This is a genomic window from Aequorivita sp. IT1282 (genome assembly GCF_058068205.1).
This window is the reverse complement of record NZ_JBYRHR010000002.1, coordinates 1-57,671: the sequence shown is the minus strand read 5'-3', so window position 1 is coordinate 57,671 and position 57,671 is coordinate 1. Positions and strand designations below refer to the sequence as shown.

The window sequence follows — 57,671 nt, the reverse complement described above, 5'->3', positions numbered from 1 at the left end:
GTGTTATTTTATTACTTCTTTTCAATAAAAAAGCATTTCCGAAGAAAGAAATTTCAGAATAGTTTTAGCTTGTAGGAGCAAGTAAGTTGAAAGGATAAAAAGGCAAGTTTCTAAGTACCCAATAAAGAATCGCTAATCCGAAATACCCGAAAATAAACAGTTTGCTGTAAAAAAGCATAAATCTGTAGCTGGTGCCAAAGATCCAATTGGTAATCGTTATTCCCAATCCATAAAGTAAAATTGGCAAGGTTAGTACCATTAATGGATTGAACCTAAAAGCTCCAATTACGTTCCCATGCAACAATAAATGAATAGCCCGTTGTGAGCCGCAGCCTGGGCAGTAAAAGCCAGTTACATAATAAAGAGGGCACGGAATAAATAAGTTTGTAGACGGATTGAAAAAATAATAAACGATTATAAAGCCTACAGCCAAAGAAGCTATTAGTGCTATTTTATAGAGTTTACCCATCCATCAAAGTTGCGAAGGCACCCATTGCGAATAATATTATTACGGGAATTACGATTAAAACGAACGCGCCTACAGCTCCCCAAATAGTTAGTTTTTTAGCGTCTTCCGAAGCTTTCTGAGCTCCGGCCACATCGCCTAAGGCCCACAATTCTCTTACTTTCGTGGCTTTTATAATGGCAAAGATTCCAACTGGCCAGCAGCAAAATATAGTCATCATAATTGCAAAAATGAGATAGTTTTCTGGAGGATTGCCCAGTGGTTGATTATTTGAAGATTCCATGGTTTATTGTTCTTTTATTGGCTGTTTTGATCGCTAAAGATAACTTCTTATTTTTTAAAATCGATGATCGCATTCGGTGTAACACAAAAATCCAAAGGAACATCATTTGAATCACTAAAAATTGTTGGCTCTGCGTCAAAGAATGAAAGTCCAACAAATAATGTTTTGGAAGTGCATTTTGCTAAAAATCGGTCGTAAAATCCTTTTCCATAACCCACACGATGCCCTTTTACATCATAAGCAAGTAATGGAACGAAGACAACTTCAATTATTTCTGGGGCGATTTCAATTCCAGAAACTGGCTCGGGAATGCCATACGATGAGGTTTTTATAATTGTGTTTTCTTGCAATAAAATATTTTGCATTTCGCCAGACTTAAAATCTGCTTTTGAAACAACAATACTCTTATCTTTTCCTTGTAGAATGTGCATTAAATACTCGGTATTCACTTCTTTTTTATCAGAAATAGGAAGAAAAATATGGTAGTAGGTTTGTTGCCAAATAGGAAGCTTTAAAGCCTGATTTGCAATCTGCAGGCTCATTTCTTCTATAGCATCTTCCGAAATATTTTCACGAAGTTTTTTATATTTTTTACGTAAAGTAGCTTTGTTCGCCATAGTTTTTAGAAAGACCTACAAGGAGATTGCTTCGTGCCTCGCAATGACACCTTGCAGGAAAATAATTGAATTTATAATTCCCCCTTTGGGGGCTAGGGGGCGTCAATCTTCCATTTCTTCATCATCCGTATTCACGGTATTTATAGTGGAAATATGAAAAATAGCGTCACCTTGATTTACAATGGGCGATTGGTTTACATTAATAATGTAGCCTTCATTTGGTGAAGTAACCTTGAAGCGCATTTTACCGTATGGATCTGTAATTGTAGCTAAAAACTCGCCTTTTTCTACGTGTTTGTTACACTCTATTTTTACGTGTAGCAAACCGCTTCGGTAAGCGCGTATCCATTTACTTTTTTCAATAATTACAGTTTTCGCATTTGGTTCTGGAGCAACAATTCTTTTACCCAACATATCCAAATGTTCTAGAAAACGCAAAATACCATCAACGCCTTCTTTTGCAATATGTTTGTTGCTTTCACGACTTTTTCCGCCTTCAAAAAGAAGTGTTGGAATGCCCATTTTATAACAGGTATTTCTATATGATTTTTCAAGTGTGTTTGAATACACAGTAAACGGAGCATTAAAAGCCTTCGCCAACTCGAGAAGTCTGTCATCACCAGGTTTTATCCGAATTTGCGCAGCGTTAAAACGGCTGGCTCCACCTGTGTGAAAATCCAAACAATAATCTGCATGCGGCAATACTTTTTTAGTAAAATGATACGCTACTCGGCTCGCTAATGAACCCGATTTAGTGCCCGGAAAAACTCTATTGAGGTCGCGCCCATCCGGAAAGGAACGGTCGCCATTTAAAAATCCGAATACGTTGAGAATCGGGATACATATAATGGTGCCGCGTTTTGGTTTGTTTAGTTTTCGAGCTATTAGCTGACGTACAATTTCAACGCCGTTTATTTCGTCGCCGTGAATGGCGGCGGTAATTAAAACCGTTGGCCCTGGTATTTTGGAACGCTCAATAATAATTGGAATTTCAACTTTCGTTGAAGTGTAAAGCTTAGCAATGCTGAAATCAATTGTTTTGCTTTCGCCAAGTGCTACGTGCTCGTTTAATATTACTATATCGCGTTCGTCCTTTTTCGCCATTTTTATACGTTCCGTTCAATGTATTTTATAATGGAGTTTGCAATGTCTTTTCCGGTAGCCTGTTCAATTCCTTCCAAACCTGGAGAAGAATTTACTTCTAAAATAAGTGGTCCACGTGCAGATTGAAGCATATCGACTCCAGCAATTCCAAGCCCCATTGCTTTTGCAGCTTTAAGTGCTGCGGTTTCTTCTTCATCGGTAAGTTTTATTACTGAAGCCGTTCCTCCGCGGTGCAAATTACTTCTAAATTCACCTTCTTTTCCTTGTCGCTTCATTGCGCCAACAACCTGTCCATCCACTATAAATGCACGAATATCTGCGCCTCCAGCTTCTTTTATAAATTCCTGAACAATAACACGAGCCTGCAAATTGTTGAAAGCTTCAATAACCGATTCTGCCGCTTTTCTACTTTCAACTAAAATTACGCCGATGCCTTGAGTACCTTCTAACAATTTAATAATTACAGGCGCGCCACCAGCTTGGTCTACAATTTCCTTTACGTTTTTAGAATAATTGGTGAAAACGGTTTTCGGTAATCCTAAACCAGCGCGAGAAAGAATCTGTAAACTTCTTAATTTGTCGCGCGAACGTACTAATGCTTGCGATTCTGTAGTTGTAAAAACGCGCAACATTTCAAACTGTCGCACTACGGCCGTACCATAAAATGTTACAGATGCTCCAATTCTTGGAATAATTGCATCTGTGTGGTCTAACCTTTGACCTTTATATATTATTACCGGATTTTTCTTCTCAATTACAATATCACACTTGGCGTGGTTAATTATCTCCACGTCGTGTTTTCTTGCTTTTGCCGCCTCAACAAGACGTTGAGTGGAGTATAGGTTTGCATTCGCCGATAATATTCTAATTTTCATTTTTTGGTTTTTAGTTTAAAGGAAAGGTTGGTTTTGTTAATATCTACTATATATTTCTTACTTAAAAAATTTCGTCCTAAAAGTACAGGAAAACGCATTTCTTCTCGGTCGCTCAATGTTAAATAAATAGGTTGCAACTTTCCAAAAAGCAGTATTTCAGTTTTAATTCTGTATCTGGTTTCAGATTGGCCGTTGCTACTTTTAACTACCTTAACATCATATTCGTCAAATACGATTTCTTTTTCGTGATAACTTGGGTGTTCTTCATCTAAAAAATTGCATTTCAGATAACTATCTTCAACTTTCATGTTTTTGCAATGAATTGAAGAAGTATAGGCGCCCGTATCAATTTTTACTTCAATATCGAACAAATTTAGAGATGGAAAATCTGCTTTGTCTATTCTGCCAATGTTTCTAATCAATGTAATGGGGATTTTATTAATGCAAGATAATTAATAAAAATTCCAAAAGACAAATTTCTAAAAACAAATAAATTCAATTGGGAGGGTACGCAATATAATATGGATACGCGATGCATCGCGTAGCTACTTGTTGCGTTCGATGAATCCAATTACACTTTTTGAAACATTTTTTCCAGAAGTATTTTCAATACCTTCCAAGCCTGGTGTGCTGTTAATTTCTAAAACTAATGGCCCATTTTTAGATTGCAGAATATCTACGCCACAAAATCCGAGACCCATTGCTTTTGCAGCTTTTATAGCTATTTTTTCCTCTGCGGAAGAAAGTTCTATTATTTCTGAAGAACCGCCGCGATGCAAATTACTGCGGAAATCTCCAATTTTACATTTGCGTTTCATTGCCGCAACCACAACGCCATCAACTACAATTGCACGTACATCTGCGCCATTTGCTTCTTCAATATATTCCTGAAGAATAAATTTTACACCCGCTGCATTCAAAGTTTCAATCGTTGCCAAGGCATTCTGCGGACTTTCGGAAAGAATCACTCCTTCGCCGTGCGTGCCTTCCAAAAGCTTTATTATTATTGGTTTGCCGTTGAAGGTTTTTAGCTGCTCTTCAAATTCAAAAAATGAAGCATACATCGTACGTGGCACTGGAATTTGGTGTTTCGCTAATATTTGGAACGACATCCATTTATCGCGACTATTTATAATTCCTTCAGAAGTAACCACAGTAAAAACGCCCATCGCCTCAAAATGACGCACAACATTGCTTCCAAAATAGGTGTTTGAAGCGCCAATTCTTGGAATAATTGCGTGAATATCTTCTACTTTTTCATTTTGAAAATAGAGCGCCGCTTTTCCATTTTCTACGGCAAGATTGCAATAGGAAGGGTCTAAAACTTCCATAGTATGGTTGCGCGCTTCGCCAGCACTTAAAAGACTTTTTGTGGAATATAATGCTTCCCCACGGGAAAGAATGGCAATGTTCATAGATGATTATTGATGGTGCAATTTAACTAAAAAGAGAAAGAGGCATTGAAGCACTTAAAAACTTTAATCCATTATTAACATATAGCTTCGAAAAACCCTTCATATAAAATTTTCAAACAAGTATCTTTGAGGCTATGGCCAATGCTTCGGTAACTCTTCAAATTTCAACACTTCCCGATTCGCCCGGTGTTTATCAATACTACGATAAAGATGGGAAATTGCTGTATGTGGGCAAGGCAAAAAATCTAAAAAAAAGGGTAGCGTCTTACTTCAACAAAACGCAGGAGAATGGCAAAACCCGCATGCTCGTAAAAAAAATTGAAACCATAAAGCACATCGTAGTAAAAACCGAAACCGATGCACTTTTGTTGGAAAACAATTTGATAAAAAACTATCAGCCACGCTATAATGTGCTGCTGAAAGACGATAAAACGTATCCGTGGATTTGCATTAAAAACGAACGATTTCCACGTGTTTTCCCAACACGGCGAATGATAAAAGACGGAAGCGAATATTACGGGCCGTACACGAGTATGAAAACCGTGCACACGCTGCTCGATTTAATAAAAGGGCTTTATCCGCTGCGTACTTGCAACTACGATCTTTGCGAAGAAAAAATTAGGACAGATAGATATAAAGTGTGTTTGGAGTTCCATTTGGGAAACTGTTTGGGCCCTTGCGAAGGCTTTTATTCTGAAAAAGAATATCACGAAAATATTGAAGCCATCCGTAATATTGTAAAAGGAAATTTTAAGGATTCGCTTTATAAATTCAAAAGTCAGATGAAGGAATTGGCGGCCGATTTAAAATTTGAAGAGGCGCAGCGCGTAAAGGAAAAGATTGATGTTTTGGAGAATTATCAGTCAAAATCTACGGTTGTAAACCCGAAGATTAATAATGTAGATGTGTTCACCATAATTTCAGATGAGAGTTATGGGTATGTAAATTTTCTTCAGCTTTCGCACGGCGCGATTATTAGGTCGCATACTTTGGAAATAAAAAAGAAGCTTGATGAAACCGACGAAGAGTTGCTTCAGCTTGCCATTATAGAATTGCGACAACGTTTCAATTCACTTTCAAATGAAATTTATGTACCTTTTGAAGTAGAACTGGGTGAAGACATGAAAGTACACGTGCCAAAGCTGGGTGATAAAAAAGCAATCCTCGACCTTTCTGAACGGAATGCAAAATACTTCAGAATGGATCGTTTTAAGCAGGCTAAAATTGTAGATCCGGACCGTCACGAAAAGCGCATTATGGCGCAGATGAAAAAAGATTTAAGGTTAAGCGAAGAACCACGACATATAGAGTGTTTTGATAATAGTAATATTCAGGGTACAAATCCCGTTGCTGCTTGTGTGGTTTTTAAAAATGGAAAACCGAGTAAAAAGGATTATCGTAAATTCAATATAAAAACGGTTGTAGGGGCAGATGATTTTGCTTCGATGGAAGAAGTTGTATATCGCCGTTATAAAAGATTGCTGGAAGAGGAGCAACCATTGCCGCAACTAATCATCATTGATGGAGGGAAGGGGCAGCTTTCTTCTTCTTTAAAAAGTTTAGACAAGTTGGGTTTACGCGGAAAAATTGCCATAGTTGGAATTGCAAAACGCTTGGAAGAATTGTTTTACCCCGACGATCCCATTCCGCTATATTTAGACAAAAAGAGTGAAACTTTAAAAATAATACAGCAATTGCGAAACGAGGCGCACCGTTTTGGAATTACCTTTCACAGAAGTAAGCGCAGCAAACAGGCACTGAATACGGAGTTAGAAACCATTCCCGGCATTGGCGAAAAAACAGTAGTGGAGTTGTTGAAACATTTTAAAAGCACAAAACGAATTGCTGAAGCCAATTTTGAAGAGCTTTCAAAAGTTGTGGGCGCCAGCAGAGCAAATAAGTTGCTGGAACATTTTAATAATGAATAATGAAGCTTTTTAATAATCCAAGATTCAAAGAAGTACAATAGATGAAACAAATACTTTATATAGTATTAATTTTAATTTCAACCTTTTCTTTTTCGCAAGAAAATCAGAAGGATTTAAAAGTAGGTCTTGTACTGAGTGGTGGTGGCGCTAAAGGTTTGGCACACATTGGAGCATTGAAAGTTATAGAGGAATCGGGAGTACGCATAGATTACATTGGCGGTACAAGTATGGGCGCAATTATAGGGGCACTATATGCGGCTGGATATTCTGCAAACCAGTTAGACAGTATTTTTAGGCAAACGAATTTTAGCCAATTAATACAGGACAATATTCCGCGAAGCGCAAAAACTTTTTACGAAAAAAAAGAGTCTGAAAAATATGCATTGGTGCTTCCTTTTGATGGTTTTAAAATTGGTTTTCCGTCTGGACTTTCCAAGGGGCAGAATGTATATAATTTGCTGTCAAAATTAACCAGTCATGTAAGTACTGTTTCAGATTTCAGCGAGTTGCCAATTCCGTTTTTCTGTGTTGCCACTAATGTTGAAACAGGGAAAGAAGTAATTTTAGATCGAGGCTATCTGCCGCGTGCAGTTATTGCCAGTGGCGCATTACCATCCCTTTTTAGTCCGGTAATTATAGATGGAAAAGTGCTAATAGATGGCGGAGTTGTGAATAACTATCCTGTAAACGAAGTACGTGCCAAGGGAATGGATATCATTATTGGCATAGATGTGCAGGACAGTCTAAAAGCACGCCAAAAATTAAAATCTGCTTTTGATGTTTTGGTGCAGATAAATAATTTTCGCACAATTAACGATATGATTGACAAACGTGGAAAAACCGACGTTTACATTCATCCAAATATTAAGGATTTTTCGGTGGTTTCTTTTAACGAAGGACAAAAAATTGTTGAGTCGGGCGTAACTGCTGCAAATTCGTACCGAGAAGAACTTAGCCAAATTGCCGCACAACAACTTCCATTCAAAAAAAGCGAAATGAAGTTTGAAACTCAAGATTCGGTTTTTATAAAAGAAGTGAGAATTGAAGGAAATGAAAAATATAGCCGAAGTTATGTTTTGGGTAAACTTAAGCTTCGTACCCCAGATAAGGTTAGTTTTAAAGATTTTGGCGAAGGCATAAATAACTTATCTGCCACCGGAAATTTTCAAGATATTAATTACAGATTCTTTGAAGACGATAATAACCAAAACACCCTATTATTACAATTACGTGAAAGTAACTCGTCCCTGATGCTGCGTTTTGGAGCGCATTATGACGATTTATTTAAAACGTCTGCTTTGGTTAATATTACCCGAAAACGACTATTTACCAATAACGATATTGCTTCGTTAGATTTAATTGCGGGCGACAATTTGCGCTATAATTTTGAGTATTATATAGACAAAGGTTTTTATTGGAGCGTGGGTTTCAATTCTAAATATCACTTTGTTGAAACGGATGTGCCACTCAGTTTTATTGATGCAGATTTGAACGATGACTTAACCATACCAATTAACAAACTTTCTATAAAGTATAGTGATTTTACTAATCAGCTTTATTTTGAAACGCTCTTCCGCAGAACTTTTACTTTTGGTTTAGGAGGAGAGCATAAATACCTTCGTTATCTATCTGAAACAATCGGGACAGACGATCAGAATTTGCCGCGCACCGTTTTTGAGAGCACCAATTATTACAGTGCTTTAGGGTATTTGAAGTACGATACGTACGACAATAGTTTCTTTCCAAAATCTGGCGCCTATTTTTCGGGCGATTTTCATTGGTATCTTTTGGCGCAAGGCCGCAATAAAGAGTTTCAGCCTTTCTCTGTAGCGAAGGCAAAAATAGGATATGCTCATACCTTTTTCAATGCATTTTCGGCACATATAACTGGCGAGGGAGGTTTTAAATTGGGTGGTCCCGAAACCACAACGCTCGATTTTGCTTTGGGAGGTTACGGTTTTAAAGAAATGAATAACATTATTCCTTTTATGGGTTACGAAGCTATTTCGCTACGAGGGAATACTTATCTTAAATCTACTCTGACTTTTGATTATGAAATAGTTAGAAAAAATCACATCAATATTTCTGCGAACATTGCCAATATTGGCAACGACCTTTTTGAAACTGGTGAATGGATTAACGGGGTAGATTATTCGGGTTATTCTTTGGGCTACGGTTTAGAAACAATCTTGGGGCCAATGGAAGTTAAATATTCCTATTCGCCAGAATTGGATCGCAGCGAGTGGTATGTTGCGTTGGGGTATCGGTTTTAGTATTTATAAGAAAGCTTGAAGATTATCGTTCTTGGCTGAATAAATATTTGGGTGTCAGTTATAATAAACTTGCTGAAAGTATTTTCATTCTTTAATTTTACATCAAATAGATTGGTTGCTTCAACTTCAAAGCCCCAAGGGCTATCTTCTCTGTTATAAAATAATGAGGCATTTCCTAATTGAAAATTATTTTTTGTAGTATTGGTTCTGTTTTTATACTGTGAAAAAGAGTAATCTGTTTTTAGAATAAACCCATCTAAAAAGTCATATTCTAGATTTAAATAGGGGTCAGTTTGAATAAAGTTACTTTCTATTGTTGCCGAAGAAAAATTACTGAATCCTTGACGTAAACCAACCTCTATATTTGGGAATTCCTTAAAATAGGACTCTGCTTTTATAGTATAATTATAGTTACTGCTTTTATATTTTGTTAGTGAATTATTTACGTTTCTAGAGTAGTCCGAAAACGAAGCATTAGCTGCAAACGTATATTTAATTTTCTTAATTTTTTTTGAAAAGGAGGCATTCACTACAAATCTATTTTCGGGCAAATCTGAATAAAATGTAGTATTTATTTGGTCGATTCCATCTAAGATCGTTGTGTTTTGGATAGTTTTTACTTTTTTGGTATAATTAATATTTGCATTCATAAAAAGACCACGGAGCAGACTGAATTTATAATAGGACAACGAAACACGATGCGCCAATTCATTTTCAATATTGGTATTTCCTTTGTAAAGTGTATTAAAATCCTGCATGCGTAATCTGTTTGAAAAAAATGAAACATCATTGAAGCGGGAATCTAAATTGTATTTAAAGTTTACCTTTTCACTGCTTTTAAGCTCCCAATCTATTTTCATTTCTGGCAATAGTTGTGTTTTATATTTTGATACTTGGGGAATTGAGTCTTGATAAACTTTCCAATAATAATAATGATACACCAATCCGGGTTTAAAAATAAAATCTCCTGTTTTAAATTTATATTGAAACCCAATATAAGAATCGTTTAGCAGAAGTTCTGTTTCATTGTTGAAACCGGAATTTGCAAAACTATATGTTCCTTCACTAATTAATTGCTCATCTCTTGTATCGTATTTCTGTTTTGAAAAATTGTAGCCGACTATTGGATATATGTGGTTAAAATTGTTGAGCACCCAATAATGCTTAATGGCGAAAGAAGCATCATAAATTCTGGAGTCTATTTTTTGTGATAGTAAAAAAGGTCTTTCGCCTTGCAATGGAACAATTCCATTAAATATTGTGTCTGAAAACTGCCAAACTGTACTATTTTTATTTGAAGAAACGTTTAAATTTGCGTTTAAGGTTGTGGTATGATTATATGAAAATCGTTTACTATACCCTAAATTTTGGTTCAATTCAAAAGAAGTAGGATTTAATCTGGATACTACAAAATTACTATCTAAGAAACTGAAAGATTTCAAACGCTCATTTGTTGTACCGTCCGTACTTTTTATAACCAACTCATAAGTTAAGTCTTCATCAGTATTAGGAACATATTTAGTAGTGATTTTACTTAGTGTAAATAAATTGTCTGTCTTTGTTTTAATACTCCTACCTTCAATATTTGTAACTATATTTTCCAACAAATAAGTATTGTTGTTTTTAACTTCAGTCTCAGTATTGCTAGCATTAATAATACTATAGGCATTTACTGAAGTTGTTGCAGATATTTGTTGTGAAAGTGAAAACGCACCAAAAGTATTTCGGTTATGTACAAAATCGTTATTTGAGAGGTATTTTGTAAAATTGCTGCTCAATAAATTTTGATAGCCTGTGGGATTATCTATTAATTTTGTAAATCCGCCTTGGAAATTGATGTAATCGTTAAGGGTGAAACTTTTTTTGCCAGTGTTATTGATATCTCCAATAAAATTTATATTGGTTTTTGGACTGTAATAAAAGAGGCTTGGGTGCAATAGATATTTTTCTTCAACACCGCCTCCGATCTCTATGTCGCCAAAGATAAATTTTTTCTTCCCCGCTTTTAATTTTATGTTCATAGCCATTACATCGCTGTCGCTTAAATCTTTTAAAAATGCAATTTCACTGTAATTTTCTAATACCTCAACTTCATCAACAGCATCTGCAGGGATGTTGTTTACACCTAGTTTAGTATCGCCTGTAAAAAATGGTTTACCCTCTACTAAAAACTTATCCACCTTTTTTCCGTTTACTTTTACATTGCCATCACGATCCACCTCAACCCCTGGTAGTTTCTTTAGTATTTCCCGCAGTTTCCGCTCTTCGCCCGTGACAAACACATCAGTCCGATACGTTATGGTGTCTTTTCTTGCATTAACAGCCAGTCGTTGTTTTAAAATTACTTCTTCGAGGTTTTCATTGCTTGGCTGCAGCACAAAATCTCTCGTGGTGTTTTCGATTAGGGTTATGTCTGAACTGATTTTTTGAAAACCTAAATAACTTATTTCTATTGTATATAAGATGTTTTTTTTAAGATACAACTTGTAATGGCCTTTGTTGTCGCTAATAGAAAAAACAATATTTTCTTTAGGACTCTTGGGTATAGCAAGCACATTAGCATATTCTAAAGGCTTTTGCAGGCTATCATGTAGTTTGCCTTGTAAAGAAACTTCCTGAGCCTGTAACGAAAAAAATCCTGTTAAAAACAGGACTAAAAAAACAATATTTGAATTTTCAAAATTAATTTTTTCTAGATGCTTCCATTTCAGTTGCAGTAGCATCAACAAGTGTATTAAATTTTTCAAGAGTAATTTTTTTCCCCGTTGTAGGCTTGAGAACCCATACATTTGCATCTTCCATAATTGAATCTGCAGTATATATTATTTTATTATTTTGGACAAGTTGCAATATTAATCCCGGCAAACCATGATAGCCTTTTGGTCCAAATTGGAAGGGTAACTTGGGAGCATACCAAGCTACAACCTTTAATGATTTACCATGTTCTGTAGATATGTATTCTGCTTTTAAACATTCAAAGCCCAAAATTTGTTTTTTTTCATTTTTTAATGTCCATTGTATTTGATTAGAGGGAGCTGTTATAAGAAATTCATCCCCTTGAAATTCTTTTTGGTTAATATACTCGCCAGCATCGATGTAAAAACGCTCATTTTTTTCAACTGCGGCAACATAGTTTTCTCTTTTGCCTGGGGCATTTAGTTTGTTAATCATAGAAAACTCACTCTTGGTCCCATCTACGCGTAGCTCATACTCCATGCTTTCAATATCCTTTTTCAATTGTTCAGCAAAATACAATGCTTGCGAGCTTGGCTTGTTTTCTGCATTTATGTTCTCAGAATTCCAAGATGATGTAGTAGAATAATGAACAACAAATTTATTATTTGATTGTGCGTAAGTAGTAAGAGTAAATATTAAAAAAGTAAAGTATAGTAAATTCTTCATGTTAAAATTGTTATTCCCTAAATCTTAAAATAAGATTTAGGGAAATTTAAAGTTTAATAATTATTACCGAAAGCACATTGCTCAAATACTCTTCTAGCAATCTCTAATGCTGTTTCAGTAGAAAAACCAGCTTCAAGAGCACCGTTATATGCAGCGGTCCATTCACCAAAACAATTAACAATTAGTGAACTTTCGTCTATGTTGCCAGTTAAGTTTGTTGAAGCATTAGCGGATACTGCCATAAATAAGCAAATAGACGCCGTTAAAAATAATTTTTTCATAAAAATATGGTTTTACGGTTAATAGTTTATCAAAGACAAAAAAAAAAAAACGACATTGCCAAAACTTTAACATTTTCATCTTTCATTTTATGAAATACGTTATTGATTATCAGGTCAATAATCAATATTTCGTTTTCATTAATAAATTTTTAAATTTTCAATAATAGTTGAAACAGGTTTTTGTTTTTTCTTATTAAACTAAATAGTATATTTTTCCGATATTTGTAGAGAAGAGTTATTAAGTGGTTTGGTTGCTAAGATATTAGGAAAAACTTTAATCACAAATTCATATTTTGCGATAAATTAATGAACACAATAACTCAATAACCCATTAACTTAAAAAGATGCCTTTCTATCACAAACTGGGCAAAATACCGCCTAAACGCCATACCCAATTTCGGAAACCTGATGGGAGCCTTTATTCCGAACAGCTTTTCGGGACTGTAGGTTTCGATGGCATGTACAGCAATATTTATCATGAATATCGCCCTACACAAGTAAAGGAAATTAAGAAACAATACAACGTTGCCCCTAAGATTGCGCGCACCAATAATATGGAATCGCTTCGGTTAAAGGGTTTCGACATAAAACCTGAAAAAGATTATCTCAACAGCCGTAAAACGGTACTCACCAATAGCGATTGCAGCATAATACTTGCCGCGCCGCAAGAATCGCAAAAAGATTATTTTTATAAAAACACCGATGCTGATGAATTGATTTTCATCCACAAAGGCAGCGGAAAACTGCGAACTTTTTTAGGCAATCTCGATTTTAAATACGGCGATTATTTAATTATTCCCCGCGGAATTATCTATCAAATAGATTTTGATACGGAAGACAATCGATTATTTATCGTGGAATCTCGACGTCCCATTTACACTCCAAAACGATATAGAAACTGGTTTGGGCAGCTTTTAGAGCATTCACCTTATTGCGAGCGAGACATTCGCAGACCACAAGAACTTGAGCACCATAACGAAAAAGGGGAGTTTCTAGTAAAAGTGAAAAAGCAGGATGATATTTTTGAAATGGTTTACGCTACACATCCTTTTGATGTAGTAGGTTATGACGGTTATAATTTTCCGTATGCTTTATCAATTCACGATTTTGAACCAATTACAGGCCGCATTCACCAACCACCGCCAGTGCACCAAACTTTTGAAACAGATGCGTTTGTAGTATGTAGTTTTGTGCCACGTCTCTATGATTATCACCCGCTAAGTATTCCTGCGCCGTATAATCATAGCAATATTGATAGTGATGAGGTGTTGTATTATGTAGATGGTGATTTTATGAGTAGGAATGATATTGAAGCTGGACAAATAACGCTTCACCCGGCGGGAATTCCACACGGGCCGCACCCAGGAGCCGCAGAGCGAAGTATTGGAAAAACGAAAACAGAAGAACTTGCCGTTATGGTAGATACATTTAAACCGTTACAGGTAACTGAGGATGGTTTGAAACTTTCAGATGGAACGTATTACCAAAGTTGGTTAGAACATTAAAATTTTAAAGATTTAATTATGAGCAAAGAAATAAAATCGGTCGATTACGGACTGGAGAAAATATTTGAAGGAGCAGAAGATTTTCTGCCATTATTGGGAACAGACTACGTAGAATTCTACGTTGGAAACGCAAAACAATCTGCACATTTTTATAAAACAGCTTTTGGCTTTCAGTCTCATGCTTATAAAGGTTTAGAAACTGGTTCGCGCGATTCTGTGAGCTATGTTTTAACACAGGATAAAATAAAACTTGTGCTTACCACACCATTAACCAGTAAATCTCCTATTAACGATCATATTGTAAAGCATGGCGACGGCGTAAAAGTTATTGCCCTTTGGGTAGATGACGCTACAAGTGCTTTTGAAGAAACTACAAAACGCGGTGCAAAACCCTTTATGGAGCCCACCGTTGAAAAAGACGAACACGGTGAAGTTGTGCGAAGCGGAATTTACACCTACGGCGAAACAGTGCATATGTTCGTGGAACGCAAAAACTACAACGGTGCATTTTTACCAGGTTTCCGTGAATGGAAAAGCGATTACAATCCAACTCCAACTGGTTTAAAATATATAGATCATATGGTTGGCAACGTAGGTTGGGGTCAAATGAATAAATGGGTAAAGTGGTACGAAGACGTTATGGGCTTTGTAAATTTCCTTTCGTTTGACGATAAGCAGATTCACACCGAATATTCGGCGTTGATGAGTAAAGTGATGAGCAATGGTAACGGACGTATAAAATTTCCTATTAATGAACCGGCCAAAGGCATAAAGAAATCGCAGATTGAAGAATATCTAGATTTTTATGAAGATTCGGGAGTGCAGCATTTAGCTGTTGCAACAGATGATATTATTAAAACTGTAAGTCAATTGAAAGATCGCGGAATTGAATTTTTACCCCCGCCACCGCAATCGTATTATGATGATATTCCACGCAGATTGGGTGACCATATGAAAATGATGAAGGAAGACATCAACGAGCTAAAAAGACTTTCAATTATGATAGATGCCGACGAAGATGGATACTTACTTCAAATTTTCACAAAACCTTTGGAGGACCGACCAACATTGTTTTTCGAAATAATTCAGCGAATGGGTGCAAAAGGTTTTGGAGCTGGAAACTTTAAAGCGCTTTTTGAATCTATAGAACGCGAGCAAGAACAACGAGGAACGCTATAGTTATGTAACATTATTGAAACCCCATCGTCTTATTCAAGGTGGGGTTTTATTTTTTTTGGAATGGTAGTTGTAATTCCTAGAATCATTAAAAACCCCCTTAAGTTATATCTATGAAAAAGCTGTTCGCGGTTTTAATTCTTTTAGGCAATTTCGTTTCTTTATCTGCACAAGAAAGATCTTATGGCGATGGAGAATATTTTAAATTCCGCGTACATTATGGCTTTGTAACCGCAGGTTATGCAACGCTCAAGGTGAATAATTCTACAATTAAAGGAAAGGAAGTTTTTCACGTTAAGGGCTATGGTGAAACAGTAGGCGTGTCAAAGTGGTTTTTTAAAGTAAAGGACGATTACCAATCGTATATAGACAAGCAAAAGGATATTCCATATCGTTTTATTCGCAAAATTGATGAAGGTGGTTACACCAAAGATATTGAGATAGATTTTAATCATTCTACAAAAAAAGCTACAGTAAACGACAAAAAGAGCAATGAAACTAGTGTATTTTCGTTTCCCGAAGATACCCAAGACATGATCTCGGCTTTTTATTATCTTCGGAACCATTTAGACACCGAAAACATAAAAAAAGGAGACGTGATTGAGATGAATATGTTTTTTGATCAAGAAAATTTCAAATTCAGGTTAAAATTCCTTGGAAAAGAAATTTTAGACACTAATTTTGGGCGTGTCCAAACGCTTATTTTTAGACCATACGTTCAGTCTGGTCGCGTTTTTAAGGAAAAGGAAAGTCTAACTGTTTGGGTTAGTGATGATAAAAACAAAATACCGTTGCTTATAAAAGCAGATTTGGCGGTTGGTTCCTTAAAAGCAACTTTAACCGAATTCAAAGGATTGCAACACTCCTTTAAAATAATTGCAGATTAAGAATAAATAATACAGAAAACACCCCAACATTGAAGAAATTAATTTTAGCTGTACTAACCCTTATCCTACTTACTACCGCTTGTGAAAAAACAAAAGATGACGATGCCGATCCTAATGAAATTGCACAAGAAGCAACAATAGAGCAATACGGTTATATTTTAAACGATTTTAATGTTGTAAGAGACACTATTCGTAAAGGCGATACCTTTGGCGATATACTTTTTGCAAACGGTGTTCCACAAGATAAAATAATGGAGGTAGCTACCAAATTCCGCGATAGCTTTGATGTTCGTAGAATTATAGTTGGTAAACCTTATGTGCTGCTCAACTCCAAAGACTCCTTAAACCGTACCCAAGTTTTTATATACGAATCTAATAAAGTGGATTATGCGGTTGTAGATTTTAGAAACAACTTAAGTATTTATAATAGCCAAAAACCGGTTCGTTATGAAGAAAGAGAAGCTTCAGGTATAATTACTAGTTCGCTTTCGGCAACTATGGAGGAACAGAATTTGAGTCCTTATATGTCTGATCAGTTAGCGAACATTTATGCTTGGACTATCAACTTTTTTAAACTACAACCTGGAGATCGTTTTAAAGTAGTTTATACCGAAAAATTTATAGACGATACCATTCCCGGTGGGCTTAAGGAAATAAAGGCTGCTTACTTTGAGCATGGTGGCAAAAAGCTTTATGCCTTTAAGTTTTCTTCAGATTCTTTGGGGAAAATAACTGGCTATTACGATGAAAAAGCAAATAACTTAAAACGTGCATTTCTAAAGGCACCGGTTCAATTTAGCAGAATATCTTCGCGATATAACCTTACACGACGTATAAAATATTACGGTTTCAAATTACGTCCGCACCGTGGTACAGATTTCGCAGCGGCCATCGGAACCCCAATATTAGCTACTGCAGACGGAGTTATTACAAAATCTGAAAGAAAGGGTGGAAATGGCAACTATGTAAAAATACGGCATAACGGCACCTATGAAACCCAGTACTTACATATGAAAGCTCGTAATGTAAAAGTAGGCCAGCACGTAAGCCAAGGAGATGTGATTGGTTGGATTGGTATGACGGGAAATACCGGTGGTCCTCATGTTTGCTATCGTTTCTGGAAAAATGGAAAAGAAGTAGATCCTTTTAAAGAAGATACTCCTTTTTCGCAACCACTTGCTAAGAATCTACACGAGCAATATTTCGCAAATCTGCGTCCGCTGAAGGAAAAATTAGACTGTATTGTTTTTTAAATTTGTCATAACCTTAACATGTTAATAACGTTGTTATTAATTAACTCTCGATAATTCAACCTTTTATCCTTTAAATTTTATCTTTAAACTAAAGTATTTTTCTTAATGATATCTTAATGACTTTTGTTGGCGAGAAATTAGATAAGATTGTATTTTTGCCGAAATTTTTAAACCTAAAATTTAAATTCATGAGAAAACTTTTACTTCTTGTTTTTTTACTAGGCGGTTTTGCCGCTTTTTCACAAACTACGGTTACTGGAACAGTAATCGATTCTGAATCTAACAGTCCATTGGCAGGAGCCAATGTGGTTGAAACTGGCACAACAAATGGTGCCATTACCGATTTTGACGGAAACTTTACATTACAAACTTCTGCTAAAACGGGTACACTTACCATTTCATACATTGGGTATACCATTGAAAAAGTTCCTTTTAAAGCTGTAGGTACAACTGCTGTAATTGGCAACATTAAAATTACAGTAGATGCAGATGCTCTTGAAGAAGTAGTAATTGTAGGTAGAGGAATTATTGACTTAGCAAAAGACCGTCAAACTCCAATCGCGGTTTCTACAATCTCTGCAGCTGAAATTCAGGCAAAAGCAGTTGGAAACGTAGAATTTCCAGAGGCAATAAAAAGTACTCCTAGTGTGTACGTTTCTAACCAAGCTGGTGGTTTTGGAGATTCACAAATGTTTTTACGTGGTTTCGATCAAACAAACACAGCATTCCTTTTAAACGGGCAACCAATTAACGGAATGGAAGATGGTAGAATGTACTGGTCTAACTGGTCTGGTATATCAGACGTTGCAAATGCAATTCAAGTTCAACGTGGTTTGGGCTCATCAAAACTGGCTATTTCATCAGTAGGTGGAACAGTAAACATTGTATCTCGCGCTGCGGGTAGAAAAGAAGGTGGTTTTGCACGTTTTATGACTGGTAACGATAGTTACTTTAAAGGAACTATAAGCTACGACTCTGGTTTAAAAGGAAAATGGGCTTACTCATTTTTACTTGACCACTGGCAAGCACATAATAAATATTCATTGGGTACAGCTGGACAAGGTCAAAATTATTTTATTGGAGTGGGTTATGTGCCAAGTGATAAGCATTCCTTCAACTTCTTGTTAACAGGTGCTCCACAATGGCACGATCAGAACTTCTCAAAATCTTTGGAAGATTATGATCAATACGGAAAACGCTACAACAGCAACTCTGGATTTTTAGATGGTGAGAGATATACTATTAGAAGAAATTACTATCACAAGCCAATCGTTAACCTTAACTGGGATTGGACTATAAGTGAGAAAACTAACTTGTCTTCTGTTGCTTACGCTTCTTTTGGTCGCGGTGGTGGAACAGGACCTGCAGGTAGCTCAAGAAACATTATTCGCGATAATAATGGCGAAATAGATTTCAACGCTATTATAGACAGTAACATTGAAGGCGCTGACAACGGAATTGGAGGCTTTGGCTCAGGTTCGCTTGCAAGAAGAATGTCTGTTAACAATCATAACTGGTTCGGTTTCCTTACAAATCTTGAAAGTGCAGTAAGCGATAACTTTACATTAAACGTTGGTCTTGATTCACGTTTGTACAAAGGAAGCCACTGGTACCAAATGAACAACCTTTTAGGTCTTCAAGGGTATGCAGATAACTTTGGTTACGGTGATTCTAGAGATAGTGATTACGTAATAAGCGAAACATTTGAAGCTGATCCTTGGGCTGCATTATTTAACTCTGCAGACGAAGGACAACGTTTCAATTATGACTATTCAGAATACATCAACTACATAGGTGGTTTCAGTCAAGCTGAATATAAAACAGATAACTTTTCAGCCTTTGTTCAAGGAGCAGTTTCTACACAAAGCTACCAAAGAGAAGGTCGTGCTGAAGGTTCAGAAGTAGAAGGCGTTAATGGTCTTGGAAAATCTGAAAAAGTAAATAAAATTGGCTACAATGTTAAAGGGGGTATGGGCTACACAATTGTAGAAAACAGCACTCTTTTCGCAAATGCAGGTTACTACTCAAGACAACCTTTCTTAGATAACATTTTCACAGACATCAGAAATTCAAACTATATTCTTGAAGGTGAAAACGAAATTGACAACGAGGAAATTTTAGGCCTTGAAGTTGGTTATAGAATTCGTGCTGGTAAATTTAGCTTAGATTTAAACGGATATTACACCACTTGGGGTAACCGTTTCCTTTCTGGAGGATTTATTGAAGCAGATCCAACATCTTCTAACCCAGTTGAACAAAAAGATCGTTACCAAAGATTTACTGATATTACTCAAGTTCACAAAGGTTTTGAATTTGAAGGTAAATACCGTTACTCAAGCGATTTTATGTTTAGAGCTTTTGGTAGTATTGGTAACTGGAAATATGACGGAGAAACACCATTCCAAACAAGAGAAGACAATACGAATGCATTGTTAGAATCTGGAACAGTAGATTTAACTGGAACTAAAATCGGTAATGCACCACAAACCTCTTTCGGTTTTGGTTTCAAATACAATATTATTGGTGGTCTTTCTATAGATGCTGATTATAACATTTATGCAGATTTATACGGTTTCGTAGATGCAGAAGATGTAGTTGATGCTTCAATTGCTGGCGATGTTTATCAAGCAGAGCGTTTACCTGCATACAGCGTACTTGATGCTGGTATTACTTACAAATTTGCCTTTGGAGGTAACGACTTTACATTTAGAGCAAACGTTTACAACGCAACAAACGAGATGTATTTAGGTCAAAAAGATTCATTCGGTTACTATTACGGTAACGGAAGAACTTGGAATGCTAGCTTGCGTTACGACTTCTAAAAAACATTTGACTGTTTACTAAAAATGCCCCAAACTTTTGGGGCATTTTTTTTGTTTATAAACCTTATATTTGAAGCACTACAAAATCAATCTACTATGTACACAACTTTTCAATTTATTCATTCTTACTGGGCTTATTTAGTACTTCTTGTTCTGCTACTTGCAGCTTTTAATGCACTCGTAGGTTTTTTCTCTAAAAGGGAATATGCGGCTAAAGATTTCAGAATTTCACTATTTGCACTTATTGTAACACACATTCAACTGCTTATAGGTTTAATCATCTATTTTATTTCTCCTTTGGGACTGCAGAATATTATCAATTCTGGTATGGGTGAAGTAATGAAGAATTCCGAATACAGACTCTATGCGGTAGAGCATCCATTTGTAATGATTTTAACCGTTATTTTCATAACAATTGGATATTCTAAACATAAAAAGAAATTACTCTCGCACGGCAAGTTTAAAACCCTAGCGATATTTTATACTATCGCTCTAGTTTTAATGCTCAGCAGAATTCCGTGGAACCAATGGTTTTAATGGAAATATTTTTATAATTAATATGTAAGCGCGCGATTAATCGTGCGCTTACGTATTTTAATTGGTAGCCTTTTTTTCTTTTATCAAATAGATAAATACAGGAAAGTGATCGCTATACCCACCTGTAAAACCATTCACAAAACTTCTGAAAGGATAGCCTTTGTATTGCCCACGTGGGGTTACCAAATAATTTTTGTTGAAGATTCCGGCTTTATAAAAACGATAGCTCGAATAGTCTTTTTTCGCAAATTCTGTAGAAATAATAATTTGGTCAAAAAGATTCCAGCTGTCGCGATATGCTAAGGTGCCCAATCCGTTTTTGAAGAGTTCGGCCATAGGATTGTACAATTCTTTAATTTCCATGTTTTCGCGGTCGCTTTTAGCTTTTAATACGTCTTTAACGCTGGGGCTAGTTGGGTCGTCATTTAGATCGCCCATGGTAATAATTTTTGCATAGGGGTTTTCACTGAATAACGAGTCCAATATTCTCTTATTGAGTTCTGCTGCTTTAATACGTTTTGGTCTGCTACGTGCTTCTCCGCCACTTCGCGAAGGCCAATGATTTACAATTATGTGTATTTTTTCGCCATCCAACATACCGCTCACCAATAACTGATCTCTGGTGTAAATGCGTTTACTGCTGTCTTGATCGTCATAGATTACAAGTTCGTAGGCTTTGTAATTAGTGGGGGTAAAAAGCCGTTTTTGGTATAATAGCGCCACATCAATACCGCGACGATCTGGGCTGTCAAAATGAACAATGCCGTAATCTTTTTCAACTAATGACTTTTGGTTTAGTAAATCTTCGAGTACACGTCGATTTTCTATTTCACTAACCCCAATTAGTGCTGGTGAAGTGCCCGTTATATCTTCTCCAATTTCAGAAATAACTTTCGCCATGTTGGCCAGTTTTGCTTCGTATATTTCCTGTGTCCAACGATCTTTCCCTTCTGGGGTACGGTCATCGTCGAACGTGATAGGATCGTCTTCGTAATCAAATAAATTCTCGAGATTATAGAAAGCAATCGTATTTACTTTATAATCTTTCTCAGATTGGGAAAATGAAATTGAATTATAAAGAAAACAAAGTAACAATAGCAATTTAATTAGCTTCATATAATAAGTGTAAATGTTTATAAATGAAAAAGTTAACTATAATATTTCGTAAATATTTAAATTTTTTATTAATTTTATAAACTATCCTTAAATTTCTCCCCAATACTTCTCCCCTCTAAAATTCATTTTAAAGATGAAACGATTCATTTTTATAGGGTGCATATTATTTTTTGGTGGATTAACTACATTCGCTCAAGATGCTATTATAATGGGTAGAATTGTGGATACCAATTCTAGCGAACCTATTTCAGAAGTTCAAATTAATATTTTAAATAGTAAGTATTCTACCTCTACGAATGCCCAGGGGACTTTTATTTTTTCACAGCAAGGTCTTCCCAAGGGTGAACAGATTTTAGAAATATCCAAATCTGGGTACGTCACTTTGAGAATACCTATAAAAATCCAAGATAACGCTCGCATTACTTTGGAATCAATCTTAATGGAAGTTGATTTGTCTGCCATAGAAGCACAAATTGGCGTAATCAGTCTATCAGACAACGAATTGGATGATGATGACGGTACATCCTATAATATTTCTGGACTGTTACAAGCTTCAAAAGACGTTTTCCTGAATGCAGCATCGTATGATTTTAGTACAACATTCTTCCGGCCAAGAGGCTATGATTCTAGTGATGGAAAAATTCTTATAAATGGTTTAGAAATGAATAAATTATATGACGCGCGACCGCAATGGTCCAACTGGGGCGGGTTAAATGATGTGCAACGAAATCAAATGTTTTCTATGGGTATTTCTGCAAATGAATATTCGTTTGGAGCTCTAGCAGGAACTACAAATATAATAATGAGAGCCTCTCAATATCGACAAGGAGGACGAATTTCGTACGCCACGAGCAACAGAAGTTATCGCGGAAGAGTTATGGGGTCCTATAACAGTGGCTTACTATCAAGTGGCTGGGCATATTCTGTATTAATAGCAAGACGCTTTGCCGATGAAGGCTTTAATGATGGTACTTTGTATGATGCCAATTCATTTTTTGCTTCTGTGGAAAGAAGATTAAATGAAACCAACAGTCTGAACTTTACAGCTTTTTATACCCCAAATAGAAGAGGAAAATCTTCGCCAAACACTCAGGAAGTATACGATCTTAAAGGCACGCGGTATAATGCATATTGGGGTGAACAAGATGGTGAAATTCGCAACTCGCGAATTAAGAATGTGGAAGAGCCCATAATTATGTTAAACCATTTCTGGGATATTTCAGAAAACACGCAGTTAAATACCAATTTAGGATATCAGTTTGGAAAAACTGGAAACAGCCGTTTGGGTTATGATAATGCGCCAAATCCAGATCCTAGTTATTATCAAAAAATGCCTAGTTACTTTTTCGCAGATCCTAATGGAATAAATTATGAAGGTGCTTATCAAGCATATTCAAATTTTGTAAATGATGGACAAATAGACTGGCAGGAAATGTATGAAACCAATATTTTTTATGGCGGCACATCGCGTTACTACTTGTACGAAGATAGAAACGATGACACCCAACTTTCAGCAAATACTATCCTGAATTCAAAATTAACGGACAATTTAACTTTAACGGCTTCTTTGAATTATAGAAATTTAAATTCAGTCAATTTCGCTAATATGATAGATTTGCTCGGTGGAAATGGTTATTTAGATGTAGATACCTTTAATTCTGGAGATGAATCGCAAAGTGATTTAAACAACCCAAACCGTGTTGTGGGCGAGGGCGACAAAATTAAATACAATTTCGAACTCGATGCAACCGATTATAATGGTTTTGTACAGGGTCAATTTTCCTATTCAAAAATGGATTTTTACTTGGCTGGTAAGTTTGGAAAAACTAGCTACCAAAGAAAAGGTCTTTATCGCAACGGAAATTTCCCTGAAAACTCTTTCGGCGAAAGTGAAAAACTAGATTTTACAACATTCGGCGGTAAAGCTGGAATTACCTTTAAAATTTCTGGCAGACATATTTTGGAAGCAAACGGCGCTTATTTTACCGATGCGCCAACACTTCGAAATTCATTTTCTAATTCACGCCAAAACAATGCAACGGTTATAAATTTAACCGAAGAGAAAAATTTACATATTGATGGTGGTTACATTTTCCGCACGCCGATTGTAAAAGCACGTTTAACGGGCTATTATACCTTAATGCAGGATGCTTCGGAAATTTCTTTTTATTACGCCGACGGTATTTCGGTGCCCGGTAGAAGTGCCTCCACCGCTTTTGTGCAGGAAGTGTTGACGGCGATAGATAAGAAAAATGTGGGTGGCGAATTTGGAATTGAAGCGCAAATAACTCCAACAATCAAGTTGAAAGGGGCTGCGGCTTATGGACAAAACACCTATAATAACAATCCGCAACTTTACTTAACATCTGATGATTTTACTGATGTTCCTGGAGGAGTTGTAAATTACGGAGAGTCTTCTTTAAAAAATTACAAAGTGGCTGGCGGTCCTCAGCAAGCGTATCAAATTGGTTTTGAATATCGCGATCCAGACTTTTGGTGGTTTGGCGTAACGACAAATTATTTTTCTAATGCGTATGTAGATGTTTCACCACTCACAAGAACGGCGAATTTTTATTTAGATACCGATGGAATTCCTTTCAATGATTACGATCCAGAAATTGCTCGCGAGCTTTTAAAACAGGAAAAGTTTGACGATTATATTTTGGTAAACGTAATTGGCGGAAAATCGTGGAAAATTAAAAGCTATTATCTTGGCTTCTTTGCCAGTATCAGTAACATTTTAGACCAAGAATATAAAACTGGTGGTTTTGAACAAGGCCGAAGTGCAAACTACAGAACGCTTTCAGAAGATACTGCAAACGACACTCGTGTATTCGGGCCTAAATACTGGTACGGCTACGGAACAACTTACTATGTTAACTTTTACGTCCGATTTTAATTGATGCAAAAAGCATTTAAATATTATAAAGATGAAAAATTCAATAACCATAAAACTGTTAAGCATCCTAATTTTATTAGGAGCGATTGCGACCTCCTGTGTGCATGACGATGATTACAGCATACCCGAAATAAATGTTGAAGAACCCATTGTAGATGTAAATGAAAACATCGTTTCCGTGAAAGCTCGATACCGAGGCTATGAACCAAAAATTATTGAGGCGGGAGAAGGGTCAAGTAGGGCCCTTTATATTGAAGCTTATGTAATTTCAAGTGATGAAACAGGTAATTTTTATAAAACATTGGTTATACAGGATAGCCCAGAAAATCCAACTGCTGGGGTTGCTATTTCTACCAATGCGACAGATCTTTATACAAAATTTGAACCCGGTCGTAAAATCTATTTCCGCGTAGATGGGCTGTATATTGGGCAGTATGCTGATCTTCCTACAATTGGTACACAAGATGGAGATGAAATTGGAAGAATAAATATCGATGACTTTGAAGAACGCATATTGCGCTCCACCGTAACAGATTCGCTTGTTCCACAATTGGTAACTATTGCTGAAGCAGGAGATAATGATAACAATGCGGCACTTTTAAATACGTTGGTAAAATTTGAAAACGTGCAGTTTCCCGATGGACTTGCAGGGGTAGCGCATTATGCGAATCCTGATAATACCTTCGGTGTAAACAGAGATGTTCAGAACTGTGAAGACGAATTAATTTCCCTCAGAACAAGTGGTTTTGCAGATTTCAAAGGTATTTTGCTGCCCGAAGGCAATGGGACTTTAACCGTTGTACTAAGCCGCTTTAATAATGATGTGCAATTATTTATACGCGATATTGATGACGTGCAAATGGACGGTACCCGTTGCGACGAAGGCGGTGGTGGAACAGGAGGTGCTTTACCCTTGCCATTTTCAGAAGATTTTGAAGGTCAACCAGCCGATGTTGCCGTAACTATTGATGGATGGACAAACATAAATGTAAACGGAGGCGCAAAACTATATAGTGTACAAGAATTTAATTCGAACAAATATGCGCAGATGTCTGCGTATAATTCAAACGAAAATCCTTGCGAGGTTTGGTTGGTTACGCCAGGATTAATTTTGCCGAGCGGCTCTTCGCCAATATTAACTTTTGAAACAAATGATGGTTTTTATGATGGCGCTGGGCTATACGTGAAAATTTCAACAGATTTTGATGGAGACGTTTTAACTGCTACTTGGGCAGATTTAAACGCCGTTATTTCCAGTGGACACACCAGTAGTTATGGTACCGAATTTACACCTTCGGGCAATGTTGATCTCTCTGCCTACGAAGGGCAAGTGGTTTATATTGCATACCAATATCTAGGAGCGTCAAACGGTGTTTCTACAACCTATCAAATAGATAATATTTCGGTGGTTGAATAGCTTCTGAAATATTATTACTTGTGAAAAGACCGTTTTTGGATAGGACGGTCTTTTCTATTTTTTCATTTAAAATAAATTTGAAGGTATTACTTTTATGAAAATTCTGAACAATATGAATTCCAATAGATTAATTTTCACCCACTACATCGAAGCAGATTTTGATGACTATTTTGAATTGGTAAGCAACGCCGATGTTATGAAAATGATAACTGGCAGACCTCTCACCAAAGATGAAACTCGTGAACGATTTGATAAGATGTTGCAAATAAATCTTGAGCACCGTGAAATAGGTCACTTTAAAGTTGCGCTAAAAACTGATAATGACTTTGTGGGGCATTCAAAACTGGTGATGACTGAAAATAACGAAGCAGAAATTGGTTACGTTCTCTCACCGCAATATTGGAGAAAAGGGTTCGGAAACGAAATAGCCGAAACATTAATTAATTTAGGAAAAGAAGTTAAAACAATTCATAATTTAATAGCCATTATTGACCCTGAAAACACAGCTTCCAAAAGGATTTTGGAAAATCAAGGCTTTCAATGGGATTATGATGGCGACTACATAGGGCTACCGGCGGCTTATTTTAAAATGAAACTATAAAAAAAACCCTCACAATATTTGATTGCTCAAATATGCAAGGGTCATTTTCTGGTTGGTTACCAGGTTTTGATTTTAGATGCTTATTTCTTCACAACAATAAAATCTGAACGTCTGTTCTTTTGGTGTTGTGCTTCGGTGCAGTTTGCGCCACAATCCACGGCTGGTTTGCTTTCGCCAAAACCTTTTCCGCTAATTCTATCTTTAGCAATTCCTTTTGAAATTACGTACTGAACTGTACTTTTCGCACGTCTATCAGATAGGTTCAAGTTGTATGCATCCGAACCGCGATTATCAGTATGACCTTCAACTTTAATTACCATTTCTGGGTTTTTCTTCATCAATTGTACAAGCTTATCTAGCTCAAAAGCCGCTTGTGGTTTGATGTTGTGTTTGTCATAATCAAAAAGAATTGGATTCAATTTTACTAAATCGCCTTCAATAATATCGTCTATTGGGCGAAGCGCTATTCGAATGTTTTTCTCTCCTTCTTTTGAAGATGGAACCGTTTCAGCATTACTTTCATAACCAGCTTTAAACGCTTGCACCACGTGATCTTGATCGCAGGCTGCAGTTATTTTGCCTATTCCATTTGTTTCCGTAGTTTGGCTTTTCAGTTTATTTTCAAGATTGTCAAACAGGTCTAATTGTGCGCCAGCTATTGGTTGGTCTGTGGTGGCATCAACTACCATAACATTCAGGATTACATCACAAAATTCTAACTTTTTAATTTTGTAAATATCATCACTTCCCATTCCGCCAGCTCTATTAGAAGAAACATAACCTTCTTCCGTAGCTGGATCGTAAGAATAAGCAAAATCATCTTCGCTACTGTTAACACCAAGTCCAAGGTTTTTAACTTCCCCGAAAGCAGCACCATTTGCATTTGCTGCAAAAACATCTAATCCGCCCATTCCTAAATGTCCATCACTAGCGAAATAAAGCGTGCCATTTGCATCTACAAATGGGAAGCCTTCTTTGCCTTCGGTGTTAATATTGTCGCCCAAATTTATTGGTGCTCCAAAAGTACCGTCAGCAGCAACTGCTACTTTATAAAGATCTGCCTTGCCTTTTCCACCGGGACGATCGCTAGTAAAATAAAGCGTATTTCCGTCTGGGCTTAATGCAGGATGACTGGTAGAATAATCGTGGCTGTTAAAAGGTGCAGTTTGTACATCTTTCCATTGGCCATCAACGTTTTCGGCATAATAAATATTTAATTGATTTATACCTGCCTCGTTCTTTTTGTATTTTCCGTTGTGGTAATCGTTTCTATCAAAATACAGGCGTTTGCCGTCAGCAGTAATAGTTACGGTGCTTTCGTGGTATTTTGTGTTTACGTCGCCTTTAAGCAATACTTCATTCTTTTCAACACCACCAATATTAGTGGCTTTGTAAATATCTAAAAAGGGTTCTTCGTTCCATCCGTACTTTTTGCGAGTTGTATTTCTGGCAGAAGTAAAATAGAAATCTTTCCCAATAGCTAATCCTCCAAAATCTGAATATTTTGAATTTAAAGCTTCAAGATTTGTTGCGGCATATTTCTTCGTGCTTTCGTCAACAATTTTAGGAAGATAATCTGGATTCTTCATAAATGCGATAGCGCGAGAATCGTTCGGTTTCACTTCAGCAAATTGCTTCATATAGGTGTTGTAATCTGCGAATTTACCGTTTGCCTTCAGTGCTTGCGCATAGTTATAAACCGTTTCAGGATCTACATCTTTTCTTTTAACCACTCTTTTATAATAGGTTTCTGCCTTATCGGTATTGTTAATAAAGAAGTAGCTATTTCCCAGTCGTTCAAAAACGTAGGTACTGCCTTCGCCTTTTTTCAGCAGTTTTCCATAGGCTTCGGCGGCATCGGTATATTGCAGTCGGTCGTAATATTGATCGGCTTTTTTTGTTTTACTATTTTGCGCGGTAACCATAGAGGAACTTACCGCAATGAGTAAAAGGATTGTATATATTTTATTCATCTTAAATGAAGTTTTTTTAGTTATTAGAAGAATCTTGGTGAACGTAAAATACGTGGCTTAAAGAACAGATCGAATGTTAGCACCACTTCGTGCGATGCTGGCCCTACTGTTTTAATATCCGAGGTTACGTGGTCGTAAGCGTAGCCTATGCGAATGTTTGGATTAATTTGAAACCCAACCAAACCGCTAAACGAATCGTCCAGTCTGTACGATGCTCCAAGTTCAAACCTATCATAAAACAATGCGTTTAGGTTTCCGTCGTAAGAAACTGGTGCGTCGAAAGCCGATTTAACCATTACGGAAGGCTTCAACTTTAAGTTTTCTGAAACCTGAAAAACATATCCCGCTGTTGCGAAATAATGATTTGTTTCAGAACCGTACTTAATACCGTTTTCATCTAAGTGAACAGATTTCAGCATATTTGGAACCGATAAGCCTACGTAAAATTTATCGCCATAAAGAAATGCACCTGCACCAACGTTTGGATAAGTATTGTTTATGTCTTCATTAAAAAATGGATCGTTAGGATCTTGCAGCTCTAAACTTGAAAGGCCTACATCGTGAAAAGTAACTCCAGCCTTCAAACCCAAAGCAAGTTTTACCGAACTGGCAACTTGTAAAGTGTATGAGAAATCTGCGTAAACGTTTGTTTCACTCACGGGGCCTAATTCATCTTTAATGGCTGAAAGACCGAGTCCTATTTTGTCGCTAATTGGCGTATGTGCCGCAAAGGTGAAGGTTACAGGATTATCGTCCATTCCGGACCATTGGTTTCGGTAAAGTGCGGTGAGGGAAAGACTTTCCTTAGAACCAGCATAGGCAGGGTTCACCACGTTCATATTGTACATGTATTGGGTGTATTGAGGATCTTGTTGCGCTTGTGTTTCCTGAAAGAGCAACCCTGCCATCAATACAATTAGGATATATATATGTTTTTTCATCTGTATAAAATATTTTATAAAGTGGAAGATGGAATGCCCATTCCGATTGTGATCGGAAAATATTCGTTTGTTGTGCGAATTGATAATGGGCATTTCATATTTATCTTTTTGGTAGTTAGAAAGTATTTAATGGTTGTTAGTTAGCTTTTTGGTTAAGATAAATCCAACCTGTGGCTTGTGGGCCATATACAGCATCGTTACCTTCAAGATCAATTACATAGAAATATGTTCCAGTAGAAAGGTCGTTGCTATTTTTATCTTGGCCTCTCCATTGGTTCGTGTAATTGTTCTGTTCAAAAACCAGCGCTCCTAATCTGTTGAAAATTTGAAGCTTTCTAATTCCAGTTCTATCGTTTAAAAAGGTAAGGTCCAATGTGTCGTTGAAACCATCTCCGTTTGGAGAAATTCCTTGTGAAATTGTACAGTTACCAATAGGATAAAGTGTAACATCTACCGAATCTGTAGCAGTACAATCGCCAACACTAATTTCTACACTATATGTCTGTGCGCCCATTAGTCCACCATCCAAAGAAATTTCTAAGGTGCTGTTGGTTTCATTTGAAATTGGTGTTCCATTTAGAAACCATTGATAGGTTGCGCCTTCTTCTGTCGTGGTAGCCGTTAACACCTGAAGTTCATTCGGACAAGTGTTGAAATCTTCATTAACTACTACTTCAAGATCCTCTCTATAAGAAACTAGCACGCTATCTGTAGCAGAACAGCTGCCAACAAATACCGTTACGGTATACGTTCCAACTTCACTAATTATTAAGGTGGAATTAGTTTCTCCTGCTATAATAGTTCCTTCAAAGCCCCACTCGTATATGGCATCAGGATTTTGTACAGTCAGGTTAGCTTGCAATTCTACTTCAGATTCAAAACAAGTTAAGAAATCATCATTTAGAACTACTTCTATATTTTCCAAACCAACTACTACACTGTCTGTTCCCGTGCACGAATCTGCTGTAACAGTTACCGAATATGTTCCGACTTGTGTAATAATAAGTGTTTGGTTGGTTTCGCCAGTTAATAACGTTCCATCTAAAAACCATTCGTAAGTTGCGTTTTGCGGATCGCCTTCTACTGTAGCAGTAAGCGTAGTTTCCGTGTCAAAACAGCTTAAGAAATCTTCGCCTAAATCTACAATAACAGGTTCTGAAATAATAATATCAATACTATCTGATACTACACAAGGTCCAACGGTTATTTCTAAAGTATAGGTTCCGCTTTCGCTTACCGTAATAGTTGGCGTGGTTTCACCCGTGCTCCATAAATACGTTATATCTGTCGTGTTTCCGGTAATTACTGGCACAATTTCAAAAGAAGAGCCGTTGCAAAGTATCTCATCCGGACCTAAATCTAATACAGGCGGATCGTTTACAATTACATCTACTATAAAAGTTTCTTCGCTACAAGGAGGATACGTTACAGTTACACTGTAAGTGTCGCCAGAAGTAGGCGTAAAAGTTGCATCAGTAGAAACCGTTGTGCCGCTTCCGTCCATCCAGTTGTAAGTAACTAAAGTTAAATCTACATCAGGATTTATAGGGGTGGCATCCAGTAATGGAAACGCGTCGCCCAAACATAATACTACTTCTGTTGGCAAGTTTCCGCCAAGATCTTCAGGTTCGCTTAAAAGAAGCTGGAATAGAACAGTACTAAAACAAGACGGTTCTGAAGCTTTTTCTACGCGTACATAAATAATTTCAGGAATCGAAGTGTTATCGTAAGCTCCCGGAGTTGCGATAGCATTTTGATTTGATTCAGCATCAAACTGCGATAAGTGGAAAGAAACATTAAACAATGCAGGATCTTGCCCATTTAAAATCGTCGGGATTTGATCTTCCAAATTGAAAGTTTCTACTCCGTTGCCGTCACCATCGCACTCAGTTAAGTCTGGTGGGGTTACAATTTGTGGTTCTAAGTTTTGTAGGTTTAACGTAATATCGTCAATAGCCAAATCATTTCCGCAGCCACCAATAGAGTTATTAATAAGTACCAGCTGAACATCTGTATTGTTTGCAGTATTGAAAACAATAGCGAACTCTTGCCAATTAGGCTCAGCTTCGTTTTCTATATCGCCAGTATTTGTTTCGGCGATTAGGTTTCCGGCTGGATCTTCAATTCTAAAAATTACGTTTGAAGGAATTCCAGTTCCACCACAAATACCAGTATCTGTATCGTAAACCGTAGTTATCCAAGCGTTGAATGTATATTCTATGTTTTGGTTTAGTGTGATTGTTCTTCTGTAAAATTCATCTGGTGCGAAGGAAGCATTTACAAAAAGCATACGTCCATCAACATCGCCTACGGTATGGTCTTCCATATCTGTAAACCAACCAGTATTTAATCCTGCCGAAGTATTGGAGATTGTATATTCTCCATCATCTACTTGCGTAGTACCGTTAAAAGTATAATTGGTAAAAGGTGTAGAGACCCTTCCTGTTCCTGTGCCGAAGTTTTCTTCAAAATCAACACCTGCACAAACAGATTGAACAGTACAACCACCCCCAAATAGAAGTGTAATGTTTACACTGTCGCTAGCAGGGACAGTACAATTTACGCCATTGGCAATAACTTCATAATTTCCAGTTTCGGTTACAGTAAGATTTTCGCTGATTTGTCCTGGAATTATTGCACCATCTTTATACCACTCATAACTTTCGATTGGTCCTGTAAAAGTGGTTGTAATTTCAAAACTTGGCACATCGCAAAGAATTTGATCTTCTTCATTGATTGTTACGGCGCAGTCAAAAACAATGTTACAATCTGTACTACCGTTACCACCCGTTTGTCCAAGTTTAATATAACCTGGGCTCTCGTCGTAGTTGGTTATTACCAATACATAAATCTCTCCCGCTTGAGCATTGGGGATAGTGAAATTTTCGATTGGATCTATGGAGAAGCTACATGCAATCTGGTTGATAGGTTGTAGCTGAGTATAATCGCATAGGTCATCGCCAATTGCGAATGGACCCCAAGCTATAAAATCTACATCTAGTCCTGTTCCTGTTGGGTTTCCGTTAACGTCGAAAGCTGTATTTTGAATTATTTCAAAATCAAGTGTTCCACCTTGGTCTATTTGTAAATAAAACCACGCGGGATAAGGTTGAGAGCCTAAACAACCATAATCTGGGCCAGGTTCAGCATCGGGCGTACAGCTAGGATCTTGATCATTACAGTTTGCGAAAATAAGAGAACCGTTTCCTGCGCAAAATGGTTGAATGTCTGCACATGTTCCACCTCCACCTCCTTGAGCAAACAATGGCCCAGAGGTAGCGAATAACAGTAAAAGTGTAATTAGAGGAATGAGTGCTTTAAAGTTGATCGTAAAAGTAGAATGGCAACTTTGTGAATAGAGGAGTAATTTTTTATTCATAGTTTAAATTGGTGATTAGTATATCTTTAAATCGTTAACTAAATTTTAACAGCGAAATATAAGTATTTTTGAAGTATTTCATAACCATAATGCACAATTAAAAATGTTTCAAAAAGTCAAATGAAATAGAGTCGAAGGTTTAATTTCGGCTATAACCTGCTTCATACACGCTTTAGCGAGTATTATAATTTTTAAAAAGGCTGTTAATAAAATTTTCATCAATTAAAAGGTTCACCTTTTTTACGTTTTTTGATAATAATCGACGAAATGATGTTAATTGCTTGTAAAGTAGAAAATAGTGTTGCTAACTGTTTTGTACATTTGTCTTATAAACACTTTTATGATAGAACAAGCGGACATTTCATACGAAAAAGCAATATTAATCGGACTGGTTACAAAATTTCAGGACGAAGTAAAATCTGAAGAATATCTTGATGAACTTGAATTTTTGGCTTACACAGCTGGAGGCGAAGTACTAAAACGCTTTACTCAAAAAATGGACGTTCCTAATCCAAAGACTTTTATAGGTACTGGAAAACTTGAGGAGGTACGAATATTCGTAGAGGAGCATGAAATAGGGGTTGCCATTTTTGATGACGAGCTTTCGCCAGCTCAACAAAAAAATATTGAAAAGATTCTTGATTGCAAAATAATTGATCGTACCCATTTAATTCTCGACATTTTTGCGCAGCGTGCCCAAACTAGTTATGCTCGCACGCAAGTAGAATTGGCGCAGTACCAATATTTATTACCTCGATTAACAGGTATGTGGACTCACTTAGAGCGGCAGCGTGGTGGTATTGGAATGCGTGGTCCTGGAGAAACAGAGATTGAAACAGATAGACGTATAGTACGCGACAGGATTGCATTACTAAAAGAAAAGTTGAAGAAAATTGACCGTCAAATGGAGGTTCAACGTGGTAATCGTGGATCTTTAGTTCGTGTGGCGTTAATTGGTTATACAAACGTGGGGAAATCTACGGTTATGAATGCAATCAGTAAAAGTGAGGTTTTTGCCGAAAACAAACTGTTTGCAACTTTAGATACAACGGTTCGTAAAGTAGTAATTGGCAACCTCCCATTTTTGCTTACAGATACGGTTGGTTTTATTAGAAAATTGCCAACGCAATTAGTGGAGTCTTTTAAGGGTACGTTAGACGAAGTACGCGAGGCAGATTTACTGCTTCATATTGTAGATATTAGCCACCCTTCTTTTGAACATCATATTGATTCCGTAGATAAAATTTTAGAGGAAATAGGAAGTGCAGACAAACCAACAGTTATGGTTTTCAATAAAATTGATGCTTATAATCCCGAGGAAATTGAAGAAGATGATTTAATAACTGAAAAGACCAAAGCCCATTATACTTTGGAAGAATGGAAACAAACTTGGATGGCAAAACTAAACGGGGACGCTATCTTTATTTCGGCATTGAACAAAGAAAATTTTAAAGAATTCAGAAAGTTAGTTTACGAAGAAGTAAAGGAAATTCACACCACTCGCTTTCCGTACAACAGTTTTTTATATGACGAATACAAAGAAGAAGAGTAATCTATACACTACAAAACACCTGTTTTATTGTAGTTAAATAATCAAAAAAAGCTGTCAAGATTCAACTCCTGACAGCTTTTTTTATTTTCGTCTCACGTCTCACGTCTCACGTCTCACGTCTCACGTCTCACGTCTCAATACTAGAATCCGTAAGATAATCCCACGCCCAAAGTTTCTCTAATCTGAAAACCTTGAACGGCATTATCATCGTAAATAGCTTGGAAAGTTATATTTGAAGAAATGTATTTATTTACCTTCATTACAAGGTTGAAAGTATAATCTACATCTACGTTTTGTGGATCTTCAAGATAATTTGAATACAGATTCAAAATGTTTTCTGCGGAAATATTAGCCATCACATTAAATTTAGCATAAGCCGAAACTGAAGCGCCAAACTCGAAGCGGCTGCTTTCATTAGCATCTACTCCGAAATATTTGTTTGCGTTATAAGCATCCAACGCGCCAGGCACGGCTTCATTTACAGCAGTGAAATCTTTGTCTACAAGTATAAATTTTGCTGTTGCTGGAGAAATATTTACGTACAGATTGTCGCTTTTTTTCCAAAGCATACCTGGGCCAAACTGAATGTAAGCAGGCGATAAAATATGTGTAGTTTCAGTACGGTATCCTTCGTCTTCTGGGTTTAGATTGCTGTTAAATTCATAACCTTTGGCGAATTGCGTTTTAAAGTTGAAAAACAATGAATAGTACCAATTGCTTTCTTTTACCTGTCTTCCCAGAATTGAATTCAACTCCAAACGATCGTTGGTTTTGCGAGAATACTTATCGTCTTTATTTTTGGTTATTCCATATTCACCAGTCAAACGATTGTTCCAAGAAATTTTGTTGTACTTATAGTTGAAATCATAAGTAAGGGAAAGGTTTCCGGAATAATTGGAAGTTCCACCGCCAGTCCATTCGGCATTAAAAGCGGCTTGGTTAAATAATAGTGAAAGATTTCCTGCACGTGTCCAACCATTTGGAACAGTATCTTTTGCGGTTTCTTCTTGGGCGATTAAGACCATTGGTGCAGTAAAAAGTACTGCAAGAAGTAAAAGTTTTTTCATTGAAATGAGATTTTTGGTTTTTGCAAAAATACTCACACTTTTGAGGATTTATCAAAAAATTAAGTTAATTCGACCTTCTCATTAAGAATTCAAAAGGGAAAAGAATAATCTACTTCTTTCTTTTAAAAAGCGGAACCGAAGAGCAGGCTTCACCGTACATAATGCTTTTTGCAACTGATTGAAGTTTTTGAGCCAAAAGCACATACGCATTCTGCGGAATTGGTTTATGAGCACAACCCTTAATAATTACGGCTCTGTCTGCATATTCTGAAACATCTAGATTTTGAAGTATTTCAGCAAAAAGAATGCTTTCCAATTCTTCTAAACTTCCAACAGTAACTTTTTTAGCAAAAGGAGCCAAATGAAGCGATAATAGTAAATAAGCCCAACCGGGAACAATAGCATCTGTACTGCAAAAAAGCGCTACATATTTATTTTCGTATTGGGACCAATCGTGAGTTGCTGCTTTTTCACGAAAATCACTTTCGCGAAGCACAATGCCTTCCAGCAACCACTGCGAAATATCAAAAGCAATCCTTTCGCCTTTTGGATATAAATCCTCAAGATTAAAAGTTACAAGCTTACTGTTCGCTACGCGATTTATAATTTCTTCAGACATTATATTGATACTATTGATTCTCTGGCTATGATTATGTTAATTACGAATAAGGATAACTGGCAACTACCACTGAATACTGAACAGTGAACACGCTTTTAAAGCATTCCCAATTCTAGCCTAGCTTCTTCGCTCATTAATTCTTGGGTCCAAGGCGGATCGAAAGTTATTTCTACTTCGGCGTCTTTTATCATTTTCATCGATTTTATTTTATCTTCCACTTCCTTTGGTAGGCTTTCTGCCACCGGACAGTTGGGAGTTGTAAGGGTCATCAATATTTTTACTTCGTAATCTTCATTTATGAAAACGTCGTAAATAAGTCCGAGTTCATATATATCAACTGGAATTTCTGGATCGTAAATAGTTTTTATAACGGCGATTATTTTTTCGCCCAATTCGGCCATGTCTATTTTTGTATCTGTTTCCATTTGTCTATTTATTTACTTGTGTTTGATATGCCAACGCATACATTTTCATTTGTTTTATCATTGAAACCAAACCATTTGCGCGAGTAGGCGAAAGGTGTTCTTTGAGGCCGATTTCATCAATAAAATCTGTATTTGCATCTAGTATTGCCTGTGGTTTTTGATCTGAAAAAACACGTACTAAAATTGCAATTATTCCTTTGGTAATAATGGCATCGCTATCTGCAGTGAAAATGATTTTATCATCTTTCATTTCAGAATTGAGCCATACTTTGCTCTGGCAGCCTTTTATTAGTTTATCGTCGTTCTTTAAATTTTCGTCAATCAGCGGAAGCGATTTACCGAGATCTATCATATATTCATAACGCTGCATCCAGTCGTCGAACATTGAAAACTCATCGATTAATTCTTCCTGTATTTTTTCAATCGTCATAAATCTCTTTTAATTATTTCCGTCTTTTTTTGCGCTTAGCAAAACACCTCTGTCTGTTTTGGAATATAATGTAAGTATGCCATTCTCTATTGCGTACGAACCTGTATTATTAAGCGCCTCCAAAAAGTCACGCTCTGTTTTCATAATATCTTTTTCGGTACACATTTTTTCACTTACGGCAAGATCGCTAAAATCTATAGCATACAAATTCAGGGTATAATTCCCAAAAACTGAATTACAACCAGTTGTCCCTCGGAACGAATTGTCTAAAGCAGACATTGTAAATGTTGGGTTTGTAGTATTGGTAAGTTTCTTTCCGTTAATTGCAGAAACAGTGTAACTACCCGTTAGTTGCACGCTTCCAGCAACGTCAATTACTCTTTTAGTTTCATCGCAACTAGTAAAAAGAACTGTAAAAATCAAAATGGATAATGTGGCAAGTGTTTTCATTATGGTGTGATTTAGAGTTAAACAGTCAAAGTTCAGCTTTTAAGCATTAGTTAATATTCAACTTAACATCATTTTAGCCTTTTTTACAGCATTTACTAATGCATCTACTTCTTCTAAAGTATTGTAAAATGCAAAAGAGGCACGAACGGTTCCGGGAATTTTATAAAAATCCATAATAGGTTGTGCGCAATGATGCCCCGTGCGCACTGCAATACCTAGTTTGTCTACAATAGTCCCAATGTCGTACGGATGTATTCCTTCAATGTTGAATGAAACTACCGAGGTTTTATCTGGGCCAGTACCATAAATTTTTAAACCTTCAATTTCTAAAAGTTTCTCTGTGGCGTATTTTAAAAGTTCGTTTTCGTGCTTTTCAATGGCCTCAAAACCAATGGTATTAAGATAATCTATGGCTGCACCAAATGCAATTCCGCCACAAATATTGGGCGTTCCGGCTTCAAATTTATGTGGGAGTCCAGCATAGGTTGTTTTTTCGAAAGTAACTTCGGCTATCATCTCGCCACCACCTTGGTAAGGCGGAAGTTTATTACCCCATTCTTCTTTCATATAAAGAATGCCGATTCCCGTTGGTCCGCACATTTTGTGAGCCGAGGTTACGTAAAAATCTACATCTAATTTCTGAAGATCGGGTTTAATATGCGAACAAGATTGTGCGCCGTCAATAAGTACAGCGGCTCCAACTTGATGCGCCTTTTCAATTATTTTTTCAATTGGGTTTATGGTTCCCAATGCGTTTGAAATATGATTTACAAACACAAGTTTTGTCTTTTCGGAAAGTAGTTTTTCGTATTCTGAAAAAATTAAACCACCTTCTTCATTCATCGGAATTACCTTCAAAATGGCTCCAGTTTTCTCACAAAGCATTTGCCACGGCACTATATTGCTGTGATGCTCCAGTGCGGAAACAATTATTTCGTCGCCTTTCTTCAAAATTTCAGAAAAACCACTAGCAACTAGATTTATTCCGTGGGTTGTGCCTGCGGTGAAAATAATTTCGTAAGCTTCCTTCGCATTAAAGTGCTTTTGAATTTTTTGGCGCGCAGTTTCATAAGCGTCCGTAGCTTCCTGCGAAAGCGTGTGCACGCCACGATGGATGTTTGCGTTGTAGTTGCTGTAATAATCTACAATACTATCAATAACCTGCTGCGGTTTCTGTGATGTTGCAGCATTGTCCAGATATACCAATGGATAGCCGTTAACCTTTCGGGAAAGGATTGGGAAATCGCTACGTATTTTTTGGATGTTGAAGGACATTAAAGATTATATATTTTGTAATTAAGAGTTGAAGTTTTGCCGCCAATTCACGAACAATGAATTTTTAAAATCGAAATTGTGAATTCGCGGCAACCTTTATAAACTATAGCTGAAAGCCTAAACTCACTCCAATTTTATTGGCAATAAGTTTGTTGATTCGAACTTTCAATTCCGGAATTTGTACACTTTCCAAAACGGTGTTTGCAAATGCGTACATCAGCAAAGCACGAGCTTCTTTTAAACCAATTCCACGGCTACGGAGGTAGAATAAAGCATCTTCGTCAAACTGGCCAATTGTGCAACCGTGCGAACATTTAACGTCGTCGGCAAAAATTTCCAACTGTGGTTTGGCGTTTATGGTAGCTTTATCGTCAATTAAAATATTGTTATTCTGCTGAAAAGCGTCAGTCTTCTGAGCATCTTTTTCAACAACAATTTTTCCGTTAAAAACACCAATAGATGATTCTGCAAAAAGACCTTTATAATCTTGGTGACTTTCACAATTTGGTGCAATATGGTGTACCAAAGTGTTGTGGTCTACGTGTTGTTTCTTTTCAAGAATTGTAATTCCTTTTAGCGTAGAATCGCAATGCTCACCGTATTGATAAAAGTTGAGATTGTTGCGAACTAATTTTCCGCCAAACGAAAAAGTATGCACGCGGCAAACCGTATCGCGTTGTTGCGAAATATATGTATTGTCTATTAATGAAGCAGTGGCTTCATCGTTTTGAATTTTATAGTAGTCAACATAAGCGCGCTTTTCGGCAAAAATTTCCGTTACCGAATTTGTCAAAACCTCATTACCTGAAAGGCTCTGGTGACGCTCAATAATTTGAACATGTGCGTTTTCACCAACAACAATTAAATTTCGTGGTTGAAGAAACATTGCAGCTTCATTTCCGGTAGAGAAATTGATGATTTCAATAGGCTTTTCAACCTCTTTGTGCGCGGGAATATGAATGTAAGCACCTTCTTTTGTGAAAGCTGTATTCAGCGAAGTTAAACTATCGCTTTTGGCTACTTTGTTGAAATAGGCTTCAATAACAGGTTTGTACTTGCTTTTATTTAAAGCTGCAGACATTAAACAAACATCCAGTGTGTCGTGTGTTGTTTCCGAGAGAAACGAATTATAAACCCCGTCTACAAATACAAGTTTGTACGTATCTATTTCGTGAAGAAAATACTTGCGAACATTCTTAAGTTCAACGTTTCTTTCTTTATCTGAATAGATGCTGAAATCTGTCTTTAACAACGAATTTAATGAAGTGTATTTCCAGGCTTCATCCTTTTTAGTAGGAAACCCTTTTTCCTCGAATATTTTAATGGCGTTGTTTCGCACATCGTGCAAAGGCGAATCAAACTCTAAGTGATCCTCGAGCCCAATATATGATGATAATAATTTGTCTTTAAAACTCATTTCTTTTAATTCAGAATTCATAATACGCAATTCAGTATTCAAGATAACCTTGAACTTTGAATCTCGAACTTTGAATTATTAAACCAATTCTTCCTTAATCCAGTCGTATCCTCTTTCTTCTAGCTCGTAAGCAAGTTCTTTGGTGCCGGATTTTACTATTTTTCCATTCATAAGTACGTGTACGTAATCTGGAACTATATAATCCAATAGACGCTGATAATGCGTAATTAAAAGCACTGCGTTGTCTTTGCTTCTCAACTTGTTTACACCGTTGGCAACAACCTTTAACGCATCAATATCCAAACCTGAGTCGGTTTCGTCAAGAATAGCCAGTTTTGGTTCTAACATTGCCATTTGGAAAACTTCGTTTCTTTTCTTTTCACCTCCAGAAAAACCTTCGTTTAAAGAACGCGAAAGAAACTTACGATCTATCTCTAGCATGTCTGCTTTTTCCTTTATTTTTTTCAGCATTTCAGAAGCTGGCATATCTGCTTGACCTTGAGATTTGCGTGTTTCGTTAATTGCTGTTTTTATAAAGTTGGTTACTGAAACACCAGGAATTTCCACAGGATATTGAAACGAAAGAAAGATACCTTTGTGTGCTCTTTCCTCTGGATCTAATTCTGAAATATCCTCGTTTTCAAAAGTTATATAACCTCTTGTAACCTCAAACTCATCTTTGCCCGCAACAACTGAAGCTAACGTACTTTTTCCTGAACCATTCGGGCCCATTATTGCGTGCACTTCACCTGCTTTCACTTCTAAATTTATACCTTGCAGTATATCTTTTCCTTCTAGTCCGGCGTGTAAATCTTTTATTTTTAACATGTTAATTTTTCTTTGCTGTTTCTTCAAATTTTATATCTGCTTCTGAAGGTTTATCGCTCACCCTCATAATTTCATTAATTGTAATTACTTCTTCCCATTCGCTGTCGGCATCTGTATTTTTAGATACAATACCTTTTACAACTACATTCACCATATCAAACTCATTCTTCTTAACGGCAGAAATTTGCTTAGAAAGTTGGTCTGAAACTTCATTACGTTTTACACCGTAAATAAAGTTTGTACCCATTAATACCAAAGCGCCGTTAGAATCTATATAATCACCTTTGTAGGCTTTAGTCCCCTCTGCGTCGGTTGTATTTTCTGTCGTGATTTCATCAGCATCCTTATTTTTTTCTTCGGAATTTTTACAAGAAAAAACGGCTGCCGAAAGCATTAGCATCAAAATGAATTTTTTCATAATCAAGAGTTGTTTTTTAGAAAATTATTTAAATTTTAGAAAAAACTGTTATCCAACAGATCCTTCAAGACTTATTTCCAAAAGTTTTTGTGCTTCCACGGCAAATTCCATTGGGAGCTTGTTTAAAACTTCTTTACTAAAACCATTTACTATAAGTGCAATCGCTTTTTCGGTATTAATACCTCGCTGGTTGCAATAGAAAATTTGGTCTTCACCAATTTTACTTGTTGTTGCCTCGTGTTCTATTTGGGCGGTTTTGTTTTTAACTTCAATGTATGGGAAGGTGTGTGCGCCACAACTATTACCCATTAAAAGTGAATCACATTGCGAAAAATTTCGCGCATTGTCTGCATTCGGTAAAATTTTCACCAAACCACGATAGCTGTTCTGCGATTTCCCGGCAGAAATACCTTTTGAAATAATGGTACTTCTTGTGTTTTTACCAATGTGAATCATCTTTGTGCCAGTATCGGCTTGCTGAAAATTGTTAGTTACAGCAATAGAATAAAACTCACCAATAGAATTATCACCTTTTAAAATACAGCTAGGATATTTCCAAGTTACTGCACTTCCTGTTTCAACTTGTGTCCACGAGATTTTAGCGTTTTTCTCGCAAATTCCGCGCTTCGTCACAAAATTGAAAACCCCACCTTTTCCTTCTTTATTTCCTGGAAACCAGTTTTGCACAGTTGAATATTTTATTTCGGCATCATCTAATGCTATCAATTCAACCACTGCTGCGTGTAATTGGTTTTCGTCGCGGCTTGGAGCCGTACAACCTTCCAAATAACTAACGTAACTTCCTTCATCAGCAATTACGAGGGTTCTTTCAAACTGTCCTGTATTTGCTTGATTTATTCTGAAATATGTAGAAAGCTCCATTGGGCAACGAACGCCTTTCGGGATGTAGCAAAAAGAGCCATCACTAAACACTGCGCTATTTAAGGCAGCGTAAAAGTTATCGCGCTGCGGAACAACAGTACCCAAATATTTTTTTACTAATTCTGGATGCTCTTTAATTGCTTCAGACATAGAACAAAAAATAATGCCCTTTTCTCCCAAAGTTTTTTTGAAAGTTGTTGCAACAGAAACTGAATCCATTACTATATCTACGGCAACGCCAGCAAGTTTCTTTTGCTCGTCTAAAGAAATTCCGAGTCTTTTGAATGTATCCAAAAGTTCGGGATCTACTTCGTCAATGCTATCGTACTTTGGTTTGTTGTTTGGCGCAGAATAGTAAGAAATTGCTTGAAAGTCGGGTTTTTTGTAATGTACATTTGCCCATTCTGGTTCAACCATTTCTTGCCAATAACGAAAAGATTCTAATCGCCATTCGGTCATCCATTCGGGCTCTTCTTTCTTTTTTGAAATAGCACGAACCACATCTTCATTCAATCCAACAGGGAAAGTGTCAGATTGTATATCTGTATAGAAACCGTATTCGTATTCTTTGGTTTCTAATTCTTTTTTTAAATCATCTTCAGTATACTTACTCATCTTCAATTAATGTTTTAAAGTGAAAAAGACTCTCCGCAGCCACAGGTGCGGTTTGCATTCGGATTATTGAATACGAATCCTTTTCCGTTAAGGCCGCCACTGTACTCCAGGGTGGTGCCAACTAGATATAAAAAGCTTTTTTTGTCTACAGCTATTTTTACTTGATCTTCTTCAAAAAGTTTATCGTTTTCACCTAAACTATGATCAAACTTCAATTCATAGCTCAAACCAGAACAGCCGCCGCTTTTTACACCTACGCGCACAAAATCATCTGCAATATTGAAGCCTTCTTCAGCCATCAATTGTGCGATTTTTGATTTGGCGTTTATACTTATCTTAATCATATGTAGATTAATTCTAAATTAGACGGCAAATATACATCAAATGGAACTTTTAACCATAGAGAAGCGGGAAATTAAACCTATGGTGCGATAGTTTTAAACAATAATTAACACCTTGGTTTTTATTGCTTAGTTGAAGAAGGAAAAAGGGCTGAAATTAATTGGGATCGTGAAAATTTGGGTTGTTGATAAAGGAGGGGTCTGAAAGTGAAAGAAGGAACGCTTTTAAGTCTGCTTTGTCGAGCTCAGTTAACTGAACTCCGCCTCGAGAAACGGCTTTCATTAACGGATCTATAGTTCTGGAATAGACAAGACCTTCGCTATAATGATTTATTACTTCATCTAAAGTTTCAAAGCGACCGTCGTGCATATAAGGCGCAGTGTAAGCCAAGTTGCGAAGTGATGGCGATTTAAAAAGCCCGTCGTCGTAGGGATCGCCGGTTACATTACCCAATCCTTTGTCCGAAATAATAGCATCCAAACCGTTGTTGTGGAAAATATTGTCGCTCCAAAGCGGACTGTTTTCATTACCGTGACAGTGAAAGCAGTCTCCGCGAGATTCGTCCATAAATATTTGGAAACCGTTCAATTCCTGCGGTGTTAGTTCACTTTCGCCTAAAAGATGTTTATCAAAAGGTGAATTTGCCGAAATAAGTGTTCTCTCAAACTGTGCAATGGCTTTTGCTGTAAGCTCTTTGGTAATAGTGGTGGTGCCGAAAGCTTTATTAAAAAGTTCAGGATACTGGCCGTTGTTCTGTAAACTACCCACGGCATTCTCCCAAGTATTGTGCATTTCAATAGGATTGGTAACGGGTTCTAAGGCTTGTAATTCAATGCTCATGGCACGTCCATCCCAGAAAAATTTGTTGTCTCTATTCCAAGCCATGTTAAAGATTGGCATGGAATTCCGTGTACCTTCTACACCGTCTATCCCAACACTGAAACGATTATCGTCAGTAAAAGATTTGGCGGGATTGTGGCAAGAGGCACATGCTTGTGTTCCATCCCCCGAAAGAATTGGGTCAAAGAATAGTTTTCTTCCTAACGCAATACCTTCTACAGTTTGTGGATTGTCTGCTGGAATAAAAGGCGGCGGAAGTAATCGTTCAAGAATGGGCGGAACCGTCAATGCTTTTGGAGTGGGGGTGTACTCATCGATAGGTTCCTCTAAAGCTGAATCATTCGAAGAACACGATAAAACAAGGCACAATGCTGTTATCCCAAATACTAATTGATAAATTTTCACAGGGCCTATTTTCATCTTTATTGTGTTACTTCTCCAATACTGAATACGGAAGCACCGTTTCTTTGCATATCTTTTTGAGCAAGATAATTCATCATAAGATCTGTACTGCGATCTTCTAAATTCCACGTCAATGGATTTTTGTACCATTCTGAGATATCCATTTTTATTTCGATAGTAGTATCATCAGTAATTGTAAAGTTTTTATCAAAATTTAACGCTATAAAATTCTGCTCAAAAACACCATCACTTACGCGAGCAGTACCATTGTGAAAATTATAAGGTTGAGGTGCACCCGCTGCGTCATCAAAAGTGCCTTCCATTTGCATGAAATGATATCCGCCTCCTGCCATAGAAGGCCAATTCCAATTCGCATCATTTAAATCTGGGTAAGCACCGCTAACATTGTCTGCTTCATTAAACCCGTATATAAAAGCGATTCCAGTATAATCTCCAGTTATTACAGGTATTGCTGGTGAAAACGATAGCGTGTTACGGTCTGAAAGATCTATTAAATTGTATTCGTCAAAATTGATTGTAGCACCATCAGCTTTTATTAGTACGATTCTTGAAATTAAATAGCGAAGTTTAGTAATCTTAATTAAATTTCCTGCTTCATTTAGAAATTCTGTAGCGTTAAAATCTGCCTCTGTTACTGGGTTTCCCGCCCAGTTTTGTGTAAAAAGAATAGTTGCACTTTTTTCGTATGTGCAGGAGCCATCGTCTGTATTTGCCGCGGGATTGTAATTAAGTGAACTAAGATCCATACATCCCAGGACTTCAGTCTGTGGCTCGTCGCTACTGCTACAGCCAATAGCCACAAAAGTCATGATAAGTAAAAAAGCGAGTGTTTTCATAATTTCAAAAACGTGTATTAGATAATATTAGTTCAGTATAATCAATAAAAAATCTTTTGATCCCTTGTTTAAAGGAATGTCCAAATCATTACTTTCACTATTGCCAACGGCCACAATTTTGTTGTCTGTAGTTTCAATTGCTTCGGAAGCAAAATCGATACTCGAGCCGCCAATGCTCTTTTGAAATTTTAAATTTCCGGTTGCATCAACCACAAATACCCAAACGTCGTTTAGACCATTATTATTTTGTAAATCGCCATCTGCGCTTCGGCTGTGTCCACTTAAAATATAATCTCCGTTGTTGCGCTGTACGATACTATGAGCGGTATCGAACTGTAAACCACCAAAAGATTTTTGCCAGATTTTGTTGCCATTGTCATCAAATTTTACCATCCAAGCATCCGCATTACCCCGCGGATTAGTTACGTCTTGGTCTGCACTTCGCGAGTCGCCAACCATTATATAATTGCCGTCATCGGTTTTAATTGAAGCGTACGAATTATCTATTTCTTCGCCTCCAAAAGACTTTGTCCACAGCAAATCGCCAGTTGCTGTTAAGCGAACGGCCCAATAATCATAACTTCCTTTAAAGTCTGTTTTGTCATAATCTTCACTTTCAGAAGTGCCGGTCATTAAAAAACCGCCGTCTGCTGTTTCTAGGGCGTCATAACTTCTATCGTTATTGCTTCCGCCAAAATACCGTCTCCATTGAGTGGTACCGTCGGATTTCAGCTTAATGCCCCAATATTCGCCTACACCGTGCATGGCGCCTTTATTAAAATCATTACCAGCGCCGCCACTTGCCGAAACATCAAAATAGCCAGTTATAAAATAACCACCATCTGAAGTTTGAAAAGCCTTAGAGGCCTGATCGCTGCCTGAAAATCCAAAATTTTTCTCCCAAATAATACCACCGGATGCATTTATCTTTACGACCCAATAATCTTGAAAACCTGCATTTTGGTTAACATCGCCATCGTTGCTGGTAGTATATCCAGATAGCAGAAAACCACCATCATTAGTTTTGGTAATTCGCGAAGCATTTTCATCATCGCTGCCGCCATAGGTTTTGCTCCAAATAATATCTCCAGTTTTCGAAAGTTTCAACAGCCAGAAATCGCTGTCGTTACCAGCGCGATCTGTGATATCGCCGTCTGAGCTTCGGGTAGTCCCCAAAACCAGATAGTTGCCATCTGCTGCTTCAACCACCGAGACCGCTTCATCAATTCCGCTTCCACCGTAGGTTTTCACGAGTTCAACTTCACCGTTAATTTCAGGCTCAGGTTCGTTACCGTCATCTTTTCCGCAAGAAAAAAGAAGGAATGAAAATGATAGTAGAAAAAGAAGTGCTTTAAATCTATAAATTTTAATAATTAGCATAAAAGGAATGCTTGTTTTTTAGTCTATTAATAAACGTTTTGTTGTAGTTGAATTTATTTTCATCACATACATTCCCGATTGTAATTTCGAAATATTTAAACTTTCTGAAAGACTATTTGTAAAGCTCTGTTCCATTACTTTTTGACCAAGAACATTGTAAATTTCAATTTTGTTTATCGGTTCTACTTTAGAAGAAACTGTAACTATCTCCTTCGCTGGGTTGGGTGCAATTGCAAAATTTGTAACAGCATTATCATTAACTCCCAACAATGGATCTCTAACTATAAATAGACCTCTGTCAATATCGCTAATAACAATATTACCACTCGCAAAATATGGATACACACTCCAAGCTCCGTCAAAACGAGCTGAATTGCTTGAAGGGTAAGTGTCGAAAAATTTAGTTTCTACCATATTTTGGTTTTCAATATCACTAATATCTAAAACTCTTAAGCCTGCACGGTAGCTAGAAAGGTAGAATTCATCTCCTTTTACATATCCGTTATGGTCTATTGCTGCCACATCTGCTTCGTACTCAAAATGAACAACTGGATTGTCTAAGTCCGATACATCAAAAACGATGGTTCTAGTATTAAAACCGAAGTTGGCTTCGTCTAATTCGTCTCCAATAATAAAGAAACGCTTATCCTCTGTTAACCAACCTTGGTGTGTGTAATCTACACTTCCATAAAAACCTACTGAAATGCCTACAGGATTATTTTTGTTTGTTACATCTACAATTGAAATTCTGTCTTCATTACTTCCAAAAAGAATTTCGCGACCTGCGTAATCTGCATCTGGGCCATCATACATTACTACTTGGGCATCATGACTATAGTTGTCTCCAGTAAATTGTCCCTCTTGAATTGGGTTTAAAGGATCCTGAATATTTATAAAAATAGGACCTCCATTATTTCCGTCAGATCCTACCGCATAGGCATAACCTGTTTCTTCATTAATTACTATGTTATGACAGTTTCCAAAACCGCTGAAATGCGCATCCTCAGTAAAAGTCTCTGGAGCATTTGTTACATTACGAAGGCGAGTAAGATCGAAAATTTGCATTCCGTGACTGCCAGAATTTACATCGCTTACTATAAATGCATAATTATTATATACTTTAATATCTCTCCAACTGCTTGAACCAGTGTGAGTAGGTAGTTTTCCAAGATATACAGGATTTACGGGATCTGTAATATCTACAAATGCAGCCCCATTCCCAAGGCCCATTATAACGTATTCTTTTCCATCTTGTGGGTCTGTCCATCCCCAAGAATCGTTTCCTCTATCTGAGCCAAAAACATTAAGGCCAATATTTGATTGTAAATCTAGGCCATTACAGGGATACTGCCCTGCCATGCCATTTACACAGGGTGTTTGTGCTACAGTAATTATACTAATTAATAGTGCTAAAAGGGGTAGTGCTTTTTTCATTGGTTTGTATGCTAAATTTATATGAGGGGCTAAATGTACTCATATTTTAAGCCTCTTTACAAGCGTAAGAGGTTAAATATTAATGTCATGCTATAATATTTTTTATAAGAAGGGTTATAAATATAAAATACCATTATTTATGATTAGCTTTTTTATTGCTATTTGAAACTGTATTTTTGCAGAAAATTGCAATAAATCTATTTTATGTTTGAGAATAAAGATAATTCCGCAACCAGTATTGGAAATTTGGGCGAGTTTGGACTAATTGAGCACCTCACGAAAAATTTCAAAATAAAACAAAAATCGACTGTCAAAGGGATTGGAGACGATGCCGCTGTGATTTCCTGCAATGCTAAAAATGAAATTGTAGTTACTACAGATTTATTGGTGGAAGGAGTTCATTTTGACTTAAGCTATATGCCCTTAAAGCATTTAGGATACAAGGCTGTGGTGGTAAATATTTCAGATGTTTTCGCTATGAATGCCGAACCTACGCAGATTACGGTAAGCATTGCAGCTTCAAATAGATTTCCGGTGGAAGCATTGGAAGAACTTTACGCAGGAATTACAGCCGCGGCAAAAGTGTATAATGTAGATGTAATAGGTGGCGACACAACTTCTTCAACTACAGGTTTGTTGATAAGCATAACCGCTTTAGGTACAGTAAATAAAGGAGAAGCTATTTATAGAGACGGCGCGAAAGAAAATGATTTGCTGGTAGTTACTGGCGATCTTGGCGCAGCTTATATGGGCTTGCAAATTTTAGAACGCGAAAAGGAAGTTTTTAAAGTGAATCCTAACTCGCAACCAGATTTGGAACCTTATTCCTATTTGGTGGAGCGCCAATTGAAACCCGAAGCACGAAAAGACATTTCTGGTTTGTTGAAAGAACTAGACGTGAAACCTACTGCAATGATTGATATTAGCGACGGACTTTCTTCAGAAATACTTCATATCTGTAAAAGCTCTAAAGTAGGTTGTAATGTATACGAAGATAAAATTCCACTAGATCCGCAAGTTATTTCTACTTGTGAAGAATTTAATCTTGATAGTACAACTATAGCTTTAAGCGGTGGCGAGGATTACGAATTGCTCTTTACAGTTAAACAGGAAGATTTCCCGAAAATAAAAGCTAATCCGCACTTCTCTATTATTGGTCATATTACGAATGAAAAAGAAGGCGTGCATTTAATTAGCCGCGCAGGAACAAAAATACCATTGATTGCAAGGGGTTGGAATGCGTTGAATAATGACGACTAAATTTCGGAAAGGCGCGTAAGGGGATAATTCCTAAGTAAGAAATTCTATTATTTTGAAAGTTGTAAGTAGCATTTTAGCGTATTAATCGCTTTCTCCTTTTTCTGAAAAAACGCAATAGCTTCTCATTCAGTTTGCGACGTTTTTGAGTAAGCTTTTCAAGTTTACCAAAACGATTGTTCGAAACCTCCTTTCCGCAACAAGCACATTCATATTCGAAAATTTGATTGTTGATTTTGCGGATTACAATGTAATCGTGGCCAAATGCAATACATATTAGGCTTAAGATTGGAGGTCGTCTTTGGGGCACGACATTTTCCATCTTTAAGAAATTATTTTGGGGTTAACATACCAAAATTAATAATTTTTCAGATAAAACGCAACTTTTAACCGATTAAGTGCAGGTTATTCGCAACGGCATCTTTATTTTCAATTACGCTCATATGTCCTCCTTTAATAATTGCTGTTGTGGCTCCACAATGCTCAGCAAGTTTTATTGCCTCCAATAGTGGTAAAATAGGGTCTTCTTCAGAAAAAATAAGATGTTTTTCTTTTGCGAAGTTTTTCAGTATTTCTGTGCGGTCCTTTCGGTCGCGCATTCCTCTAATGGCTGCCTTTATACCTTCAACGGGGAAAGTATATGCTTCATCTTTTAAAGCTTCAATTTCCGAATTGAATTTTTCGCGGGACGATTCAGCAAATAAATTTCCAATAGCCATACTAATAAATGCTTTTGGATTTTTATCAATAACTTTAATAGCTCGATTTCGATTTTTCTTTCTTTCTTCGGAATCTGCCGCAGGAGATGAATTAAGAAGAACTAATTTATCAACCTTTTCAGGAAATAATTCGGCGAAAGCCAAAGCAACATAACCGCCCATTGAATGCCCAATGAATGTAGCTGAGGTTATTTGTAAATGTTGTACTATTTCATCAACCACTTCTGCCATTAATTCCATAGTGTGGATTTCAGAAATAACATCACTTTTTCCGTGGCCGGGAAAATCTATTGTAACGACAGTATTGTTTTCAGTCAGCTGTGGCAACAATGGTTTCCACATTGTAGCGCTCTCTAAAAAACCATGAAGCAATATTATTGCAGGCCCTTTTCCAAGGGTTTCGTAATGGATTGGAATGTTTTTGTAGTTAAAAATCATATGCTTAAAAAAAGACCCACAAGGTTTAGTAAACTTTGCAGGTCTTTATTCTTTAATATTTATTCTGTACTCTATTTGTTCATGATATCTTCAATCTCTTCTGCATCAATAGGAATGTTGCGCATTAGATTGAAAGGCTCGCCGTTTTTCTGAATAACTACATCGTCTTCCAAACGAACTCCGAAACCTTCTTCAGGAATATAGATTCCTGGTTCAACAGTGAAAACCATATTTTCATCCATTTTTTCCCAAAGCACACCATAATCGTGAGTGTCTAGACCAATGTGGTGGCTGGTGCCGTGCATAAAGTATTTTTTATAAGCAGGCCATTTTGGGTCTTCGTTTTTTACATCTGCTTTGTCCAAAAGTTTTAAACCGAGAAGTTCCTTAGTCATCAATTTGCCAACTTCTTCGTGAAATTCTTTCCAGTAAGCTCCAGGAACGAGCATTTTTGTAGCGTCGTCTTTTACGCGTTTTACTGCATCATAAACTTCGCGTTGACGCTTGCTGAATTTTCCGCTTACGGGAACGGTTCTAGTCATATCGCTAGAATAGTTTGCGTATTCTGCGCCCACATCAAGCAATATTAAATCGCCTGCTTTACATTGTTGATTATTTACAACATAGTGAAGCACATTTGCGTTGTTTCCGCTTCCAATTATAGGAGTATATGCGAAACCACGCGAGCGATTTCTTAAAAATTCGTGCATATATTCGGCTTCAATCTCGTACTCCCAAACGCCAGGTTTTACGAAATCTAAGATTCTGCGATGTCCTTTCTCAGTGATATCGCACGCTTTCTGCATTATATCTAATTCTATTTGATCTTTCACAGAACGCAATGCTTGCAAAATAGGATTGCTGCGTTCCCAACTGTGTGCAGGAAATTTTGCTTTTGTAGTGTTTATAAAACGATCTTCGCGAGTTTGGGTTTCAACACTTTGACGGTAGTGCTCGTTGGTGTTGAAATAAATGCGCTCTGCTTGCGTCATTACTTCATAGAAAATCTTATCGAATTCTTTTAACCAGAAAATAGACTCAATTCCACTTACTTCAGTACCTTTTTCTTTGGTTAGTTTTTCACCTTCCCAAACTGCAATATGGTCGTTTGTTTCGCGAACAAAAAGCATTTCGCGGTGCTCTTTATTTGGTGCGTCTGGAAAAAGAACTAATATAGTTTCCTCTTGATCTGCGCCCGATAAATAGAAAATATCTCGTGCCTGCTGAAAAGGCATAGTGCTATCTGAGCTAATTGGATAAATATCGTTACTGTTAAAAACTGCAACACTTTTCGGCTTCATCTGCGCCATAAAGTTTTTGCGGTTTTTTACAAAGAGTTTGCTGGGTATTTGATCGTACTTCATCTGAATGTTTTATGAATTTCTTCAAAATTAATTATTTCAAAGTTATTGTAGCGGAGTAGAGGGTTAAAAGTGTATTAATTGTTTTTATGAATTCTTTTCTTCTTCCTGTAAATCAACAACAACTGAATTAGCCACAAAATCGTGAATGGCTTTTTTCTTATTATTGCCACTTATCGTTAAAAAAGATAGCCATCCTAAAAGTGATTTAAATACAAAACGAAGCAGTGCCATGGGGAATGATATTTTTCTATTGGTACTATCATCTCTTCTAACCCCGATTCCGTTATACGAATGTCCAATTGTTCCACCAAATAGACTTGTAAACAAAGGGTCGTAGAACAGAAATACAAAGAGGAAAACAATAACCCTAAAATAATTTGGAACACTTTCAAAAAGCCCGAAAATTTCGCTGGCGGCATACATTATTCCTATTATAATAATAGAATCTATAAAGACGGCTTTTATGCGGCTTAAAAGTGTGGAGTATAATAAAGTCATAGGGTTTTGAATGGTTTATGCTAGATTCTTACTCTACTTTATAAATAGTTTGGGTGGCAACAAAGTCTATTCCGTCTATTTTGGCTTCGAAGGTGTAATTGTCATCTTCAGTCGAAATAATTTTTACTTTCAGTACATTGTCTTTATAAAACTCCACTCGCTCTGGGCGACCTTTAATCATTTGTAGCGTGTATTCGCAAGGATTTGTCCATTCCACTTTGTAAGTGAATTGCTCGCCAGTACCTTCAACTGTTTCAATTTGAATGGAATCATTTCGGGTGATGGTACAGGCAAAATCCAATTCGGGATTGCTAATTTTAAACGTTCCGTTTTTAAATTTTTCGCAATCGTTTTGGGCGGAAATCGTAAAGAATGAAGCAAGTAGGGCGAGAAGTAAAAGTTGTTTCATAAGTTTTGGTGTTTGAAAAGTTTGAAATTAAAAGAGGCTAATATTTAAAATTTATTTCGAAAAAATTATTCCTCTAACCAGGCATCAAAGGCCGAAAGTTTTTCCTCATTTTCTTCTAGCCATGCTTCGGCCTTTTCATTTCCGCTTTGCGAAATATACATGCAATAGGTTTCTAAGTGGACGCTCTTGGTTAAATCATAAAAGAAAGGGACATAAAAATTCCAATAGAGACCTTTTGACTTGTCCTTTTTCAATTCGCCCAAAACCTGAAAAAACGATTCGGTATTGTCAACAAAAAGTTCTTCGGAAGTTTTATTAGCATTTTCGGGCAACATATTCGATGCACCCAAAAGACCCAGCATAAATGACGCGGTAGAAAAGGGATCATCGTCGTCGCTCATAGAAATATTTATAGTAATTGCATTGTCTTTGTCTTGAGTTACGTTGCCGCCAAAATTTTCGCGAAGCAATGTATAAGCTTCTGTAGAGCGAGAAGAATTTGGTTCTAAAAAAAGAAAATAATAATTAGCCAACAACGATTGAACGGTATTTCCTTTGGCAGATTCAATGTTTGCAAGCATCCAGTGGCTACTGCCGTGGCTTGAGTTATTTTCAATGGCTTTAATTACATTTTCAAGTGCTTCGTCCATTTGGTTCAGTTTATAATGATTCAGTGCCAAATTATAATAGAGTAAGTAATCCGTTGGAAATTTCCGAATAGCTTTTTCAAAAAGTTTGATAGATTCCTTTACTTTTCCCAACATGTCCAAAGCTGAACCTTTAATAAGATAGGCATTGACCAGATTGTCACCTTTTTTATCTATTATCATATCGGCGCGAGCAATCGAATTTTTATAATCCTTTTTCTTAAAATAGCTCAAGGCCATTTCATAGTTTACTACGGTAGATTGCGGGTCTAGTATTAAGGCTTTGTTGTAGGCCTCCAAGGCCTTGTCATAATCTCCTTGGTCGTGATACGCTATACCTTCTTCTATATAGATATTTATATTGTTTTGGGAATGAAGCGTTGTAAAGCAAAGGATAATTGTGAGGAGTAGTATTTGTTTCATATATCTGTTTATCAATTTGTTGTATTCTATTTTAGTTGTTTTTGAATGCCATTTTATTGTGAAAAATTGTTCCGTTTTTTAATCCGCTTGTTACTAAATTCGGTTAAGACTCTTCTTATTAAATGTAAAAAACTTAAAATTCCGAGCGTATAACATATAATTACCCAAATCAACTTTGCTTAGTCAAGTCCTTCTTTAATCTGTAAGCCTAGAATAATAATGTCACAAATTAATAAAGAAATGTGTTGTTTTTTACCTCAGTTCTTTGTTACCTGTAGTTTTTCAATCGTTCGTTGAACCATTCTATTACTAAATCATTCAATTCATTTTTCTTTTCAGTAAAATAATGGTCTGTATCGAATTTCCTTAATTCAAAATCATATTCCACTATTTTTAACTTGTCAGCAATTTTGTCTGCTTGTTCAGGATTTACTCTTTTGTCATTAGTACCACACAAAATTAAAAGACTGCTACTTTTGTTTAATTCGTTTGCCCAATAAATTGCTGAACGTTTTTTTAATTCTGATTCTTTATTTTGATAATAATTTGGAACACATTCCGCAATAACATTAGATTCCATTTTAGGTCTTTCAGAAATTATTCCAAACAAATCAGTTGGACCATTTCCAATAATAGCAGTTTTTATTTTATCGGATTTTTGAAGTGCCAAATATGTCATCATTCCTCCTCGCGACCAACCAAACATTCCTATAGAATTAGAATCGGCTTTTTCAATTTCTTTTACGGTTTCGGTCAAATTAAGAACGTCATTTATTTCTAAACCTCCGAATTCGTCGTTTTCTCGATAGTTACTTCCGATTATTACATAACCTTGTTCGGCTAATTTTGAAGTATACATTATTAAATTTTCAATAGTCAATTCGCCAAAATCTCTATTTCCTCCTCGATTAAAAATTACAACTGGAAATTTTCCTTCTTTTTTTGGCTCAACAATTATTCCTCGAACTTTTAAGCTGTCACTTTGATAAGTAATAAAATAAAAATCCAACTTTTTTAAATGCTCAAAATCTGTATGTAATTGGTTGTCTTGAGAAATCCTTTCCCAAATCGGTGTTTGGGAAATATTCACTAATTCTTTTGACAGTATTTTTCCATTTTGTGCAAATCCCAAACTTGTAAAAAGTAAGAAAAATATTGAAGTTAAAAATCTGTTCATAGGTTTTCTTCAAATTACAGGTAACGTGTTTGTGTATGATTAGTTGCGTGGTTAAGCGAGAGAGTTAACAAATATACACGACATAGAAAATCCGCGAGAATTTTCGTAAGTAGGCTAAAACCAAGCAATTATACACGGTGTTGTAGCACGTTTTTAATTAATTATTATTTCAACATTCAATTCTTGCCCATTTCCAAGTTTTGGAATTAGAGCGTGATATGTCAAATTAGGGGCTACAGTTGTTTCATTTTGATTGAAAGTAACAATTAGATTTTCGTTCCCAGTCTCACAATTTTCAATTAATTCGTAGTCAATAGAAGTATTCCCATTCGCAAGTCCTTTCTTTCCAATAATCAAATCATAAACTGTAAAATCAATCGTAGGTTGGCAACTTCCTGATACAAATTCAGCAAAATCAAGTTGATTTTTAATAATCATAAAATTTTCAGATAATTCTATATCCATTTGATATTTAGTATTCGTACAGCCATATTCAATTTCAAGACTTGTCGTGTTTAAAATTGTATTAGTACAATCGTCATCATTGTTACAAGAAAATAGTCCAATAAATAAAACTGAGATAAATAAAATTCGATATTTCATAATTTACTTTTTTATAAGATGTTATTTTCAGAATGGTTGCGTCAAATGTGCTACAATGTCTAGGCTATGAGTAGTTGCGTGGATTAGCACTTAATTTTGCAAGTATGCACCAAACTGAAAATCTGCAAGGATTTTCGTAAGTAAGCACGAACAAAGCAATTAATTATACACGGTGTTGCCTCACGTTTTTTTTATTCAGTTAATATTTCGTTCATTATAAAATTCAAATTTTTTATACCAACTTCGCTTAATCTTCCATATTTCATATTCGGTGTGAATGGTTTAGATTCTGTCATTTTAGAACTATCTAAAGAAAACCAAACCTTTCCGATTTCTTTATTTTCTTTATTGTAAAATCTAAAAATATATTCCGATTCAGACAAACTCCAAGTAGTCTCTGACCAATCGAAGTTGCTTGGATTATTGAAAAATATATCTAAATCAGCTTTATTCAATTCCGAAACTGTTTTGGAAGTTAGGCGACTCGTTAAAAAGCTATTCTTGAACAATTTTATTTTTGCAACGTGTTCTCTAGGGAATTTATATTTTCCAAATCCGAAGTGTACTTTATAAACATTTCTATGGTCTTGATATTCGTCATAATGGTCTTTCCATTCAAATACATTTTTTTCGTCAGTCGGAAGGTTTTCGGAATAGAATTGTCCTCTGTCGGAAAAATCGAAAATTATTCCAATTCCAACTATGGTTAAAATTCCAATTCCATATAATATTTTTTTCAGAATGTTCAATTCGTGACGATTTTTTTTTAAATGTGTGGCAACGGTTTGTATATGAAACGTAGTGCAGAAAATAAGCAACTACTTAACGGATAAACACAAGCCGAATTTTTAAATATTTCAATTATTTTATTTTTGGCAATTCGTCAAATTTAAAAATTTGGCGACTTCCCAAAAATGCACGAACCTTTGTGTTAGCAACGACTCGCACTATGTTTTATATACGTTGTTGGCAACTGTTATTTCTTCGCGAGTGCCAATTTTATTCCTAAGGCTATGAATATTCCGCCCGTTATTTTGTCCAACCACATTTTGATTTTATAGTTTTTTCTTATTCTGTCTGATAATTTGGCTGAAAATAATGCTAATGCCAAGCACCAAATTGTTCCTGTCGCAATAAATGTCAATCCTAGGATTATGAACGGTAATGAATTCGTTGCATAATTCGGGTCAATAAATTGTGGTAAGAATGCCAAAAAGAATAATGCCACTTTTGGGTTCAAAATATTAGTTAAAATTCCCGAAACAAATATTTTCCGATTGCTCGTTTTCTTTTTTTCCAGTTGTTCAACTTCAAATTCGTTTCGTGATTTTGTCAAAAATGCTTTTACACCCAAATAAATTAAATAAGCAGCTCCTAAATATTTAATCGTGCTAAAAGCGATTGCGGACTTAGCGATAATTATTGAAAGTCCGAAGGCTGCAACAATACAATGAACTAATGAACCAGTTGAAATTCCGATAGCTGACAATATTCCAGCTTTTTTTCCTTGCGAAATACTTCTCCCAAGAATGTACATTGTGTCTGCTCCAGGAGTTAAATTCAAGAGTATTGCTGCAATTAGAAAAGTTTCAAAATTCGTTATTCCAAACATATTAATTAGGTTTTTTATAATGTTCGTTAAGGCACATAGTTTACAAAGTTAAAGTCACATGCTTTACACTAGATTCTGACTTAGTCTAATTGATACTTGTTTATCTCTTATGCTATTTTCATTAAAGTACCCTAAAAATAC

Annotated in this window: 53 protein-coding genes (1 of these 53 running past the window's edge); 14 read left to right on the top strand and 39 right to left on the bottom strand. The window is 36.5% G+C overall.

Going from position 1 to position 57,671, the window contains the following annotated elements; genetic code table 11:
* Nucleotides 1–62: the 3' portion of a lipoprotein signal peptidase gene (locus AC3RVG_RS04130; RefSeq protein WP_489690180.1), read on the top strand. Its footprint begins 550 nt before the window's first position; the window shows 62 of its 612 coding nt (coding positions 551–612); its start codon lies beyond the left edge, outside the window; it ends in the stop codon at nucleotides 60–62.
* A gap of 2 nt (nucleotides 63–64) precedes the next feature.
* Here the strand turns inward: AC3RVG_RS04130 and AC3RVG_RS04125 are convergent, their stop codons facing one another.
* The 7 genes from AC3RVG_RS04125 to AC3RVG_RS04095 all read right to left on the bottom strand — a co-directional run bounded on the left by AC3RVG_RS04125 (nucleotide 65) and on the right by AC3RVG_RS04095 (nucleotide 4,760).
* Nucleotides 65–469: a DUF2752 domain-containing protein gene (locus tag AC3RVG_RS04125; RefSeq protein WP_489690179.1), complete on the bottom strand. Its 405-nt coding sequence runs from the start codon at nucleotides 467–469 to the stop codon at nucleotides 65–67.
* Nucleotides 462–749, bottom strand: a complete 288-nt coding sequence (locus AC3RVG_RS04120) for a CD225/dispanin family protein (protein WP_489690178.1) — start codon at nucleotides 747–749, stop codon at nucleotides 462–464. The genes AC3RVG_RS04125 and AC3RVG_RS04120 overlap by 8 nt, the downstream gene beginning before the upstream one ends.
* 47 nt (nucleotides 750–796) lie before the next feature.
* Nucleotides 797–1,366 carry a 5-formyltetrahydrofolate cyclo-ligase gene (locus AC3RVG_RS04115; protein WP_489690177.1) on the bottom strand — a complete coding sequence of 190 codons (570 nt, stop codon included), beginning with the start codon at nucleotides 1,364–1,366 and terminating at the stop codon, nucleotides 797–799.
* Between the two features lie 102 nt (nucleotides 1,367–1,468).
* The gene (locus tag AC3RVG_RS04110; protein ID WP_489690176.1) at nucleotides 1,469–2,470 is read right to left on the bottom strand and encodes a succinylglutamate desuccinylase/aspartoacylase family protein; all 1,002 of its coding nucleotides are present in this window, start codon (nucleotides 2,468–2,470) and stop codon (nucleotides 1,469–1,471) included.
* Nucleotides 2,471–2,472: 2 nt separating this feature from the next.
* The gene (gene rimK, locus AC3RVG_RS04105; RefSeq protein WP_489690175.1) at nucleotides 2,473–3,345 is read right to left on the bottom strand and encodes a 30S ribosomal protein S6--L-glutamate ligase; all 873 of its coding nucleotides are present in this window, start codon (nucleotides 3,343–3,345) and stop codon (nucleotides 2,473–2,475) included.
* The gene (locus AC3RVG_RS04100; protein WP_489690174.1) at nucleotides 3,342–3,767 is read right to left on the bottom strand and encodes an ATP-dependent zinc protease family protein; all 426 of its coding nucleotides are present in this window, start codon (nucleotides 3,765–3,767) and stop codon (nucleotides 3,342–3,344) included. Before AC3RVG_RS04100 ends, rimK begins: the two co-directional genes overlap by 4 nt.
* A gap of 123 nt (nucleotides 3,768–3,890) precedes the next feature.
* On the bottom strand, nucleotides 3,891–4,760 hold the full coding sequence (locus AC3RVG_RS04095; RefSeq protein WP_489690173.1) for an ATP-grasp domain-containing protein: 870 nt from the start codon (nucleotides 4,758–4,760) through the stop codon (nucleotides 3,891–3,893).
* A 134-nt stretch (nucleotides 4,761–4,894) separates the two neighbouring features.
* On the opposite strand from AC3RVG_RS04095, the gene uvrC reads away from it, so the two are divergent.
* Together uvrC and AC3RVG_RS04085 are read left to right on the top strand one after the other, a co-directional pair.
* A complete protein-coding gene (uvrC, locus tag AC3RVG_RS04090) occupies nucleotides 4,895–6,688 on the top strand; it encodes an excinuclease ABC subunit UvrC (protein ID WP_489690172.1) in 1,794 nt (597 codons plus the stop codon).
* A gap of 41 nt (nucleotides 6,689–6,729) precedes the next feature.
* A complete protein-coding gene (locus AC3RVG_RS04085; protein WP_489690171.1) occupies nucleotides 6,730–8,961 on the top strand; it encodes a patatin-like phospholipase family protein in 2,232 nt (743 codons plus the stop codon).
* Here AC3RVG_RS04085 and AC3RVG_RS04080 read toward each other — a convergent pair.
* Genes AC3RVG_RS04080 through AC3RVG_RS04070 form a run of 3 tightly spaced genes read right to left on the bottom strand, consistent with a single transcriptional unit; the run spans nucleotide 8,958 to nucleotide 12,644 of the window.
* On the bottom strand, nucleotides 8,958–11,708 hold the full coding sequence (locus tag AC3RVG_RS04080) for a carboxypeptidase-like regulatory domain-containing protein (protein WP_489690170.1): 2,751 nt from the start codon (nucleotides 11,706–11,708) through the stop codon (nucleotides 8,958–8,960). The two genes, AC3RVG_RS04085 and AC3RVG_RS04080, sit on opposite strands and share 4 nt — an antisense overlap.
* Nucleotides 11,644–12,363 (bottom strand): GLPGLI family protein, encoded by a 720-nt coding sequence (locus AC3RVG_RS04075; protein WP_489690169.1) that lies wholly within the window; start codon nucleotides 12,361–12,363, stop codon nucleotides 11,644–11,646. The genes AC3RVG_RS04080 and AC3RVG_RS04075 overlap by 65 nt, the downstream gene beginning before the upstream one ends.
* Before the next feature lie 53 nt (nucleotides 12,364–12,416).
* The gene (locus AC3RVG_RS04070) at nucleotides 12,417–12,644 is read right to left on the bottom strand and encodes a hypothetical protein (protein WP_489690168.1); all 228 of its coding nucleotides are present in this window, start codon (nucleotides 12,642–12,644) and stop codon (nucleotides 12,417–12,419) included.
* A gap of 344 nt (nucleotides 12,645–12,988) precedes the next feature.
* On the opposite strand from AC3RVG_RS04070, the gene AC3RVG_RS04065 reads away from it, so the two are divergent.
* From AC3RVG_RS04065 to AC3RVG_RS04040, 6 genes are all read left to right on the top strand, one after another.
* Nucleotides 12,989–14,149, top strand: a complete 1,161-nt coding sequence (locus tag AC3RVG_RS04065) for a homogentisate 1,2-dioxygenase (protein WP_489690167.1) — start codon at nucleotides 12,989–12,991, stop codon at nucleotides 14,147–14,149.
* Nucleotides 14,150–14,167: 18 nt separating this feature from the next.
* On the top strand, nucleotides 14,168–15,328 hold the full coding sequence (hppD, locus tag AC3RVG_RS04060) for a 4-hydroxyphenylpyruvate dioxygenase (RefSeq protein ID WP_489690166.1): 1,161 nt from the start codon (nucleotides 14,168–14,170) through the stop codon (nucleotides 15,326–15,328).
* A 110-nt stretch (nucleotides 15,329–15,438) separates the two neighbouring features.
* Nucleotides 15,439–16,212, top strand: coding sequence for a DUF3108 domain-containing protein (locus AC3RVG_RS04055; protein WP_489690165.1), 774 nt, complete (start codon nucleotides 15,439–15,441; stop codon nucleotides 16,210–16,212).
* Between the two features lie 29 nt (nucleotides 16,213–16,241).
* Entirely contained in the window at nucleotides 16,242–17,465 is a 1,224-nt protein-coding gene (locus AC3RVG_RS04050; RefSeq protein ID WP_489690164.1) for a M23 family metallopeptidase, read from the top strand.
* Nucleotides 17,466–17,653: 188 nt separating this feature from the next.
* Entirely contained in the window at nucleotides 17,654–20,287 is a 2,634-nt protein-coding gene (locus AC3RVG_RS04045) for a TonB-dependent receptor (protein ID WP_489690163.1), read from the top strand.
* A 96-nt stretch (nucleotides 20,288–20,383) separates the two neighbouring features.
* Nucleotides 20,384–20,824 carry a hypothetical protein gene (locus tag AC3RVG_RS04040; protein WP_489690162.1) on the top strand — a complete coding sequence of 147 codons (441 nt, stop codon included), beginning with the start codon at nucleotides 20,384–20,386 and terminating at the stop codon, nucleotides 20,822–20,824.
* A gap of 57 nt (nucleotides 20,825–20,881) precedes the next feature.
* Here the strand turns inward: AC3RVG_RS04040 and AC3RVG_RS04035 are convergent, their stop codons facing one another.
* Nucleotides 20,882–21,940: an endonuclease/exonuclease/phosphatase family protein gene (locus tag AC3RVG_RS04035; protein ID WP_489690161.1), complete on the bottom strand. Its 1,059-nt coding sequence runs from the start codon at nucleotides 21,938–21,940 to the stop codon at nucleotides 20,882–20,884.
* 133 nt (nucleotides 21,941–22,073) lie between these two features.
* Here AC3RVG_RS04035 and AC3RVG_RS04030 point away from each other — a divergent pair, with 133 nt between their 5' ends.
* The 3 genes from AC3RVG_RS04030 to AC3RVG_RS04020 all read left to right on the top strand — a co-directional run bounded on the left by AC3RVG_RS04030 (nucleotide 22,074) and on the right by AC3RVG_RS04020 (nucleotide 26,857).
* Nucleotides 22,074–24,839, top strand: a complete 2,766-nt coding sequence (locus AC3RVG_RS04030) for a carboxypeptidase-like regulatory domain-containing protein (protein WP_489690160.1) — start codon at nucleotides 22,074–22,076, stop codon at nucleotides 24,837–24,839.
* Between the two features lie 31 nt (nucleotides 24,840–24,870).
* The gene (locus AC3RVG_RS04025; protein WP_489690159.1) at nucleotides 24,871–26,256 is read left to right on the top strand and encodes a DUF5689 domain-containing protein; all 1,386 of its coding nucleotides are present in this window, start codon (nucleotides 24,871–24,873) and stop codon (nucleotides 26,254–26,256) included.
* Nucleotides 26,257–26,368: 112 nt separating this feature from the next.
* Nucleotides 26,369–26,857 (top strand): GNAT family N-acetyltransferase, encoded by a 489-nt coding sequence (locus AC3RVG_RS04020; protein ID WP_489690158.1) that lies wholly within the window; start codon nucleotides 26,369–26,371, stop codon nucleotides 26,855–26,857.
* 80 nt (nucleotides 26,858–26,937) lie between these two features.
* Here AC3RVG_RS04020 and AC3RVG_RS04015 read toward each other — a convergent pair whose 3' ends face one another.
* From AC3RVG_RS04015 to AC3RVG_RS04005, 3 genes are all read right to left on the bottom strand, one after another.
* On the bottom strand, nucleotides 26,938–28,830 hold the full coding sequence (locus tag AC3RVG_RS04015) for an OmpA family protein (RefSeq protein WP_489690157.1): 1,893 nt from the start codon (nucleotides 28,828–28,830) through the stop codon (nucleotides 26,938–26,940).
* A 23-nt stretch (nucleotides 28,831–28,853) separates the two neighbouring features.
* Nucleotides 28,854–29,771: a PorP/SprF family type IX secretion system membrane protein gene (locus tag AC3RVG_RS04010; RefSeq protein WP_489690156.1), complete on the bottom strand. Its 918-nt coding sequence runs from the start codon at nucleotides 29,769–29,771 to the stop codon at nucleotides 28,854–28,856.
* A 136-nt stretch (nucleotides 29,772–29,907) separates the two neighbouring features.
* On the bottom strand, nucleotides 29,908–33,150 hold the full coding sequence (locus AC3RVG_RS04005) for a T9SS type B sorting domain-containing protein (protein ID WP_489690155.1): 3,243 nt from the start codon (nucleotides 33,148–33,150) through the stop codon (nucleotides 29,908–29,910).
* 340 nt (nucleotides 33,151–33,490) lie between these two features.
* Between AC3RVG_RS04005 and hflX the strand changes: the two genes are divergently transcribed.
* Nucleotides 33,491–34,702: a GTPase HflX gene (gene hflX / locus AC3RVG_RS04000; protein ID WP_489690154.1), complete on the top strand. Its 1,212-nt coding sequence runs from the start codon at nucleotides 33,491–33,493 to the stop codon at nucleotides 34,700–34,702.
* A 140-nt stretch (nucleotides 34,703–34,842) separates the two neighbouring features.
* Here the strand turns inward: hflX and AC3RVG_RS03995 are convergent, their stop codons facing one another.
* From AC3RVG_RS03995 to AC3RVG_RS03925, 15 genes are all read right to left on the bottom strand, one after another.
* Nucleotides 34,843–35,769 (bottom strand): DUF3078 domain-containing protein, encoded by a 927-nt coding sequence (locus tag AC3RVG_RS03995; protein ID WP_489690153.1) that lies wholly within the window; start codon nucleotides 35,767–35,769, stop codon nucleotides 34,843–34,845.
* Between the two features lie 109 nt (nucleotides 35,770–35,878).
* Nucleotides 35,879–36,388, bottom strand: coding sequence for a DUF2480 family protein (locus AC3RVG_RS03990; protein WP_489690152.1), 510 nt, complete (start codon nucleotides 36,386–36,388; stop codon nucleotides 35,879–35,881).
* Nucleotides 36,389–36,483: 95 nt separating this feature from the next.
* Nucleotides 36,484–36,813, bottom strand: a complete 330-nt coding sequence (locus AC3RVG_RS03985; protein WP_489690151.1) for a DUF59 domain-containing protein — start codon at nucleotides 36,811–36,813, stop codon at nucleotides 36,484–36,486.
* Nucleotides 36,814–36,817: 4 nt separating this feature from the next.
* A complete protein-coding gene (locus AC3RVG_RS03980) occupies nucleotides 36,818–37,243 on the bottom strand; it encodes a SufE family protein (protein ID WP_489690150.1) in 426 nt (141 codons plus the stop codon).
* Between the two features lie 9 nt (nucleotides 37,244–37,252).
* A complete protein-coding gene (locus AC3RVG_RS03975) occupies nucleotides 37,253–37,693 on the bottom strand; it encodes an META domain-containing protein (protein WP_489690149.1) in 441 nt (146 codons plus the stop codon).
* Nucleotides 37,694–37,750: 57 nt separating this feature from the next.
* Nucleotides 37,751–38,968: an aminotransferase class V-fold PLP-dependent enzyme gene (locus AC3RVG_RS03970; RefSeq protein WP_489690148.1), complete on the bottom strand. Its 1,218-nt coding sequence runs from the start codon at nucleotides 38,966–38,968 to the stop codon at nucleotides 37,751–37,753.
* Between the two features lie 103 nt (nucleotides 38,969–39,071).
* Nucleotides 39,072–40,385 carry a Fe-S cluster assembly protein SufD gene (gene sufD / locus AC3RVG_RS03965; protein ID WP_489690702.1) on the bottom strand — a complete coding sequence of 438 codons (1,314 nt, stop codon included), beginning with the start codon at nucleotides 40,383–40,385 and terminating at the stop codon, nucleotides 39,072–39,074.
* 78 nt (nucleotides 40,386–40,463) lie between these two features.
* Entirely contained in the window at nucleotides 40,464–41,213 is a 750-nt protein-coding gene (gene sufC / locus AC3RVG_RS03960; protein WP_489690147.1) for a Fe-S cluster assembly ATPase SufC, read from the bottom strand.
* 1 nt (nucleotide 41,214) lies between these two features.
* Nucleotides 41,215–41,631: a hypothetical protein gene (locus AC3RVG_RS03955; protein ID WP_489690146.1), complete on the bottom strand. Its 417-nt coding sequence runs from the start codon at nucleotides 41,629–41,631 to the stop codon at nucleotides 41,215–41,217.
* A 48-nt stretch (nucleotides 41,632–41,679) separates the two neighbouring features.
* Nucleotides 41,680–43,128 carry a Fe-S cluster assembly protein SufB gene (gene sufB / locus AC3RVG_RS03950; RefSeq protein WP_489690145.1) on the bottom strand — a complete coding sequence of 483 codons (1,449 nt, stop codon included), beginning with the start codon at nucleotides 43,126–43,128 and terminating at the stop codon, nucleotides 41,680–41,682.
* 14 nt (nucleotides 43,129–43,142) lie between these two features.
* A complete protein-coding gene (locus tag AC3RVG_RS03945; protein ID WP_489690144.1) occupies nucleotides 43,143–43,472 on the bottom strand; it encodes a HesB/IscA family protein in 330 nt (109 codons plus the stop codon).
* A gap of 154 nt (nucleotides 43,473–43,626) precedes the next feature.
* Nucleotides 43,627–44,730 carry a cytochrome-c peroxidase gene (locus AC3RVG_RS03940; protein WP_489690143.1) on the bottom strand — a complete coding sequence of 368 codons (1,104 nt, stop codon included), beginning with the start codon at nucleotides 44,728–44,730 and terminating at the stop codon, nucleotides 43,627–43,629.
* A gap of 2 nt (nucleotides 44,731–44,732) precedes the next feature.
* On the bottom strand, nucleotides 44,733–45,569 hold the full coding sequence (locus AC3RVG_RS03935) for an MbnP family protein (protein ID WP_489690142.1): 837 nt from the start codon (nucleotides 45,567–45,569) through the stop codon (nucleotides 44,733–44,735).
* A 27-nt stretch (nucleotides 45,570–45,596) separates the two neighbouring features.
* On the bottom strand, nucleotides 45,597–46,949 hold the full coding sequence (locus tag AC3RVG_RS03930) for a hypothetical protein (protein ID WP_489690141.1): 1,353 nt from the start codon (nucleotides 46,947–46,949) through the stop codon (nucleotides 45,597–45,599).
* 18 nt (nucleotides 46,950–46,967) lie between these two features.
* Nucleotides 46,968–48,383: a choice-of-anchor B family protein gene (locus AC3RVG_RS03925; protein ID WP_489690140.1), complete on the bottom strand. Its 1,416-nt coding sequence runs from the start codon at nucleotides 48,381–48,383 to the stop codon at nucleotides 46,968–46,970.
* Between the two features lie 204 nt (nucleotides 48,384–48,587).
* Here AC3RVG_RS03925 and thiL point away from each other — a divergent pair, with 204 nt between their 5' ends.
* The gene (gene thiL, locus AC3RVG_RS03920; protein ID WP_489690139.1) at nucleotides 48,588–49,643 is read left to right on the top strand and encodes a thiamine-phosphate kinase; all 1,056 of its coding nucleotides are present in this window, start codon (nucleotides 48,588–48,590) and stop codon (nucleotides 49,641–49,643) included.
* Between the two features lie 73 nt (nucleotides 49,644–49,716).
* Here thiL and AC3RVG_RS03915 read toward each other — a convergent pair whose 3' ends face one another.
* The 10 genes from AC3RVG_RS03915 to AC3RVG_RS03870 form a co-directional block, all read right to left on the bottom strand.
* Nucleotides 49,717–49,962, bottom strand: coding sequence for a DUF1660 family phage protein (locus AC3RVG_RS03915; RefSeq protein ID WP_489690138.1), 246 nt, complete (start codon nucleotides 49,960–49,962; stop codon nucleotides 49,717–49,719).
* A 64-nt stretch (nucleotides 49,963–50,026) separates the two neighbouring features.
* A complete protein-coding gene (locus AC3RVG_RS03910; RefSeq protein ID WP_489690137.1) occupies nucleotides 50,027–50,797 on the bottom strand; it encodes an alpha/beta fold hydrolase in 771 nt (256 codons plus the stop codon).
* 71 nt (nucleotides 50,798–50,868) lie between these two features.
* Nucleotides 50,869–52,161, bottom strand: coding sequence for an aminopeptidase P family protein (locus tag AC3RVG_RS03905; protein WP_489690136.1), 1,293 nt, complete (start codon nucleotides 52,159–52,161; stop codon nucleotides 50,869–50,871).
* 84 nt (nucleotides 52,162–52,245) lie between these two features.
* A complete protein-coding gene (locus AC3RVG_RS03900) occupies nucleotides 52,246–52,659 on the bottom strand; it encodes an RDD family protein (protein WP_489690135.1) in 414 nt (137 codons plus the stop codon).
* 28 nt (nucleotides 52,660–52,687) lie between these two features.
* Nucleotides 52,688–53,068 (bottom strand): DNA topoisomerase IV, encoded by a 381-nt coding sequence (locus AC3RVG_RS03895; RefSeq protein ID WP_489690134.1) that lies wholly within the window; start codon nucleotides 53,066–53,068, stop codon nucleotides 52,688–52,690.
* A gap of 65 nt (nucleotides 53,069–53,133) precedes the next feature.
* The gene (locus AC3RVG_RS03890; RefSeq protein ID WP_489690133.1) at nucleotides 53,134–54,138 is read right to left on the bottom strand and encodes a tetratricopeptide repeat protein; all 1,005 of its coding nucleotides are present in this window, start codon (nucleotides 54,136–54,138) and stop codon (nucleotides 53,134–53,136) included.
* 268 nt (nucleotides 54,139–54,406) lie between these two features.
* Entirely contained in the window at nucleotides 54,407–55,315 is a 909-nt protein-coding gene (locus AC3RVG_RS03885) for an alpha/beta hydrolase family protein (protein WP_489690132.1), read from the bottom strand.
* A gap of 153 nt (nucleotides 55,316–55,468) precedes the next feature.
* On the bottom strand, nucleotides 55,469–55,918 hold the full coding sequence (locus tag AC3RVG_RS03880; RefSeq protein ID WP_489690131.1) for a hypothetical protein: 450 nt from the start codon (nucleotides 55,916–55,918) through the stop codon (nucleotides 55,469–55,471).
* A gap of 191 nt (nucleotides 55,919–56,109) precedes the next feature.
* Nucleotides 56,110–56,667 (bottom strand): hypothetical protein, encoded by a 558-nt coding sequence (locus tag AC3RVG_RS03875; RefSeq protein ID WP_489690130.1) that lies wholly within the window; start codon nucleotides 56,665–56,667, stop codon nucleotides 56,110–56,112.
* A gap of 227 nt (nucleotides 56,668–56,894) precedes the next feature.
* A complete protein-coding gene (locus tag AC3RVG_RS03870) occupies nucleotides 56,895–57,530 on the bottom strand; it encodes a LysE family translocator (RefSeq protein ID WP_489690129.1) in 636 nt (211 codons plus the stop codon).
* Nucleotides 57,531–57,671 lie beyond the last annotated feature (141 nt).

Excerpts from the sequence above, each read along its gene's own strand:
- sufD (WP_489690702.1), bottom strand. The coding sequence starts at position 40,385 with ATGAGTTTTAAAGACAAATTATTATCATCATATATTGGGCTCGAGGAT.
- hppD (WP_489690166.1), top strand. The coding sequence starts at position 14,168 with ATGAGCAAAGAAATAAAATCGGTCGATTACGGACTGGAGAAAATATTT.
- AC3RVG_RS03980 (WP_489690150.1), bottom strand. The coding sequence starts at position 37,243 with ATGACGATTGAAAAAATACAGGAAGAATTAATCGATGAGTTTTCAATG.
- AC3RVG_RS04085 (WP_489690171.1), top strand. The coding sequence starts at position 6,730 with ATGAAACAAATACTTTATATAGTATTAATTTTAATTTCAACCTTTTCT.
- AC3RVG_RS03870 (WP_489690129.1), bottom strand. The coding sequence starts at position 57,530 with ATGTTTGGAATAACGAATTTTGAAACTTTTCTAATTGCAGCAATACTC.
- AC3RVG_RS03930 (WP_489690141.1), bottom strand. The coding sequence starts at position 46,949 with ATGCTAATTATTAAAATTTATAGATTTAAAGCACTTCTTTTTCTACTA.
- AC3RVG_RS04010 (WP_489690156.1), bottom strand. The coding sequence starts at position 29,771 with ATGAAAAAACATATATATATCCTAATTGTATTGATGGCAGGGTTGCTC.
- rimK (WP_489690175.1), bottom strand. The coding sequence starts at position 3,345 with ATGAAAATTAGAATATTATCGGCGAATGCAAACCTATACTCCACTCAA.
- AC3RVG_RS03885 (WP_489690132.1), bottom strand. The coding sequence starts at position 55,315 with ATGAACAGATTTTTAACTTCAATATTTTTCTTACTTTTTACAAGTTTG.
- AC3RVG_RS03910 (WP_489690137.1), bottom strand. The coding sequence starts at position 50,797 with ATGATTTTTAACTACAAAAACATTCCAATCCATTACGAAACCCTTGGA.
- AC3RVG_RS04040 (WP_489690162.1), top strand. The coding sequence starts at position 20,384 with ATGTACACAACTTTTCAATTTATTCATTCTTACTGGGCTTATTTAGTA.
- AC3RVG_RS04005 (WP_489690155.1), bottom strand. The coding sequence starts at position 33,150 with ATGAATAAAAAATTACTCCTCTATTCACAAAGTTGCCATTCTACTTTT.
- AC3RVG_RS04070 (WP_489690168.1), bottom strand. The coding sequence starts at position 12,644 with ATGAAAAAATTATTTTTAACGGCGTCTATTTGCTTATTTATGGCAGTA.
- AC3RVG_RS04110 (WP_489690176.1), bottom strand. The coding sequence starts at position 2,470 with ATGGCGAAAAAGGACGAACGCGATATAGTAATATTAAACGAGCACGTA.
- AC3RVG_RS03945 (WP_489690144.1), bottom strand. The coding sequence starts at position 43,472 with ATGATTAAGATAAGTATAAACGCCAAATCAAAAATCGCACAATTGATG.
- hflX (WP_489690154.1), top strand. The coding sequence starts at position 33,491 with ATGATAGAACAAGCGGACATTTCATACGAAAAAGCAATATTAATCGGA.
- AC3RVG_RS03900 (WP_489690135.1), bottom strand. The coding sequence starts at position 52,659 with ATGACTTTATTATACTCCACACTTTTAAGCCGCATAAAAGCCGTCTTT.
- AC3RVG_RS03975 (WP_489690149.1), bottom strand. The coding sequence starts at position 37,693 with ATGAAAACACTTGCCACATTATCCATTTTGATTTTTACAGTTCTTTTT.
- AC3RVG_RS04115 (WP_489690177.1), bottom strand. The coding sequence starts at position 1,366 with ATGGCGAACAAAGCTACTTTACGTAAAAAATATAAAAAACTTCGTGAA.
- AC3RVG_RS04015 (WP_489690157.1), bottom strand. The coding sequence starts at position 28,830 with ATGAATAAAATATATACAATCCTTTTACTCATTGCGGTAAGTTCCTCT.
- AC3RVG_RS04020 (WP_489690158.1), top strand. The coding sequence starts at position 26,369 with ATGAATTCCAATAGATTAATTTTCACCCACTACATCGAAGCAGATTTT.
- AC3RVG_RS03925 (WP_489690140.1), bottom strand. The coding sequence starts at position 48,383 with ATGAAAAAAGCACTACCCCTTTTAGCACTATTAATTAGTATAATTACT.
- AC3RVG_RS04075 (WP_489690169.1), bottom strand. The coding sequence starts at position 12,363 with ATGAAGAATTTACTATACTTTACTTTTTTAATATTTACTCTTACTACT.
- AC3RVG_RS04095 (WP_489690173.1), bottom strand. The coding sequence starts at position 4,760 with ATGAACATTGCCATTCTTTCCCGTGGGGAAGCATTATATTCCACAAAA.
- AC3RVG_RS04065 (WP_489690167.1), top strand. The coding sequence starts at position 12,989 with ATGCCTTTCTATCACAAACTGGGCAAAATACCGCCTAAACGCCATACC.
- thiL (WP_489690139.1), top strand. The coding sequence starts at position 48,588 with ATGTTTGAGAATAAAGATAATTCCGCAACCAGTATTGGAAATTTGGGC.
- AC3RVG_RS03915 (WP_489690138.1), bottom strand. The coding sequence starts at position 49,962 with ATGGAAAATGTCGTGCCCCAAAGACGACCTCCAATCTTAAGCCTAATA.
- sufC (WP_489690147.1), bottom strand. The coding sequence starts at position 41,213 with ATGTTAAAAATAAAAGATTTACACGCCGGACTAGAAGGAAAAGATATA.
- AC3RVG_RS03890 (WP_489690133.1), bottom strand. The coding sequence starts at position 54,138 with ATGAAACAAATACTACTCCTCACAATTATCCTTTGCTTTACAACGCTT.
- AC3RVG_RS03905 (WP_489690136.1), bottom strand. The coding sequence starts at position 52,161 with ATGAAGTACGATCAAATACCCAGCAAACTCTTTGTAAAAAACCGCAAA.
- AC3RVG_RS03985 (WP_489690151.1), bottom strand. The coding sequence starts at position 36,813 with ATGGAAACAGATACAAAAATAGACATGGCCGAATTGGGCGAAAAAATA.
- uvrC (WP_489690172.1), top strand. The coding sequence starts at position 4,895 with ATGGCCAATGCTTCGGTAACTCTTCAAATTTCAACACTTCCCGATTCG.
- sufB (WP_489690145.1), bottom strand. The coding sequence starts at position 43,128 with ATGAGTAAGTATACTGAAGATGATTTAAAAAAAGAATTAGAAACCAAA.
- AC3RVG_RS04035 (WP_489690161.1), bottom strand. The coding sequence starts at position 21,940 with ATGAAGCTAATTAAATTGCTATTGTTACTTTGTTTTCTTTATAATTCA.
- AC3RVG_RS04055 (WP_489690165.1), top strand. The coding sequence starts at position 15,439 with ATGAAAAAGCTGTTCGCGGTTTTAATTCTTTTAGGCAATTTCGTTTCT.
- AC3RVG_RS03935 (WP_489690142.1), bottom strand. The coding sequence starts at position 45,569 with ATGAAAACACTCGCTTTTTTACTTATCATGACTTTTGTGGCTATTGGC.
- AC3RVG_RS03990 (WP_489690152.1), bottom strand. The coding sequence starts at position 36,388 with ATGTCTGAAGAAATTATAAATCGCGTAGCGAACAGTAAGCTTGTAACT.
- AC3RVG_RS04125 (WP_489690179.1), bottom strand. The coding sequence starts at position 469 with ATGGGTAAACTCTATAAAATAGCACTAATAGCTTCTTTGGCTGTAGGC.
- AC3RVG_RS03895 (WP_489690134.1), bottom strand. The coding sequence starts at position 53,068 with ATGAAACAACTTTTACTTCTCGCCCTACTTGCTTCATTCTTTACGATT.
- AC3RVG_RS03995 (WP_489690153.1), bottom strand. The coding sequence starts at position 35,769 with ATGAAAAAACTTTTACTTCTTGCAGTACTTTTTACTGCACCAATGGTC.
- AC3RVG_RS03880 (WP_489690131.1), bottom strand. The coding sequence starts at position 55,918 with ATGAAATATCGAATTTTATTTATCTCAGTTTTATTTATTGGACTATTT.
- AC3RVG_RS04045 (WP_489690163.1), top strand. The coding sequence starts at position 17,654 with ATGAGAAAACTTTTACTTCTTGTTTTTTTACTAGGCGGTTTTGCCGCT.
- AC3RVG_RS04025 (WP_489690159.1), top strand. The coding sequence starts at position 24,871 with ATGAAAAATTCAATAACCATAAAACTGTTAAGCATCCTAATTTTATTA.
- AC3RVG_RS04120 (WP_489690178.1), bottom strand. The coding sequence starts at position 749 with ATGGAATCTTCAAATAATCAACCACTGGGCAATCCTCCAGAAAACTAT.
- AC3RVG_RS03940 (WP_489690143.1), bottom strand. The coding sequence starts at position 44,730 with ATGAAAATAGGCCCTGTGAAAATTTATCAATTAGTATTTGGGATAACA.
- AC3RVG_RS03955 (WP_489690146.1), bottom strand. The coding sequence starts at position 41,631 with ATGAAAAAATTCATTTTGATGCTAATGCTTTCGGCAGCCGTTTTTTCT.
- AC3RVG_RS04030 (WP_489690160.1), top strand. The coding sequence starts at position 22,074 with ATGAAACGATTCATTTTTATAGGGTGCATATTATTTTTTGGTGGATTA.
- AC3RVG_RS03970 (WP_489690148.1), bottom strand. The coding sequence starts at position 38,968 with ATGTCCTTCAACATCCAAAAAATACGTAGCGATTTCCCAATCCTTTCC.